General features: G+C 29.4%; 65 protein-coding genes and 1 pseudogene (2 of these 66 cut by a window edge). 55 read left to right on the forward strand and 11 right to left on the reverse strand.

What is annotated here, in order from left to right:
• From rny to H9661_RS03770, 5 genes are all read left to right on the forward strand, one after another.
• Window positions 1-651, forward strand: partial view of a ribonuclease Y gene (gene rny / locus H9661_RS03750; RefSeq protein ID WP_143314922.1) — the 3' end only. The gene continues 894 nt to the left of window position 1, outside the view; only the last 651 of its 1545 coding nucleotides appear in the window; the start codon falls outside the window, past its left edge; it ends in the stop codon at window positions 649-651.
• A 164-nt stretch (window positions 652-815) separates the two neighbouring features.
• Window positions 816-1076, forward strand: coding sequence for a stage V sporulation protein S (locus H9661_RS03755; RefSeq protein WP_143314923.1), 261 nt, complete (start codon window positions 816-818; stop codon window positions 1074-1076).
• A gap of 128 nt (window positions 1077-1204) precedes the next feature.
• On the forward strand, window positions 1205-1465 hold the full coding sequence (locus H9661_RS03760; RefSeq protein WP_143314924.1) for an HPr family phosphocarrier protein: 261 nt from the start codon (window positions 1205-1207) through the stop codon (window positions 1463-1465).
• Window positions 1466-1692: 227 nt separating this feature from the next.
• A complete protein-coding gene (gene purB / locus H9661_RS03765) occupies window positions 1693-3123 on the forward strand; it encodes an adenylosuccinate lyase (protein WP_143314925.1) in 1431 nt (476 codons plus the stop codon).
• Window positions 3124-3362: 239 nt separating this feature from the next.
• Window positions 3363-3506, forward strand: a complete 144-nt coding sequence (locus tag H9661_RS03770; protein ID WP_185966693.1) for a hypothetical protein — start codon at window positions 3363-3365, stop codon at window positions 3504-3506.
• 107 nt (window positions 3507-3613) lie between these two features.
• Here the strand turns inward: H9661_RS03770 and H9661_RS03775 are convergent, their stop codons facing one another.
• On the reverse strand, window positions 3614-3784 hold the full coding sequence (locus H9661_RS03775) for a hypothetical protein (RefSeq protein ID WP_143314926.1): 171 nt from the start codon (window positions 3782-3784) through the stop codon (window positions 3614-3616).
• Window positions 3785-3950: 166 nt separating this feature from the next.
• On the opposite strand from H9661_RS03775, the gene recQ reads away from it, so the two are divergent.
• Entirely contained in the window at window positions 3951-6380 is a 2430-nt protein-coding gene (gene recQ, locus H9661_RS03780; protein ID WP_143314927.1) for a DNA helicase RecQ, read from the forward strand.
• A gap of 34 nt (window positions 6381-6414) precedes the next feature.
• On the opposite strand, the gene H9661_RS03785 is transcribed toward recQ, so the two are convergent.
• Window positions 6415-6570: a hypothetical protein gene (locus tag H9661_RS03785; protein WP_185966694.1), complete on the reverse strand. Its 156-nt coding sequence runs from the start codon at window positions 6568-6570 to the stop codon at window positions 6415-6417.
• Between the two features lie 143 nt (window positions 6571-6713).
• Between H9661_RS03785 and H9661_RS03790 the strand changes: the two genes are divergently transcribed.
• Window positions 6714-7100 (forward strand): hypothetical protein, encoded by a 387-nt coding sequence (locus H9661_RS03790; protein WP_143314928.1) that lies wholly within the window; start codon window positions 6714-6716, stop codon window positions 7098-7100.
• A gap of 49 nt (window positions 7101-7149) precedes the next feature.
• On the opposite strand, the gene H9661_RS03795 is transcribed toward H9661_RS03790, so the two are convergent.
• Entirely contained in the window at window positions 7150-8124 is a 975-nt protein-coding gene (locus H9661_RS03795; RefSeq protein WP_143314929.1) for an amidase domain-containing protein, read from the reverse strand.
• 150 nt (window positions 8125-8274) lie between these two features.
• On the opposite strand from H9661_RS03795, the gene H9661_RS03800 reads away from it, so the two are divergent.
• From H9661_RS03800 to H9661_RS03870, 15 genes and pseudogenes are all read left to right on the forward strand, one after another.
• Window positions 8275-8493 (forward strand): hypothetical protein, encoded by a 219-nt coding sequence (locus H9661_RS03800; protein ID WP_143314930.1) that lies wholly within the window; start codon window positions 8275-8277, stop codon window positions 8491-8493.
• A 125-nt stretch (window positions 8494-8618) separates the two neighbouring features.
• A complete protein-coding gene (locus H9661_RS03805) occupies window positions 8619-9176 on the forward strand; it encodes an NADH peroxidase (protein WP_143314931.1) in 558 nt (185 codons plus the stop codon).
• Complete coding sequence (locus H9661_RS03810) at window positions 9176-9493, forward strand: DUF1540 domain-containing protein (RefSeq protein WP_143314932.1); 318 nt, start codon at window positions 9176-9178, stop codon at window positions 9491-9493. The genes H9661_RS03805 and H9661_RS03810 overlap by 1 nt, the downstream gene beginning before the upstream one ends.
• Window positions 9494-9602: 109 nt before the next feature.
• Window positions 9603-9749: a hypothetical protein gene (locus H9661_RS03815; protein WP_185966710.1), complete on the forward strand. Its 147-nt coding sequence runs from the start codon at window positions 9603-9605 to the stop codon at window positions 9747-9749.
• 236 nt (window positions 9750-9985) lie between these two features.
• Window positions 9986-10831 (forward strand): dimethylarginine dimethylaminohydrolase family protein, encoded by an 846-nt coding sequence (locus H9661_RS03820; RefSeq protein WP_143314933.1) that lies wholly within the window; start codon window positions 9986-9988, stop codon window positions 10829-10831.
• Between the two features lie 27 nt (window positions 10832-10858).
• The gene (locus H9661_RS03825; protein WP_143314934.1) at window positions 10859-11512 is read left to right on the forward strand and encodes a GntR family transcriptional regulator; all 654 of its coding nucleotides are present in this window, start codon (window positions 10859-10861) and stop codon (window positions 11510-11512) included.
• Window positions 11513-11538: 26 nt separating this feature from the next.
• Window positions 11539-13179 carry a M20/M25/M40 family metallo-hydrolase gene (locus tag H9661_RS03830; protein WP_191767747.1) on the forward strand — a complete coding sequence of 547 codons (1641 nt, stop codon included), beginning with the start codon at window positions 11539-11541 and terminating at the stop codon, window positions 13177-13179.
• A gap of 4 nt (window positions 13180-13183) precedes the next feature.
• Window positions 13184-14455, forward strand: a complete 1272-nt coding sequence (locus H9661_RS03835; protein ID WP_191767748.1) for an aspartate aminotransferase family protein — start codon at window positions 13184-13186, stop codon at window positions 14453-14455.
• A gap of 34 nt (window positions 14456-14489) precedes the next feature.
• Entirely contained in the window at window positions 14490-15575 is a 1086-nt protein-coding gene (hisC, locus tag H9661_RS03840) for a histidinol-phosphate transaminase (RefSeq protein WP_191767749.1), read from the forward strand.
• Between the two features lie 19 nt (window positions 15576-15594).
• Entirely contained in the window at window positions 15595-16578 is a 984-nt protein-coding gene (locus tag H9661_RS03845) for a C-terminal binding protein (protein ID WP_143314938.1), read from the forward strand.
• A gap of 35 nt (window positions 16579-16613) precedes the next feature.
• Window positions 16614-17444 carry a transporter substrate-binding domain-containing protein gene (locus H9661_RS03850; RefSeq protein WP_143314939.1) on the forward strand — a complete coding sequence of 277 codons (831 nt, stop codon included), beginning with the start codon at window positions 16614-16616 and terminating at the stop codon, window positions 17442-17444.
• A 24-nt stretch (window positions 17445-17468) separates the two neighbouring features.
• The gene (locus H9661_RS03855) at window positions 17469-18149 is read left to right on the forward strand and encodes an amino acid ABC transporter permease (RefSeq protein WP_143314940.1); all 681 of its coding nucleotides are present in this window, start codon (window positions 17469-17471) and stop codon (window positions 18147-18149) included.
• Window positions 18136-18857: pseudogene (locus tag H9661_RS03860) on the forward strand (amino acid ABC transporter ATP-binding protein). Before H9661_RS03855 ends, H9661_RS03860 begins: the two are co-directional and overlap by 14 nt.
• A gap of 79 nt (window positions 18858-18936) precedes the next feature.
• Complete coding sequence (locus H9661_RS03865) at window positions 18937-20103, forward strand: iron-containing alcohol dehydrogenase (protein WP_191767750.1); 1167 nt, start codon at window positions 18937-18939, stop codon at window positions 20101-20103.
• A 112-nt stretch (window positions 20104-20215) separates the two neighbouring features.
• On the forward strand, window positions 20216-20572 hold the full coding sequence (locus H9661_RS03870) for a hypothetical protein (protein WP_191767751.1): 357 nt from the start codon (window positions 20216-20218) through the stop codon (window positions 20570-20572).
• Window positions 20573-20618: 46 nt separating this feature from the next.
• Here the strand turns inward: H9661_RS03870 and H9661_RS03875 are convergent, their stop codons facing one another.
• A complete protein-coding gene (locus H9661_RS03875) occupies window positions 20619-21941 on the reverse strand; it encodes an esterase/lipase family protein (RefSeq protein WP_191767752.1) in 1323 nt (440 codons plus the stop codon).
• Window positions 21942-22255: 314 nt separating this feature from the next.
• On the opposite strand from H9661_RS03875, the gene H9661_RS03880 reads away from it, so the two are divergent.
• From H9661_RS03880 to H9661_RS03900, 5 genes are all read left to right on the forward strand, one after another.
• Window positions 22256-23179, forward strand: a complete 924-nt coding sequence (locus H9661_RS03880; RefSeq protein WP_191767753.1) for a DUF2935 domain-containing protein — start codon at window positions 22256-22258, stop codon at window positions 23177-23179.
• Between the two features lie 158 nt (window positions 23180-23337).
• The gene (locus tag H9661_RS03885; RefSeq protein ID WP_207729626.1) at window positions 23338-23529 is read left to right on the forward strand and encodes a hypothetical protein; all 192 of its coding nucleotides are present in this window, start codon (window positions 23338-23340) and stop codon (window positions 23527-23529) included.
• A gap of 25 nt (window positions 23530-23554) precedes the next feature.
• Window positions 23555-23824 carry a spore coat protein gene (locus H9661_RS03890; RefSeq protein ID WP_143314946.1) on the forward strand — a complete coding sequence of 90 codons (270 nt, stop codon included), beginning with the start codon at window positions 23555-23557 and terminating at the stop codon, window positions 23822-23824.
• A gap of 41 nt (window positions 23825-23865) precedes the next feature.
• Window positions 23866-24078 carry a hypothetical protein gene (locus H9661_RS03895; RefSeq protein ID WP_191767754.1) on the forward strand — a complete coding sequence of 71 codons (213 nt, stop codon included), beginning with the start codon at window positions 23866-23868 and terminating at the stop codon, window positions 24076-24078.
• A gap of 11 nt (window positions 24079-24089) precedes the next feature.
• Window positions 24090-24377 carry a spore coat protein gene (locus tag H9661_RS03900; RefSeq protein ID WP_143314948.1) on the forward strand — a complete coding sequence of 96 codons (288 nt, stop codon included), beginning with the start codon at window positions 24090-24092 and terminating at the stop codon, window positions 24375-24377.
• Between the two features lie 99 nt (window positions 24378-24476).
• On the opposite strand, the gene H9661_RS03905 is transcribed toward H9661_RS03900, so the two are convergent.
• From H9661_RS03905 to H9661_RS19980, 3 genes are read right to left on the reverse strand one after another with little or no spacing between them, the layout of a single operon-like run.
• A complete protein-coding gene (locus tag H9661_RS03905) occupies window positions 24477-25055 on the reverse strand; it encodes a manganese catalase family protein (RefSeq protein WP_191767755.1) in 579 nt (192 codons plus the stop codon).
• A 2-nt stretch (window positions 25056-25057) separates the two neighbouring features.
• Entirely contained in the window at window positions 25058-25318 is a 261-nt protein-coding gene (locus tag H9661_RS03910) for a spore coat protein CotJB (RefSeq protein WP_143314990.1), read from the reverse strand.
• Window positions 25319-25320: 2 nt separating this feature from the next.
• A complete protein-coding gene (locus H9661_RS19980) occupies window positions 25321-25599 on the reverse strand; it encodes a spore coat associated protein CotJA (RefSeq protein ID WP_341480408.1) in 279 nt (92 codons plus the stop codon).
• 319 nt (window positions 25600-25918) lie between these two features.
• On the opposite strand from H9661_RS19980, the gene H9661_RS03920 reads away from it, so the two are divergent.
• The 15 genes from H9661_RS03920 to H9661_RS03990 all read left to right on the forward strand — a co-directional run bounded on the left by H9661_RS03920 (window position 25919) and on the right by H9661_RS03990 (window position 41242).
• The gene (locus H9661_RS03920; RefSeq protein ID WP_143314992.1) at window positions 25919-26584 is read left to right on the forward strand and encodes a DNA-3-methyladenine glycosylase; all 666 of its coding nucleotides are present in this window, start codon (window positions 25919-25921) and stop codon (window positions 26582-26584) included.
• 174 nt (window positions 26585-26758) lie between these two features.
• Window positions 26759-27700 (forward strand): DUF6414 family protein, encoded by a 942-nt coding sequence (locus H9661_RS03925; RefSeq protein WP_143314993.1) that lies wholly within the window; start codon window positions 26759-26761, stop codon window positions 27698-27700.
• 308 nt (window positions 27701-28008) lie between these two features.
• Window positions 28009-28278, forward strand: coding sequence for an ACT domain-containing protein (locus tag H9661_RS03930; RefSeq protein WP_143314994.1), 270 nt, complete (start codon window positions 28009-28011; stop codon window positions 28276-28278).
• A 19-nt stretch (window positions 28279-28297) separates the two neighbouring features.
• Window positions 28298-29665, forward strand: coding sequence for a PFL family protein (locus H9661_RS03935; protein WP_191767757.1), 1368 nt, complete (start codon window positions 28298-28300; stop codon window positions 29663-29665).
• A gap of 577 nt (window positions 29666-30242) precedes the next feature.
• Complete coding sequence (locus H9661_RS03940; RefSeq protein WP_143314996.1) at window positions 30243-30827, forward strand: hypothetical protein; 585 nt, start codon at window positions 30243-30245, stop codon at window positions 30825-30827.
• A gap of 16 nt (window positions 30828-30843) precedes the next feature.
• Window positions 30844-31041, forward strand: a complete 198-nt coding sequence (locus H9661_RS03945) for a hypothetical protein (protein ID WP_143314997.1) — start codon at window positions 30844-30846, stop codon at window positions 31039-31041.
• A 300-nt stretch (window positions 31042-31341) separates the two neighbouring features.
• Window positions 31342-32097 (forward strand): exodeoxyribonuclease III, encoded by a 756-nt coding sequence (locus tag H9661_RS03950; RefSeq protein WP_143314998.1) that lies wholly within the window; start codon window positions 31342-31344, stop codon window positions 32095-32097.
• Window positions 32098-32170: 73 nt separating this feature from the next.
• Complete coding sequence (locus H9661_RS03955; protein WP_143314999.1) at window positions 32171-32431, forward strand: hypothetical protein; 261 nt, start codon at window positions 32171-32173, stop codon at window positions 32429-32431.
• A gap of 78 nt (window positions 32432-32509) precedes the next feature.
• On the forward strand, window positions 32510-32917 hold the full coding sequence (locus H9661_RS03960; protein ID WP_143315000.1) for a hypothetical protein: 408 nt from the start codon (window positions 32510-32512) through the stop codon (window positions 32915-32917).
• A 37-nt stretch (window positions 32918-32954) separates the two neighbouring features.
• Window positions 32955-33686 (forward strand): tetratricopeptide repeat protein, encoded by a 732-nt coding sequence (locus tag H9661_RS03965; RefSeq protein WP_191767758.1) that lies wholly within the window; start codon window positions 32955-32957, stop codon window positions 33684-33686.
• 50 nt (window positions 33687-33736) lie between these two features.
• Window positions 33737-35650, forward strand: a complete 1914-nt coding sequence (locus H9661_RS03970; protein WP_191767759.1) for an ABC-F family ATP-binding cassette domain-containing protein — start codon at window positions 33737-33739, stop codon at window positions 35648-35650.
• Window positions 35651-35664: 14 nt separating this feature from the next.
• Window positions 35665-35853: a hypothetical protein gene (locus tag H9661_RS03975; RefSeq protein ID WP_143315003.1), complete on the forward strand. Its 189-nt coding sequence runs from the start codon at window positions 35665-35667 to the stop codon at window positions 35851-35853.
• A gap of 161 nt (window positions 35854-36014) precedes the next feature.
• A complete protein-coding gene (locus H9661_RS03980) occupies window positions 36015-37547 on the forward strand; it encodes a DUF2828 family protein (protein ID WP_191767760.1) in 1533 nt (510 codons plus the stop codon).
• Between the two features lie 163 nt (window positions 37548-37710).
• Window positions 37711-38916 carry an iron-containing alcohol dehydrogenase gene (locus H9661_RS03985; protein WP_243129527.1) on the forward strand — a complete coding sequence of 402 codons (1206 nt, stop codon included), beginning with the start codon at window positions 37711-37713 and terminating at the stop codon, window positions 38914-38916.
• A gap of 142 nt (window positions 38917-39058) precedes the next feature.
• Entirely contained in the window at window positions 39059-41242 is a 2184-nt protein-coding gene (locus H9661_RS03990) for a DNA topoisomerase III (protein ID WP_143315005.1), read from the forward strand.
• Between the two features lie 172 nt (window positions 41243-41414).
• Here H9661_RS03990 and H9661_RS03995 read toward each other — a convergent pair whose 3' ends face one another.
• Window positions 41415-41990 carry a TetR/AcrR family transcriptional regulator gene (locus H9661_RS03995; protein ID WP_191767761.1) on the reverse strand — a complete coding sequence of 192 codons (576 nt, stop codon included), beginning with the start codon at window positions 41988-41990 and terminating at the stop codon, window positions 41415-41417.
• Between the two features lie 232 nt (window positions 41991-42222).
• On the opposite strand from H9661_RS03995, the gene H9661_RS04000 reads away from it, so the two are divergent.
• The 3 genes from H9661_RS04000 to H9661_RS04010 all read left to right on the forward strand — a co-directional run bounded on the left by H9661_RS04000 (window position 42223) and on the right by H9661_RS04010 (window position 46274).
• Entirely contained in the window at window positions 42223-43545 is a 1323-nt protein-coding gene (locus H9661_RS04000) for a glycosyltransferase (RefSeq protein ID WP_191767762.1), read from the forward strand.
• Window positions 43546-43588: 43 nt separating this feature from the next.
• Window positions 43589-44449 (forward strand): UTP--glucose-1-phosphate uridylyltransferase GalU, encoded by an 861-nt coding sequence (gene galU, locus H9661_RS04005; RefSeq protein WP_191767763.1) that lies wholly within the window; start codon window positions 43589-43591, stop codon window positions 44447-44449.
• A gap of 433 nt (window positions 44450-44882) precedes the next feature.
• Entirely contained in the window at window positions 44883-46274 is a 1392-nt protein-coding gene (locus tag H9661_RS04010) for an amino acid permease (RefSeq protein WP_143315009.1), read from the forward strand.
• A 123-nt stretch (window positions 46275-46397) separates the two neighbouring features.
• Here the strand turns inward: H9661_RS04010 and H9661_RS04015 are convergent, their stop codons facing one another.
• Entirely contained in the window at window positions 46398-47300 is a 903-nt protein-coding gene (locus tag H9661_RS04015; RefSeq protein WP_191767764.1) for an aldo/keto reductase, read from the reverse strand.
• A gap of 318 nt (window positions 47301-47618) precedes the next feature.
• Here H9661_RS04015 and H9661_RS04020 point away from each other — a divergent pair, with 318 nt between their 5' ends.
• The 10 genes from H9661_RS04020 (at window position 47619) to H9661_RS04065 (ending at window position 56259) form a co-directional block, all read left to right on the forward strand.
• The gene (locus tag H9661_RS04020; protein WP_191767765.1) at window positions 47619-48119 is read left to right on the forward strand and encodes a GNAT family N-acetyltransferase; all 501 of its coding nucleotides are present in this window, start codon (window positions 47619-47621) and stop codon (window positions 48117-48119) included.
• Window positions 48120-48140: 21 nt separating this feature from the next.
• A complete protein-coding gene (locus H9661_RS04025; RefSeq protein WP_143315108.1) occupies window positions 48141-48524 on the forward strand; it encodes a cupin domain-containing protein in 384 nt (127 codons plus the stop codon).
• 59 nt (window positions 48525-48583) lie between these two features.
• Window positions 48584-49735 (forward strand): sensor histidine kinase, encoded by a 1152-nt coding sequence (locus H9661_RS04030; protein WP_191767766.1) that lies wholly within the window; start codon window positions 48584-48586, stop codon window positions 49733-49735.
• A gap of 4 nt (window positions 49736-49739) precedes the next feature.
• Window positions 49740-50381 (forward strand): response regulator transcription factor, encoded by a 642-nt coding sequence (locus tag H9661_RS04035; protein WP_143315013.1) that lies wholly within the window; start codon window positions 49740-49742, stop codon window positions 50379-50381.
• A gap of 83 nt (window positions 50382-50464) precedes the next feature.
• On the forward strand, window positions 50465-51400 hold the full coding sequence (locus H9661_RS04040; RefSeq protein ID WP_143315014.1) for an ABC transporter ATP-binding protein: 936 nt from the start codon (window positions 50465-50467) through the stop codon (window positions 51398-51400).
• An 8-nt stretch (window positions 51401-51408) separates the two neighbouring features.
• Window positions 51409-52497, forward strand: a complete 1089-nt coding sequence (locus tag H9661_RS04045; protein WP_143315015.1) for an ABC transporter permease — start codon at window positions 51409-51411, stop codon at window positions 52495-52497.
• Window positions 52488-53549: an ABC transporter permease gene (locus H9661_RS04050; RefSeq protein ID WP_191767767.1), complete on the forward strand. Its 1062-nt coding sequence runs from the start codon at window positions 52488-52490 to the stop codon at window positions 53547-53549. The genes H9661_RS04045 and H9661_RS04050 overlap by 10 nt, the downstream gene beginning before the upstream one ends.
• Window positions 53550-53655: 106 nt before the next feature.
• The gene (locus H9661_RS04055) at window positions 53656-54258 is read left to right on the forward strand and encodes a zinc dependent phospholipase C family protein (protein ID WP_191767768.1); all 603 of its coding nucleotides are present in this window, start codon (window positions 53656-53658) and stop codon (window positions 54256-54258) included.
• Window positions 54259-54315: 57 nt separating this feature from the next.
• Complete coding sequence (locus H9661_RS04060) at window positions 54316-55755, forward strand: DEAD/DEAH box helicase (RefSeq protein ID WP_191767769.1); 1440 nt, start codon at window positions 54316-54318, stop codon at window positions 55753-55755.
• Between the two features lie 18 nt (window positions 55756-55773).
• Window positions 55774-56259 carry a nucleoside deaminase gene (locus H9661_RS04065; RefSeq protein WP_185966704.1) on the forward strand — a complete coding sequence of 162 codons (486 nt, stop codon included), beginning with the start codon at window positions 55774-55776 and terminating at the stop codon, window positions 56257-56259.
• A gap of 42 nt (window positions 56260-56301) precedes the next feature.
• Here the strand turns inward: H9661_RS04065 and H9661_RS04070 are convergent, their stop codons facing one another.
• Window positions 56302-56919 (reverse strand): hypothetical protein, encoded by a 618-nt coding sequence (locus H9661_RS04070; RefSeq protein ID WP_143315019.1) that lies wholly within the window; start codon window positions 56917-56919, stop codon window positions 56302-56304.
• A 73-nt stretch (window positions 56920-56992) separates the two neighbouring features.
• Window positions 56993-57671, reverse strand: partial view of an alpha/beta hydrolase gene (locus tag H9661_RS04075; protein ID WP_191767770.1) — the 3' portion only. It continues 302 nt past the right edge of the window; 679 of the gene's 981 nt are visible here — the last part of the coding sequence; its start codon lies beyond the right edge, outside the window — the gene reads right to left on this strand; its stop codon occupies window positions 56993-56995.

The raw sequence follows: 57671 nt of genomic DNA on the forward strand, positions 1-57671 counted from the left end.
CAAGCAGCTCTAGAAACTTCAGTGCATGGATTACATCCTGAGATAATAAGACTTCTTGGAAGATTGAAATATAGAACTAGTTATGGTCAAAACGTTTTAAAGCATTCCATAGAAGTTTCGTATTTAGCTGGTTTAATGGCTTCAGAATTAGGTTTAGATGTTACTCTAGCTAGAAGAGCTGGTTTATTACATGACATAGGTAAGGCCGTAGATCAGGAGCAAGAAGGTCCTCACGCCTTAATTGGTGGAGATCTAGCTAAGAGATACCATGAGTCTCCTATTGTAGTAAATGCCATCGCAGCCCATCATGGGGACGTAGAGATGGAATCTTTAGAAGCTATTTTGGTTCAGGCAGCAGATGCTATTTCCGCTGCAAGACCGGGTGCAAGAAGAGAGACCTTAGAAGCATACATCAAACGTTTGGAAAAGTTAGAAGAAATTGCAAATTCTTATGAAGGCGTAGAGAAGTCATATGCAATTCAAGCTGGTAGAGAGATTAGAATTATTGTTAAACCAGATCATGTTGACGATGTCGGAGCAGTAGAACTAGCACGTAATATTGTAAAGAGCGTCGAAGAACAATTAGAGTATCCAGGTCAAATTAAAATCAATGTTATTAGAGAAACTAGAGCAGTTGATTTTGCAAAATAAAGTTGAAAAATACATTTTGTTTATCAAAATGTATTTTTTATTTTTATTTATTAAAAAAAAAGAGGAATTTTACAATACAAGTAGAATATATTAAGTATGCATGATTGGGGGATGTCAACCTATAATGTAAACGATTAGTAAAAATGCTAGGAGGAATAATAAAAATGGAAGTATTAAAAGTGTCAACAAAATCAAATCCGAATTCAGTAGCAGGTGCTTTAGCTGCAATAATTAAAGAAAAGAGTATAGTAGAGATACAAGCAGTTGGAGCTGGAGCTATAAATCAAGCTGTTAAAGCTATTGCAATAGCGCGCGGCTTTGTAGCGCCAAGTGGTAAAGATATTGTTTGTGTACCTGCCTTCACCGATATAGAGATTGATGGAGAAGAAAGAACAGCAATAAAGTTAATTGTTCAACCACGATAATTTACACAATTATGGATAAAATTGAAACTTGGGGGAAAGCTAAATAAAGTATTGAAATTATTTTCAAAGTCATATATAATAATAAAAGTTAAGTGAATACTTATAGTTTATTTAAAGAGGTGAATACGATGGTTTCAAAAGAGGTTTTAGTAAAGAATGGTACTGGTTTACATGCTAGACCAGCTACATTATTAGTAAAAAAGGCTTCATCTTTCAAGTCTGATGTAAGCATTGAGTTCAATGGTAAAAAAGCAAACGTTAAGAGTTTAATTGGTGTTTTATCATTAGCTGTTACTAAAGATTCTTTAATTAAGGTTATAGCTAGCGGTGATGATGAAGCATTAGCTTGTGAGGAAATTGCTAAGTTAGTAGAAAACTTAGAAGATTAATTCATAAAGAAAGGCCCTTTAGGGGGCCTTTTTAATTTGCAATTTTTTTATTATATAATGTTTTATGTATATGGGAATAATTTAATTGAGTGATGTAATTATATTAAAATTGAATTTTTAAAATTAAAATATGAATTTTTTTTAAAAAGGTGAAAGATTTTAGTTTATATGATATAATACGAATGATAATAAAGAAACAGCGAAATATATTCGTGCGGAGGTTGAAGATGAGAGATTTATATAATAATCCTTTAAATTCGAGATATGCATCTAGAGAAATGAGTTATATATTTTCAGATGATATGAAATTTACAACATGGAGAAAGCTCTGGGTTTCCTTAGCTGAATGTGAGAAGGAATTAGGATTAAATATTACTGATGAACAGATAATTGAGTTAAAAGCTCATATAAACGATATTAACTATGAAGATGCAGCTAAAAGAGAAAAGGAAGTAAGACATGATGTAATGAGTCACGTGTACGCCTATGGACTTCAATGTCCAAGTGCAAAAGGAATTATACATCTAGGCGCTACAAGCTGTTACGTTGGAGATAATACGGATATAATAGTGATGAGAGATGCATTACTACTGATAAAGAGAAAGATTGTTACAGTATTACATAGATTAAGCAATTTTGCAATGAAGTATAAAGATATGCCTACATTAGGCTTTACTCATTTTCAGCCAGCTCAATTAACTACAGTAGGTAAAAGAGCAACATTATGGATGCAAGATTTAGTTATGGATATTGAAAATATAGATTATTTGATATCTACGCTTAAATTAAGAGGAGTCAAAGGAACAACAGGAACTCAAGCTAGTTTTATGAATCTTTTTGAAGGTGATGAGGAAAAGGTTAAGCGACTAGATAAAATGGTGGCAGAAAGAATGGGATTTAAGAAAAGCTTCGGGGTTACAGGCCAAACCTATCCTAGAAAATTAGATTCAATTGTATTAAATACACTTTCAGAAGTTGCACAGAGTGCATATAAGTTTTCTAATGATTTGAGATTGTTACAAAATATGAAAGAAGTTGAAGAGCCATTTGAAAAGCACCAAATTGGATCATCGGCTATGGCATATAAGAGAAATCCTATGAGAAGTGAGAGAATGGGAGCTCTAGCAAGATATGTAATAGTTGATTCGTTAAATCCTGCTATTACAGCTTCTACTCAATGGTTTGAAAGAACACTAGATGATTCAGCTAATAAAAGAATAGCAGTAGCAGAGGCGTTCTTGGCTTTAGATGGTGTATTGAATCTTTATATAAATATTGCGGAAAATATGGTTGTCTATGATAAGGTTATAGCTGCGCATGTAAACAATGAACTACCATTTATGGCCACTGAAAATATAATGATGGAATCTGTAAAAAGAGGTGGAGATAGGCAAGAACTTCACGAAAGAATTAGAGAACATTCTATGGCAGCAGCGCAAAGAGTAAAAGGAGAAGGATTAGATAATGACCTTATTAAACGAATAATAGAAGACGATGGATTTAAGTTAACTAAAGATGAAATTATAGAAATAATTGATCCAATGAAGTTTGTTGGTAGAGCACCAAGTCAAGTCGTTGAATTCGTCAATGAGTATGTTAATCCTATTATTCAGGAAAATAGAGAGGCTATAGATGTTAGAAGTGAGATAAATGTTTAATTAGTAGAGAATTAAAAAGTTGTTTTAAAATGTAGATAATATATTTTAAAACAACTTTTATATTTTTAACAAAGAAATAAATATTTTATTAGGATAGTTGAATACGTATTCAATAATTGTTATAATATGTATTAAGAGATAAAAATTTCAAAAGGGTTATAAATAATTCAATAATGCTATGAATATTAATGATTATATATGTAAATAATAATTACTAAATTGGAAAGGGAGGGATTGAAATGGATAATAACAATTGTATACCATCTTTAGATAATTATGTGGCAAAGTTTATGGATGAAACAGGTTGTACGTTTGAAGAAGCGTGTGATGAACTAGGAATAAAGGAAGATGACTTTATCAATAAAAGGACCATAAAAGGTTAGTTTTTTAGGATCAAATTTTCAATTAGAGAAAGCAAAGAGTCTTGCTCTAAATCTCTAATTGAAATTTGGTCGTTAATTATATTAAAGTTAATAAATAGAATTAAATTTTACTTGTTATGTGATAATTTTGACCTTTTAGTATATTTCTTGCCATTTTCGTGAGAACCGATTTTTTTCCCATCTATTATGCCAATATCAGATCCAGCCTCAGAGTACATCTTACGTAATTCAGAATTAGATTTTGGATGATCTTTTAGTCTGTTCTTATTGTTATCCATATAAATGCCTCCTTTAGATATTCTTCTGTTACTAGGTTTCCCTATAAAATTAATATTATTTATCAACTGTAAAAAGCTATTTTTATTTATATTTAGAGTTACTAAGAATTTATGTTCTTTTTAAGTATGTTAATATATATAGAGAGAGTATAGGAGGAGTGATTCTTTGAATGAAAAAACTTTAAAAATTTTAGAAAAATATTATGGATATAAAAACTTTAGAAAAGGGCAAGAAAAAATAATCGAAAGTATTTTAGAGAAAAAAGATTTGCTAGCAATTATGCCAACTGGTGCTGGAAAATCAATTTGTTATCAAATACCTGCATTGATTTTTCACGGGATAACTATAGTTATATCTCCATTAATATCATTAATGAAGGATCAAGTCGATTCTTTGAGGTCAATTGGGATTGAGGCAGCATATATTAATAGTAGTCTTGATAATGATGAACTTAAAGAAATTTTTTATGGTTTGAAAAATAATAAATATAAAATAATATATGTTTCGCCGGAAAGGCTCGATTCAAAAATATTTTTAGAAGTAGTTGATGCAATTGATGTGTCGCAGATTGCTATAGACGAGGCACATTGCGTATCTCAATGGGGACATGATTTTAGAGTAAGTTATAGAAAAATAGGAAGTTTTATAAGTAGAAGAGACAATAAACCAGTCATAACAGCATTTACAGCCACAGCATCCTTGGAAGTTCGAAATGATATAGTTAGAATGTTAAATCTCAATGATCCGGAAATATTTGTGAATGGTTTTGATAGGGAGAATTTGGAAATTAGTATAATTAAAGAAGGAAGAAAAGAGAGATTTTTAAAGGAGTATATCCAAAAACATTCTGATATTTCAGGAATAATATATTGTGCAACTAGGAAAGATGTTGATTCAATTTATGAAGAAATTACGAATTTGGGATATCAGGTGGGAAAGTACCATGCTGGACTTAAAGATATGGAGAGAAAAGAATTTCAAGACATGTTTATCAAAGATAAAATAAATATTATGATTGCAACAAATGCTTTTGGTATGGGAATAGATAAGCCTAATATTAGATTTGTAATACATAACAATATGCCTCAAAGTATAGAAGCATATTATCAGGAAATTGGTAGAGCTGGTAGGGATGGTGAAAAAAGTGAATGTATTTTATTATTTACTCCAGGGGATATTCATTTGCAAAAGTATTTAATAGATACAGGACTTAGAAGTGAGCAGCGGAAGATAATTGCATATAAAAAACTTCAAGATATGGCCTCGTTAGTATATTCAGCAGATTGTTATAGAAAATATATATTAAACTATTTTGGTGAGGAAGCTATAGATAATTGTAATAACTGTAGCAATTGCTTAAGTGAAGGTGAAGTCACTGATAAAACAGTAGAAAGTCAAAAAGTTTTATCATGTATTGGAAGAATGAAAAGTGGATTTGGAATAACTATGGTTGTAGATGTATTAAGAGGATCTAAGAGCCAAAAGATTATTAATTATAATTTTCACACATTGTCAACCTACGGAATTATGAAAGAATATAAAAAAGACGAGTTAATAGCTTTTGTAAATACGCTTATATCACATGGTGTTATAGATCAAGTTGAGGGTACATATCCTATATTAAAATTAAATAACTTATCTGTTAAGGTGCTAAAGGGCGAACATAGAGTGCTATTAAAAGAAGCTAAAGTAAAGGATTATGGATTTAAGGAAAATAATTTGTTTAATATATTAAAAGAAATAAGATTTAGCATAGCCTCTGAGGAAGGTATACCTCCTTATATGGTTTTTGGAGATGTGACATTGAAAGAAATGAGTACTAAATTACCAGAAACTAAAGAAGAATTACTTGAAATTTCAGGAGTAGGAGAAATTAAATGTGATAAGTACGGATTTAAATTTGCTGAAGAGATTAGAAAATATATTATTGAAAATAATACTATAAAGTCAAATAACGATGTGAATAGTATTAATAACAAAAAGTTTTATGTAAATAGTGACGAAAATCTATATCAGAAGCTTAGAAATTTGAGAGAAACTATAGCATTGAAAGAAAACAAAATTCCGTACTCTATAATCCATCAGAATTCATTAAAGGAGATTAGTGGTAGGTATCCTTTAACATTGGAGGAATTGGGTGATATCAGTGGAATTGGACCAAAAAAGATAGAGGCATATGGAAGAGATATAATATGTATAGTAAAAAATTATATTGAAGATAATAATTTAAATAGAAATTGGCAGGTAAAAGGAAGGTTAAAACTAGTTATTGATGGGGAAGAAAGAGAGAATGAAGAAATAGTTATAGATATGCTTAATGAGGGATATGAAATTAGTGAAATTTCAAATAGAACAGAAATCTCATTATCTACTATATTAGGATATGTTACTGAATATATTAAAGAAAATGGTGAGATTTTATTTAAACTGAATATAGATAATCTTTACAAAAAAGAAGAGGAAGAAGAAATTTTAATGGCTTGTAAAAGGTTTGGAGTTGAAAAAATAGGAGAAATTAAGAAAAGTTTAGACCCTAGAATTAAATATGAATCAATAAGAGCTGTAATTTTAAAAAATTATTATAATATAGTATAACAAGATAAGGAGAATAAAACTATTCTCCTAGATTTTAACGTCCCCTACGAGATGTTGTGATTATATATTCATTGTCTGTAAACTCATAGTCAGAAGTAGGGGTGTTAAATGATTTGTTTGGAGTTGGCATCTTTGTATTTGCCGAATGAATTACTCCTGAAGTTCTTTTTTTCTTGTCATTTTTGCTCATAATATCACTCCTTATAAATATATTATTTCTTAGATTCATTATAATAGTCATGAAAATTTGTTTTCTTAAATAGAAAATTAGTTTAATTTATGATAATATAAAGATGTTGGGACTCATATATTTATATTTAGGGGGGAAATATTATGGCTAAAGTAATTGGTTGTAGTTTAATAATTAAGGATGACTTTCACAATATTTTATTGTTAAAGAAGAAAGTCAAAAGAGGAGAAGTCGAAGTTTGGTCTTTGTTAACACAAAAACTTAGGGGAAAGGAAAGCCATGATAAATGTATTGCTAGAGGTGCAAAAGATATATTAAAATCTGTTATATTTGATGTGGAACCAGTTAAAGAATACATAGTAAATTCAGATGAAGATGAATGCGTTATGGTTTATACAGGTAGAATAAAAGAGAAAGCTGTACTCGATAAAGCATATAAAGAATGTAAGTGGATTGGATATAGAAACTTAGAAGACTATAATATTTTGCCATATGAAAAACAAATTTTATTAGATTTTTTTGAAAAGTAGATATAAATTCTTTTAAAGAAGGGAGCTAAATTAATATTAGCTCCCTAAATTATATATTAATTATTCGAATTTTATCATAAATTAAGGGATAAACTTCACTTAAGGGATAATTAAGTTTATTAAAGCTGTGGCAACAATATAAACAATTACCATCAGGAAAAGTTTCAGTTATAATTCCTGAATGAGAAAAAAAACCTTTCTTTATAGAGTGAAATTGAATAATGGCTGCTGGTTGTGTATGGAGTGAAGAACTAGTTTTTCTAAAGCCATTTTCTAAAAGAAAGTAATATAATTCATTTACTCTTATCCAAGTAGTTGTATATGGCTTCCATGTTAATGATAATGGTAGTCCTCCAAAGTGGAGACACTGGGAAATAAAATTGGTACAGTCTCCACCATCGCTATCAAAGTTCTTATATGCCTTGTTGGGAATAAGTGCATATTGTTGTGCATATTCAATCATTTTCTTTTTATCTAAAGAAAAATTTGATTGCACATTATTATCTCTATTAATATCTAAGGTATTATCAAGAAATTTTTCGTAAAATAAATTTATGTCTCTTACATTCTTGTACCAGAGTTGTATTGGTAAGTTATTTTTTAATCTAATTAAGATATCCTTTTCACTAGGGAAGTTTCTGGCTAGGGAATCGTATTCAATTGGGGATTCTTCTTTATTGCACATATATAATATTTTCATATCTTTTATTATAAAGAGATATTCAATTTCTTCTTTACATGTATGTTCCACAGATGAATCTATGAAAGAGAATGAGTGGTGAAATTTACTTAATAGCATAACGTAATTGTCTGTCTTTATAATTTTTAGTTTCTTTAATGTATAGTTATTCTTGTGAACTATTGTGTTTAATTTAGATCTCCATAAAGATTGAAATTTTTTCTTTAACATTATGAAATCAATAAGATCTTTATTAGATATAAATTCATTTAGTTTATTATATCTTCCGTTTTTATAAGGTTCTTTAAAAGTGTTAATAAATCTATATAAAAATAGTCTAAGCATTAAATTCCTCCAATTTATTCAGAGATTTTATAGTTAATATATGTTTCTAGCCATTTAAGAGTTACAGTGGTATAATATTCAAGAGTTCATTAGATTATCATATTATGATGAAATTTGATTATACAAAATGTTAAAAGAGAGGAATTTAATATGAAAACAATTTTTATTGTCGTAATATTTTTTATGGTTTTGTTTAATTTCTTTTGCTTTGTTCAAAGTAGAAAGTACTTAAAAAATGTTACTGGAAATGATGAAGAATCAAATAAGAACTATGAAAAAGCATTAAGGTTTATTAAAATATCTGTAGTTATATCTGTATTTATATGTTTGGTAGGTGCTACTGCAGTAATATTTATACAAATATTATAGTTTTTTATAACTGCTTGAAAGCTAGTATTTATATCCTAGTTTTCAAGCAGTTTTTTTACCTTTTTAGTATTATTATGTGAAATTTAGGAATAATAAATTTAGATTGATTTTTAGGAGGGTATTAAATGAAAAAATATGTTTGTACAATTTGTGGATATATTCATGAAGGAAATGAGCCACCAGAGATTTGTCCTATCTGTAAAGCAGATAAAAATAAGTTTAAAGAAATTAAGGATGAAATGAATTGGGCAGATGAACATGTTATTGGAGTTGGAAGAGATTTAAGTTCAGATATAATTGAAGATTTGAGGGCAAATTTTATGGGTGAATGCACAGAGGTTGGAATGTATTTAGCCATGAGTCGTCAGGCGGATCGAGAAGGTTATCCAGAAGTGGGGGAAGCCTATAAGAGGATAGCTTTTGAAGAGGCAGATCACGCATCAAAGTTTGCTGAAATATTAGGAGAAGTTGTAGTAGCTGATACAAAATCTAATTTAGAAGCTAGAGTTGAGGCTGAGTATGGAGCTTGCGAGGGGAAGAAGAAATTAGCTGATAAAGCTAAGGAACAAAATTTAGATTCTATACATGATACTGTTCATGAAATGTGTAAAGATGAAGCGAGGCATGGGAGAGCTTTTAAAGGCTTATTAGATAGATATTTTAATGATAGGAGAGATAGCTAATGGATAGAATTGAGTGTAGTGTAACAAGTTGTTCGCATAATAAAGGCCATGTTTGCTATTCAAACAGAGTAAATATTGGAGGGAAATCGGCAGAAAAGGAAGGTCAAACTTGCTGTGGATCATTTTTGAATAGAGTTCTGTATAGTGATCTTACAAATAACACAAATAGTCAAGGATCCTGCGATACTCTTGTTTGCTTTGTTAAGTCATGTAGATATAATGAGAATACTTTATGTGATTTGAAGCAAATTCATGTGGGGGGAAATTCAGCAGAAATTTACGATGAGACATTGTGTGAAAGTTTTGATAAAAAATAAATGCTTCTATAGATTATTAATATATGATAATTCCAATTATATCATAGTTTATTCGTTGGTTTTTTGTAAAAACTACATATGACAATGAATATATGGAGGTGATATAAGGATGAAAAACAAAAATATGAGCAATATAAAAGGAAAAATGAGAAGAAGAGAAGCAAAAGAAAACTTGTTAATGGAGTTAGCAGAAGATATGATGGATTTTGTTATGAAAACTAAAACATTTAAAAAAATGAAAAAAAGGCTAAAATAATAAATTGTAATTAATAGAATCGTAATAAAAAAAGGAAAAAAATCACATAACTTTAATATTTTCGTTTGTTGAGTAATTAATTGACAAATAATTGAATTGCATGCTATTCTTTAGTTAATAAGAGAAAAGAAGCGTATGACGAAGATGTCATGAAATACTAAAAGTATTTCTGGCATCTTTTTTTATTAAGTTTTGTATACAGAGTGCAGAATTCTAAATAATTAAGGAGTAGTAATATGAAGAAAGTATTTGTAAAAAATTCAAGTGGTGTGTTAAAGAAAGTGCTAATGTGTAGGCCGACTTTTCTTAAAGCTGTTCCTATAAATGAAATTGCAAGAAAGTGGCAGGATGTAGGTTTAGATGTAGAGATAATGGAAAAAGAGCATAGGGAGCTTGTCAAAGCCTTCGAAGATAATGGAGTAGAGGTTGTAATGGTTGAAGCAGATTCAAGGCGTGGAAATTCAGTTTTTTCTAGAGATTTTGGAGGGTGTATAAGAGAAGGATATATACTAGGAAGATTTAAGGAGCCGGTACGTTTTTTAGAAAGAGATGTATATGAAGAGAAGATGAAAGAGTTAAATATACCAAAGGTTGCAGAATGTAAAAATGGATTATTTGAAGGAGGAGATTTTACATTTTTAGATAATGATACATTAGCAATTGGTATCGTTGAAAGAAGTAATGAAGAAGGAATTGAAGAGATACGAAAATCTTTATCTAAATATGGATATAAGGTAATAGAAGTTCCTTGTGACAAAAAGTATTTACATTTAGATTTATGTTTTAATCTAGTTGATGAAAAACTTGCAGTAGCATACAGAGATGGTTTGCCAGAAACTTTTTTGAAAGTATTAGATGAAAAGGGAATAGCTACAATTAGTATTACAGAGGAATGTGTGTTTAAACATGGGTGCAATTTACAATCAATAGGAGATAAAAGGGTAATATCATTAAAAAGCAATGGTTATGTTAATGAGGAGCTTAGGAAAAGAGGATTTAAGGTGATTGAATTAGATATAACTGAAATACTAAAAGCAGGTGGGGGACCACATTGCATGACTTTTCCATTAAGTAGATTGTAATTAACTTGAAAGAGGAGTGAATAATATATGGGGAGGCTTGAGGTAATAAAGAAGAACCAAACATTATCTGATAAAGCGTATGAAGTTATAAAAGAAGCAATAATATCGAATAAGTTAAAACCTGGGGAAGTACTTGGTGAAGAGAAATTGGCATATCAACTTAAAATAAGTAGAACTCCAATAAAAGCTGCTCTTTTAAGGCTTGTATATGAAGAAATTGCAGAAGTTAATGAAAGTAAAAATGTTGTTGTTTCAGATATAACTAAGCAAGATATCGATAATATAACAATAGTTAGAAAATCGTTAGAACCTTTAGCAGTTTTACTTCTAGCTAATAATCTAAAAAATAGAGAAATTAAAATATTAAGAGAGATTTTAAAAGAACAATCAAAAATGGTGTATGAAAAAAATAATAAGGATTATATTGAATTAGATTATGAGTTTCATATAAAAATAGCTGAATTTAGTAAAAATTCATTTTTGATAGATATGGTGAAAAAAGCAAATTTAATTACTAAAAGATTTTTAATTTTATCTGGAACAGTATCTAACTATAATAGAATAGCAAATGATGAACATTTAAAAATAATAGAGTATTTGGAGAATAAAAAGTATACATTAGCAAGTGAAGCAATGCGAGAACACCTTGATAACGTAAATATGAGAATGTTAAAACATTAATTTAGGAAAGGAATTAAATTCATAATATGTATGAGGAAATATTAGATTTAACTAAAAAATTAGTCAATATACCTAGCGTAAATAATACAGTTGGAGAAAAAAATATAGCCTGTTTTATTGAAAAATATTTAAGAGCAATTCCTTATTTTAAAAAGTATCCTACAAGAGTATTTCTAGGAAAATTAAATGATTCTTTAGACAGAAGAAATGTATTTGCTTTGATTAAAGGAGAAGGAGGAATTAGCAATAACACAATAATTTTACATGGGCATATGGATACTGTTGATGTAGATGATTTTGGAAATATTAGATCTCTAGCTTTTAATTGTGAAAAGTTAGAAGAGAAATTAAAGGAATTGGAATTGCAAGATGAAGTTGAAAGTGATTTAGAATCAGAAAAGTGGCTTTTTGGCAGAGGTGCTTGTGACATGAAAAGCGGTGTTGCAGTTTTCCTGGTGATAATAAAAAAATTAAGTGAGTTAGTTGAAAAAATAGATGGAAATATACTTTTATCGATTAATCCTGTAGAAGAAAATTCGCATACAGGCATTATTAAGGCATTAGATACTTTTAATGAATTAAAAGAAAAGGAAAAATTAAATTATCTTTTTGCAATAAATAATGATTATATATGCCCATTATATCCGGGTGATAAAACAAGGTATATCTACACAGGATCTGTAGGAAAACTATTGCCATGTTTCTATATACAAGGTAAAGAAACACATGTGGGACAATGTTTTGAGGGATTTGATGCTTCTACTATTGCAAGTGAATTAATAAGACAAATTAATTTAAATATAGATTTTTGTGATGTATACGAAGGTGAGTATACTTTGCCACCATCTGTTTTAAAGATAAAAGATTTAAAAAAGCAATATAATGTCCAAACTGCTTTTGAAAGCTTTGTTTATTTTAATTATTTTGTTCACAATGAGTCTATTAGTAATATTATAAGAAAATTAAAAAAGGTTAGCTTGAGAACATTTGAAAATGTACTAGCTTTAATTAATGAAAATTATAAAAAATACTGTAATATTACAGGAATTGGTTATGAAGAGATAAATTACAAAGTACAAGTCATGGAATATGATGAACTTTATGAGTTTGCTAAAGATAAATATTCAGGAAATCTGGAATGTATGATTGATAATCTTACAGATAAGTTTTTAGAAAATGGAGAAGATGTAAGGGAAATATCTCTAAAGATCACCAAAAAATTAATCGAAATATCTGATATTAAAATTCCAACAATAGTAATTTTTTTTGCAGCTCCATATTGTCCACATAACACTCTTAAAAAGGAGATAGAAGAAGAAAGAGAGTTATTTGATGAAATTAGTGAAATAGCAAAAGAGTTTGAAATAATTAGTGGTGAAGAGTATAAAGTTATGAGATTTTTCCCGAGTTTAACAGATAGTAGCTATTTAAAGGTTGATGACGATTATGAATCAATTGAAAGGTTATTTAGAAATTTTCCGGAATATATGAAATTATACAATGTACCAATAGAATTAGCTAAAGAACTTAATATACCAGGAATAAACTATGGATGTTTTGGTAAGGATGCTCACAAGTGGACCGAAAGAGTATATAAGCCCTATTCTTTTGATGTTTTACCAAAGCTCATTATGAAAACATTAGAAAGATATTTAATAAGGGGGTAATAATATGGAGAGCTTATATGAAAGATGTAAAAAAGTCATGCCGCCAGTAAGTGGTAGAGCCACTACTTTAGGGGTTTTAGGTGGTAAAGGAAGCTATTTAATAACAGAAGATGGAAGAAAAATTCTTGATTTTGCTAGTGGGGTCGCTGTTTGTAATTTGGGACACAATAATGAAAAGATAGTTAAGGCAGCTATAGATCAAGTAAATACTTTAATACATGGGGGCCATAATGTAGTTTATTATGAATCCTATGTAGCTTTAGCAGAAAAGTTAGTTGAAATAACAGGTGGAGATACCATGGTGTATTTTAGTAATAGCGGAGCTGAAGCAAATGAAGGAGCTTTAAAGCTTGCTAAGTATATTACTAAAAGACCTGGAATAATAGCATTTAAGGGTTCTTTTCATGGCAGGACTTTAGGGACAACTTCTATAACTACTTCTAATTCTGAGTATAGAAAGAACTATGAGGGACTTTTACCATCAGTTTATTTTGCTGAATATCCATATTTATATAGGACTTCTTATAAATACGATGGTAGAAATTGCCCTAAAGAATATTTTGAACAATTTAATGATATATTCAAAAAAATAATTGAACCATATTCAGTAGCAGCCATAATTATGGAGCCAATTCAAGGAGAAGGTGGTTATATAGTACCTCCAGTGGAATTTTTAAAATATGTAAGAGAAATCTGTGATAGATATGGAATTATGTTAATATTTGATGAAGTGCAAACTGGTTTTGGAAGAACAGGGAAGATGTTTGCATATGAACATTTTGGAGTAAGGCCAGATATTTTTACTACAGCAAAAGGAATTGCATCAGGATTTCCATTAAGTGCAATAGTAGCAAAGAAAAAATATATGGAAAATTGGGTGGCTGGAGCTCATGGAGGCACATTTGGAGGAAATCCAGTTTCTTGTGCAGCTGCATTAAAAACCATTGAGGTATTACAAGAAGAAGCTATAGAAAATTGTAGTAAGATGGGGAGAATTTTAAAATCAAAGCTTGAAAGTTTAATGAAAAAATACAAATGTATTGGAGAAGTTAGAGGCATTGGATTAATGTTAGCTATAGAGATAGTAGATGAAGACGGTAATCCAAACACAGATTTTACAAAGAAGATAATATTATCATCTTTAGAGAAAGGACTATTGTTACTTTCTTGCGGATGTTATAAAAATGTAGTGAGATTTATAGCACCTACTACAGTTAGTGAGGAAGAAATAGATAAGGCAATTACTATTTTAGACAATGTCTTAGAAAAGCTATAGACAGTTATTTTATATAAAATAAATGGAGGTAAAAATGAGTAGATTTTTAAGTAATGAATTAAACAACTTAGAAGCATATGTACCTGGTGAGCAACCAAAAGATGTGAAATATATAAAACTTAATACAAATGAAAGTCCGTACCCACCTTCACCAAAAGTTATAGAAGCAATAAATAAGCTAGCGGTTGAAGGATTAAATTTATATTCTGATCCTGATACTCGTGAATTAACATTATCACTTGCAAAATTTTATTCAGTTAAGCCAGAACAAATTTTTGTAGGTAATGGATCTGACGAGGTATTAGCATTTATATTCAGAGCATTTTTTGATAAGGAGAGAAAAGGGTGTTTTCCGGATATAACATATGGATTTTATAAAGTATATGCAAAATCTTTCGGGATAGATGCAAATCAAATACCTTTGAGGGATGATTTTACTATAGATATAAATAATTATATAAATTGTGGTAGAAATATTATTATTGCTAATCCTAATGCTCCCACAGGATTAGTATTAAGTCATGAGGAGATTATTAAAATTCTAAAAACGAATACAGATAGGGTAGTTGTTATAGATGAAGCTTATGTGGATTTTGGAAGTAAGTCTTGTATAGATTTAATAAATAGTAATCATAATTTAATAGTAGTTCAAACCTTTTCTAAATCACGTTCCCTAGCAGGAGGTCGTATAGGGTATGCTATAGCGTCAGAGGAAATAATAGAAGATTTAAATAAAATTAAGTTTTCTTTTAGCCCATATAATATAAATTCTTTATCATCTATAGCAGGAATAGCGTCTGTAAAGGATGAAGCTTATTTTCACGAATGTAATAAAAAGGTTATCAGAACTAGAGAAAGAGTTAAAGAAGAATTTAGGAAATTAGGATTTAAGGTGTTAGATACGAAAACAAATTTTGTATTTGTATCTCATGAAGATATGGCAGCCAGAGAATATCACAAAAAAATTAGAGAAAATGGAGTGTTAACACGTTATTATGACGAAGCAAGGATAGATAATTATGTGAGAATTACAATTGGTACTGATGAGGAAATGAATGAGGTTATGAAAATAACTGAAAAAATTCTAATTGAGTTTGCTAGTTTAGGAAAAGTTATTTGACTAAAAAGGGGGACTATTTTTGAAAATAGTAATATGTGATTATGAGGATGTACTAATTAGAGATATTGAATATGAAAAAAATCTTATTATGAATGGGTTAGAAGGGGCAGAAGTTATTATATATTCTTATAATAGTGGCAAAAAAGAATTTATTGAGACTATAAAGGATGCAGATGGGATAATTACAGCATTTTTAGAGATTGATGAAGAGGTTTTAAATAGAGTAGAAAAGTTAAAATGCATATCAATAAATGCCGTAGGTTATGATAATGTGGATATAAAAACTGCAAGTGAAAAAGGGATAGCAGTATGTGCGATAAATGAATATTGCACACAAGAAGTTGCAGATCATACATTAGCATTAATTTTATCTCTAACAAGAGGCATTAAGCATTATACAAATGATTTAGATAACAAAAGAATTTGGCAATATCAAACTATAAGTGGACTAAGAAGATTAGAAGGGCAAAAACTTGGTATATTTGGTTATGGGAAAATTGGTAAGGCTGTAGCTAAGAGGGCATTAGCATTTGGTATGGAAGTTATTACATTTGACCCATATGTATCCAAAGAAGATTGTGAAAGTGATGGTGTTCAACTTGTAAGTGCTGAATATATATTGGAAAAATCAGATATCATAAGTAATCACATGAGTCAAAGCAATGAGAATAAAGAATTTTTTAATATAGAAACATTTAAAAAGATGAATAAGTCCCCCTTGTTTATAAATGTAGCTAGAGGATCAAGTGTTAATGAGGATGATTTAGTTAAGGCATTAGATGAAGGATATATAAGTGGTGCTGGATTAGATGTTTTAGGGAATGAAAATCCAGAATTAGGGCAAAATAAACTTCTAAACAGAGAAAATGTCATTATCACTCCTCATGCAGCATTTTATTCAGATACTTCGATGAAAGAACTTCAGAGAATTTCTTGTGAAAATATGATAAATTATTTGAATGGTGAATTAAAAAAAGTTTCTAAGATTATAGCTACTAACTAATTATGTGCTACATTATAAAGAAAAGAGGTTGGAAAATGAAAAAAAATATATTGAAAAAATTTATTGGAATAGCCTTAATTACAGCCATATCAGTATCATTTGTAGGATGTGGAGGAAATAAGAAAGCATCAGAAGAAACCTTAAATAAAATTAAAGATAATGGTAAGGTAATAGTTGGACTAAGTGCTGATTATGCACCATATGAATTTCATGCAGTTATTGATGGTAAAGATGAAGTTGTTGGATTTGATATAGATTTAGCTAGAGAAGTAGCTAAAGACATGGGTGTAGATTTAGAGATTAAAGAGATGGAATTTGATCCTCTAATCGGGGCTCTTAAAGCTGGGCAAATCGATATGATTATTTCAGGTATGAATCCAGATGAAGAAAGAAAGAAACAAATTGATTTTTCAGATATATATTATGAAGCAAAGCACGGAGTATTAATTAAGAGTGAGGATAAAGGAAAATATACAAAGGTTGAAGATTTGAATGGCAAGAAAATTGGTGCTCAATTAGGTTCAACACAAGAAAAAATAGCACAGGAAAAAGTAAAAGATGCAGACTTGCAGTTATTGGCAAATGTTAATAATTTAGTCCTCGAATTAAAAACAGGAAAGGTAAATGCTTTAATTACAGAAGAACCAGTAGCTAATATGGTTATAAAAACTAACCCAGAACTAGTACTTTCAAGTATTAAATTTGAGGATGAGGGTGGAGGAAATGCAATAGGTATAAGAAAAAATTCACCAAAGCTTCTAGAGCAACTTAACAAAACAATAAAAAGATTAAAGGATTCAGGAGAATTAGATAAGTTTATTGTTAATGCAAATGATTTAGCGGCAAAGAATCAAAGTAATTCTTAAGCTAAGCTAAAATAGAGGAGGATAATGATGTTTAAGTTTGACTTTTTAGGTAAGTATTTCGGTAAGTTTTGTGAAGGGGCATCTATAACATTAGGCATATCCGCAATTACAGTATTTTTAGGAATTATCCTAGGATCTATTTTATTCTTTATGAAGAATTCAAATGTAAAAATAGGAAAGTTTAATCCACTAAGAATTATATCATCAGTTTATGTTGAAGTAATTAGAGGGACACCTATGTTGTTACAAATAATGATGGTTTATTCAGGTTCTAAATTAATATTTGGTATAGATATATCAGCATTTACTGCTGCTATAATTGCTATATCTTTAAATTCTGCAGCCTATGTTTCAGAAATAGTTAGAGCAGGAATAGAGGCTGTAGATCCTGGTCAGCTAGAGGCTGCTAGAAGTCTAGGAATGAAAAATTCTATGGCTATGAAATTAATAATTATACCTCAGGCTATTAGAAATATCTTGCCGGCTATTGGAAATGAATTTGTTGCAATAATTAAAGATTCATCTATGGCATCAGTAATAGGTGTTGGTGAATTAATGTTTTCATCAAAAATTGTACAAGGTGCTACTTATTTATCCCTTGAACCACTAATGATTGCAGCTGTATTTTATTTCATGATGACATTCTTATTGGGAAGATTTATGGGATATGTTGAAAGGAGATTAAAGCAAAGTGATATACGTTAAAGATTTACATAAAAATTATGGACCTAATAGTGTGCTAAATGGAATAAACGAGCATATTAAAAAAGGTGAGGTAGTGTTGTAATAGGCCCATCGGGATCAGGAAAATCAACTTTTTTAAGATGTCTTAATCTATTGGAAGTGCCTAGTTCTGGAGAAATAATATTTGAAGGAAAAAATATTATGGAAAAGTCTATGGATATTAATAAACTTAGAGAAAAGGTAGGTATGGTATTTCAACATTTTAATCTTTTTCCTCATAAAACTGTTTTAGAGAATATAACTATTGCACCAATTAAGGTGAAAAATATAGAGCAAGAAGAAGCTAGTGAAAAAGCAATGGAACTTTTAGAAATGGTGGGTTTATTAGAAAAGAAAGATGCATATCCAGCATCCTTATCAGGAGGACAAAAACAGAGGATAGCCATAGCTAGAGCCTTAGCTATGGAACCAGATGTAATATTGTTCGATGAGCCTACTTCAGCTTTAGATCCTGAAACGGTAGGAGAAGTATTAGGTGTCATGAAAAAGTTGGCTAAGGCAGGAATGACTATGATTGTAGTAACACATGAAATGGGGTTTGCAAAAGAAGTTGGTGATAGAATTTTGTTTATTGATGGAGGAAAAGTGTTAGAAGCAAATACACCGGAAGAAATTTTTAATAACCCTAAAAATCCAAGGACTATAGAGTTTTTATCAAAGATTTTATAGAATTATTGGCATAAGATTAATTTTAAGATATAAAATTATATATAAGTGTAACATTTTATATGAAAAGGAGTCTATAAAGATGGAAAACTTTTGTTATTCAATACGAACAAAAATTTATTTTGGTAAAGGGCAAATTCATAACCTTGGTAATGCTATAAAGAATTATGGAGATAAGGTGCTTATTGTTTATGGTGGTGGAAGCATAAAAAAAATAGGTTTATATGATAGAATGATTAATATATTAAATGAAAATAATATTACATATAAGGAACTATCAGGAGTGGATCCAAACCCAAGAATAGAATCTGTTAGAGAAGGAGCTAAGATTTGTAGAGAAAATGATATTCAAGTAGTCTTAGCAGTTGGGGGAGGAAGTACAATAGATTGCGCAAAGGTTATTGCAGCAGCAGTTCACTATGAGAATGACCCATGGGATCTTGTAAAAAATCCAATAAAAATAACTAAGGCTTTACCAATAGTTACTGTATTAACTCTAGCAGCAACTGGTTCAGAGATGAATAAAAATGCAGTTATTAGTAATATGAGTATTAATGAAAAAGTAGGTACAGCAAGTGAACTTATTAAGCCTAAAGTATCAATTATGGATCCTGAGTACACCTATTCAGTATCAAAGTATCAAACAGCAGCAGGTACAGCAGATATTATGAGTCATATTTTCGAAAATTATTTTACCCATACTGAGGCTGTAGATATTCAAGATAGTACAGCAGAAGGTTTATTAAGAACTTGTATAAAGTATGGAAAGATCGCTGTTGAAGATCCAACTAACTATGATGCTAGAGCAAATTTAATGTGGGCATCAAGTTGGGCTATTAATGGGCTTATATCTTATGGAACCAAGAATATAGGATGGACAGTACATCCTATGGAGCATGAGCTTAGTGCGTATTATGATATAACTCATGGTGTTGGACTAGCTATTCTAACACCACACTGGATGAAGTATTCCTTAAATAATAGTACAGTAAATAAACTTGCTCAGTATGGAATTAATGTGTGGGGTATAGACAAAAACTTAGACAAATTTGAAATAGCTAATAAAGCAATTGATAAAACATCACAATTCTTTAAAGAACTAGGCATTCCTATGACATTAAGAGAAGTTGGTATAAATGAAGAGAAGTTTGAGATAATGGCAGAGAAGGTAACAGCAAAAGGAAAACTCGGGACATTATATCCGCTAACTAAAGAAGATGTAATAAATATTTATAAGATGTCTTTATAAGTCTATTGAAAAATATTCCAGAATTATTTACTATTATTGAATGTTACTGTATAATTAGCTAGTGGGATAAGGTAATTAAAATGGGTAAATAAAGAATAATAGGAGAGAATATATGAGGGTAAAAATGGAGAGGCAAAGTGTGTCTATGAGAGATGATAAAAAGGCGCCAAATAGTGAGATTATTGAGGTAATGGGTAATTGTAAATTGAAGAATTTTATACAGATACTTGTTAAAAATTATTGTCCAAAAGTAGATAAGGATAAAGCAATTTGGGTATTATGGGATAGACATAAAGCTGTGGCGGTTTTTGACAGTGTAAATAATTATTATAAATGTTTTTATAATGAAGATTTACAGTTAAATGAAATATCAAAAGATGAAGAGAATGCTAAAATGTATCTATATTATAGAGAAGAAGAAAATATAGATAATGTATATAATGAGATAAGAGAAGAATTAATAGGGTAGTTGAATAAATGGGTCTGTATTAAAATTTATATACAGACCCATTTATTTATTTAGGTAATTGAGATAACATTTTTGCCCATGTTACAAACTTATTTTGAAGATAATAGTGATAAATAGGTTCACGTTGAATCATTATTTCAAAGTGATCAATGTTATCAATCTTTTCAAGGTAATTCCAAACACCAATTTTTGGAGTCACGTCATAATTTTCTATTTTATCAGATGAGCCTTCATGTGGACCAATAGCTGATCTTACACTAACTAGGCCATCATTTTCCCACCAACTGGCATCAACCTTTACTTTATTTGGTTGATTTTGTGTGTATACTCCCATATCTATTGCACTTTTAATAAGTAGAGGATGCATATTTATGTTAGGCAATTGATATTTTGTAGCTGGATCTTTATGTGTGTCGGAACAAGCAATAGAGAAATAATATATATCATTTTCAGCAGATACTAAGTTATTAAATTCTCGAGCACCTTCTAAAGATAAATCCCAAATGCTTAAATCTTTTGTGTTTTTCCAAATATTACTTTGAAAAACTCTTTTTAGATAATTATCAAAAGATTCATTAGGTGTTTTTCTAAGTCCCCATTGATCCATTCTTAAATCAAAGTTTGGACTAGTTGATGGATCTAGACCAGCACTTGCTGCAACTGATGCAAAAAATTGATGTACAAAAGGTTCGAAATTTTCTTGTATCTCAGCTTCCTGACTGCCATCGTGAGGTGTTGCAATTGTTGTTATACTGTCAATCCAATGCTTATTTCCTGTAAATAAAGTACTTGTGTTATTACCTGTTGCATTAATTTCGTCCTTATCTCCATGTTCAAGTAAATGAGCTAGCATTCTACTAGTTTCTCCACCCATACTGTGGCCGATTAGATGAATTTTTTGCAATTCGTTTTTATCTGAATATTCTCCGAATTTAGGGTACACTCCAGGAAAAGTTCTTCCATAACGGGCATGTCCATATTTTTTTGAGTGAGCTTCACCATAATCAACAGTACCACCTTTTAAATAGGCATATAATTCACAAGCTCTATCCCAGTTACTAGATATAGGGCCAATGGTTGGAGTAAATACGGTATAGCCTTTGCTAATTAATAATTCTCTTAAACTTGAACTTCCACCCCAATAGTTTTCATTAAACATTTCTTTATTTCCCCAGCCACAAAGACCATGTACCATTACAATTGGGTAATTATTATTAAAATTGGGTATGTCGTTAGAAGTAGAAACCTTTGCTGTATTTGAAGATTGATTATTAGATCCTGTTGAAGCTAGTACATTATAAGGTATAGCAAAGATAATAAAAATGATAGATAGAAAATAAATAGCAATTTTTTTAATCTTTTTATTCATAAAATCCTCCTAAAAATCATATATTGTACGTACAACCATATAATACCATGGTTTACAGAATGTATCAAAATGCTGTATTTATGACTAAAAGTCATTTGATGCCATAATAGGAGAATAGCTAGATATATGTAAGTTTAAGTTTGTTTTTTGTTTTTTTAATAAATTATAGGTTTTACAGTTTATTAATTATGGAAAATTAAGATGTATGAAAAGGAGATTTTATAAAGCATACTGTTATTATATTTATTGAATATTGAGTACATAAATATAATAGAATCATATACTATTAATAAAGTATTTTTAGGAGAATAATAATGATTAATGAAAGAAAGTACGTAATTTTATCTCTTGAATTGCATTTGTTTTTTTTGAGAATAATGAAAGAGCATGCATTATTTATGGAAGTTACATTTGCACCTAAGAATTCAAAGCTAGTAAAAGAAGCAGCTTATCATAGAGTACAATTTGAAAAAGCTTTAAATGAAGTAGTAAAACTCAGCAATGGGGTGGTTAGAGAGCGTATTTTAGAGTCAGGAGAAATAGTAACAGACTATACTTTAAGTATAGAAGGAAAAACTGAGCACTATACGGGTATTCCAATAAATAGAAGGATTACTAGTGAAGAATTAAGGTTAGAGTGTGGCATGGATTCTAAGATTAAATCAGATCTTGTAAGACGTGTAAAACAATTAAATAGAAGAATTAATAAAATTCTCGATGATTTAATAAATTTTAAGGTTAAAGTATTAGAAGGGGTCTTATCATGCAATTTGTTTACAATGAATTATCCATCACTTATTAAGCATATAATACATGAAGCAAATTACTATAAAGCAAGTTTAATTGAAATTGAAAATAATAATAATATGGATTATAAGAATATTAAAGAAGGGGAAGTGTTTTGGGATGAGATTATGATGGAGCATGCATTAACTGTGCGAGGTTTACTTGATCCATCAGAAAAAGCATTAATTGATACAGCAAATATGTTTTCAGAAAATTATAATTATCTATTAGATAATGCTAAGAATATTACAGAAAGCAACATATTAGGTATAACAAACGAAAATTTAAATGAAACTTTAAAGTTGAGAGATTTTAAAGAAGTTGGACTAAAGGGAACAGAAGAGTGCAAAATACAAGGAATTATTTTACCGCTTCTTCTTGATCATGTACTTAGAGAGGCTAATCATTTTATTAGGTTATTAAAGGATTATAATAAGAAAATTAATAGATAGAAAAACATTTAATATAATTTTAATATTCAAAAAGATATAGTCTGAAATTTTCTCTAACACTTTTTTTAGTTATGAAGGTGTTGGAGATTTTTTCCTCAACTTTCCGCACATAAATTTATTTATTATTATAATACTAATAAAGTCAGGAGGTGATAAATATGAAGTTAGCACCACATGAGGCAATTGAAGCTCGTGAATTTATAAGTCAAGAAATGTTAGGGATAAAAAAAATTAGTGCAAGTATGAATATGGTTACTGATAGTGAGTTGAAAAGTTATATGCAAGATTGTATAGCATCTAAGAAAACTGCTCTTAAAAATATTCAGGCTACACTTCAAAGTCAGCAATAAATAAAAATAAGAGGTGAGAAAAGTAATGAATCAAAGTACTACTTTAACAGAAAAAGATGTTGCAATTGATTTACTTACAAGTTCAAAAGCAACAGTAACAACTTTAGCTAAAGCAATAACAGAAACAACAAATCCACAGTTAAGAGATACTCTTAGAAATCAATTAACCGCATGTGTTAATTCTCATTGTAGATTGTCTGATATAGCAATAAATAAAGGCTGGTACGATGCATATGCAACGCCTGAGCAACAATTGCAAAAAGATTTATCAGAAATCAGCACAGTAACTCAGTAGTTGTACTAAAATAAGAGGCTAACAAAAGTAGGAGAAAGAATATGGAAAATAAGAATATGTTGACACCTCATGAAATGATTGAACTTAGAGAATTGATAGATGTAAATATTATTGGAGCAAAAAAAATACAGGCATCTATGTCAATGGTAGATGACGATGAGTTAGAATCATTTATGGAAAAATGTTTGAAAAATAAAAAAGAAAATATTAGTAGTATGGAAAATTTTATTGAGAATAATTTGAATGTAAAATAGAGGTGGTAATAATGTCATTTCTTAATATGTTACTTGGAGATAATGATAAATTGACAGAAAAAGATATTGCACAAGATATGATTAAAGATTCAAAGTTTGGAGTAACTTCTTTAACAGGAGCAGTAGCAGAAGCTACTAATCCAGAACTAAGAGAAATGCTAAAATCACAGCTAGATAAAGCTGTTAGTGAGCATTTTGAATTATCTGATATACTCATAAATAAAAATTGGTATCCAGCTTATGATGGACCAGCTGAACAACTTAAAAAGGATTATGAAAAAGCTAAAGATTTATTATAAAGTGTTATACATATATTATAGTTATGATTTTTACTATTAAGCTAAAAAGTCCGTCCCAATAAGCATATAGCAATTGGGGACGGACATAATTATAAAATATTACTTGCAATAAAAATCGTTAGGTTTTGCAATGTCTTGAACATGCATTAATGCTTCACCAAATCGTTGATAATGGACAACTTCTCGCTCTCTTAAAAAGCCCAAAATTTCTTTTATTTCAGGGTCATCTGTTAAATTCATAAGCCATTCATAAGTAGTTCTTGCTTTTTGTTCTGCGGCCATGTTTTCGTGTAAATCTGTAATTGGATCTCCTTTAGCTTGAATATAGGTAGCTGTCCAAGGATTACCTGTAGCATCTGTATAAAATAATGCCTTACCATGGTCAGCATAATGTCCAGCTAGACCAGCTTCCTTAATTTCTTTAATAGATGCATTTTCCATTAGTTGATAAACCATAGTTGCTATAATTTCAACATGTGCCATTTCCTCAGTACCAATGTCTGTCAATAATCCTTTTGATCTGTTTGTTGGCATTGTATATCTTTGATTCAAATATCTAAGCGCAGCACTTAATTCACCATCAGGTCCACCATACTGTGTAACTAAAAGTTTAGCCATGTTAAGGTCTGAACTTTTAAGATTTACTGGATGTTGTAGAGTTTTAACGTAATACCACATTATTATTTTCCTCCTTTACGACTTTCCCAAGGCCATGGGGTATTGATCCAAGCTTCGGGATTTTCAATATATGCTGAGCCAAAATTTGATAATGGTCCATATTGTTGCTCATATTCACAAATAAGTTTCTCTAACTTGGAGGAAACAAACTTATAGTCTTCGGTAGCTTTTCTGTTTTCTGGAAAGTTGTCTAGATATAAATTTAAATCTACTGCAAAAAATAGTAATTTTCTAATTTTGCTTAAATATTCGTGAGGATTCATTATTATTTACACCCCCCAATATATTTAACTTCGCAATAAGGGCTGTAAAGGCTCTTAAATATTGTTCCGGCAGCAAACGCATCATTTATATTAAATAAGTCTTCATAAGGCTGGATACAGATGTTTGCTTTAGCATACATTTCAGGTTCAAATACTTTATAAGGTTCGCAACAATTTTTTTTCATGCTAGGGCAAGCTATATTGCAAGAAATGTTGGAAGGATCGTCAATACAATCCTGACAGTTAATAGATTTGTCGTCTCTTTGATAGTACATAATCATATTTCCTTTCGTTTCATTCTTATACCTATAGAATCATATTATGTATAAATAAAAAGAAATGTGAAAAAAATTTGCTAATTATGGGAGAAAAGCAGGATTAATATTATAGAAGGAGGGTTTGTTACATAGATAGAAGGATACTCAGGGTTAACGGATAAGTATGATAAAATATAATATAAGATAATATTAATTAAATATAATATTAAAGATTTCATAATTTATGAGTTTTGAAATTTTTATTTTTTATTAGTAAAAGTAATTGATAATGTTAAAAATAATATTTAAGATGAAGTAACTCTTTTAAAATAAGGAGGATTTTATGAATATACTTACAAAAGAATTTTACGAAAGAGATACACTGACAGTAGCTAAAGAATTATTGGGGAAAATTTTAATCCATGAAGTTGATGGGAAAATAATTGCAGGAAAGATTGTTGAAACAGAAGGATATGTTGGAGCGTTAGATAAAGCAGCACATGTTTATGGAAATAAGCGTACAGCTAGAGTAATGCCGATGTATGGTCCAGGCGGAACTGTATATATATTCAATATTTATGGTATGTATTTATGTCTTAATGCAATTACAAAAGAAGAAGGAGAACCACAGGGAGTTCTTATCCGTGCTCTTGAACCCTTAATAGGGCTTGACTTTATAGCAAATCAAAGATGTAAAAAAAATTATAGTGAATTAACTAAAAAGGAAAAGCTCAATTTAACATCAGGCCCATCTAAGCTGTGTATTGCTTTGGATATTACAAAAGAATTAAATAATACAACTTTCACTTCGGGAGAAATGTATATAGCTGAATTAGATGGGGAAGTTAAGAAGTTACTTGAAGCTCAGGAAGAGGAGTGCAAAGAAATAATAAAGAGCAAACGAATTGGAGTTGATTATGCAGAAGAGGCAAAGGATTTTTTATATAGATATTACTTTAAAGACAATCCATATGTTTCAAAGAAAGACAAAATAGAGATAAAAGTATAAGATGAAAAATTAAGGATTCCTAAGAGGGAATCTTTTTTAATTCTCTTTATGTGATTTTAGATTTATCCTTCCAATGAAATCTTTTTCAACTTTATTTTAATTCTTAGGTAATAGGAATAAAACTTTAAAAATATAGTAGATTATTATGAAACTACAAATTTAGGACGTGGATTTATGGATGAAGATCTTTTAGGCCTTTTTATGTATTTAGATGAAGGTCTGGTTAAAAATTTATCATCTCTATTTTTAAGTGGATATATTGAGGTAAGAACAACAAGGCTAATTCAAGATAAGACTATAACTGGAAGAGCTGGCACAGATAGTCGTGAGCGAATTTTTGGTGAAGATAGATTTACTAAGGATGAGAAAGAGGGATATAAAACTAATAATTGTGTAAATGTTGAACAGACTGATAATGGGAATAGTACTTCGGCTGGAGTAGAGAATAGAAATTTTGTAAGAATGGAGGAAGAACTAAAAAAAATTTACACAACATTCTCATTTCACAGACAAATAATTAGTAGTTTAAATGATTCTAATGCTATAAAAAATTTTGATAATAAAACAATAAATGAAGGAGATTTATCAGAAGGAGATTACGTTCAGATAAGAGGAAAGTTAACTACAGAATCAGTTAACTCTTATTTAGATTCACTTCTTACAGTATTTAATTGCTTTGGTTGCGATTCATTAAATAAAATTATTAGCAATAAAAATAGTCAGATTATGAATTTTACTGCAATCAATTCGATTATTGGACATTTAAATGATATTTTAAATAAAAATTCTACAAAAGATATGATTTTAAATTGTGGAGATACGCCTGTAGTCATTAATGTTAATGAAAATTTTTTTATGAATAATAATGCATATATTTATGACAGAGTGGATTGTCCATGCACTGTATTTGGTAAAGTTATAAGTATAGCACCTAATGGGAAATGTATAAGCCTCCTTAGAAAGACAGCACAACATGAGTATTATGAAAACATTTTGAAGGGGTGTAGTCCATATTGTGACATGCTTGATTCAAATGGAATTATAATGCCTAAAATGCCAAGGCTTAAATGTGAGGGAGTTTCAGTTGTTGTGGTACCAATAAGTATTCGTATGTGAGTTTTAGTGACAGATTTATTTAAGAAACTGTCACTAAAACTAAAAAATTATTTGACAAATCTTAATTATTTATATAAAATTGATTTAAATTAATAAATGTAATGAAGAGGAAGAGTAATAATAGGAACTTTTTAGAGAGACTGCGTGTAGCTGAGAGTAGTTAGGTGATTATTATGAATGGAGCCTTGGAGCATAGTGTGAGTAAAGTAGGGCTAGTGCCAAGAAGGGTGGAACCGCGGAATTTTTTCGTCCCTTTGTTTGGTATGGCTTTTTTATTTTATAAAAATTTATTTATAGGAGTTGTTGTTATGAAATCTATTTTAACAGTAATTGGTAAAGACCAAGTTGGTATTATTGCAGGTATAAGTTGTGAGTTGCAAAAGTTTAATATTAATATATTAAATGTTACACAAACTATAATGGATGAATATTTTACAATGATTATGCTTTTAGATCAAACAAATGCAAATGCTAATATTGATCAAGTGAAAAACGCCTTAATAGAAAAGGGAAAAGAATTAAAAGTTGATGTAAAGATACAAAGAGAAGAAATATTTAATTCAATGCATTCACTATAAGAAGAAAAGGGGGCAAACAATGAATACAAATTTTACACCACAAAATGTATTAGAAACAATAAAGATGATTGAAGAAGAAAATTTAGATATTAGAACCATAACAATGGGAATATCTTTACTAGATTGTATAGATTCAGATGGGGATAAGGCAAGAGAGAAAATATATAATAAGATTATGACTTCAGCCAAAGATTTAGTTAAGGTTGGAAGAGAAATAGAAAATGAATTTGGAATTCCTATAGTAAATAAAAGAGTTTCTGTAACACCGATTTCTATTATTGGTGGAGCAACAAATGAAGAAAGTTATGTAGAGTTTGCTAAAACTTTAGATAAGGCAGCAAATGAACTTGGAATAGATTTTATTGGTGGTTTTTCAGCACTCGTACATAAAGGATGTACAAAGGGAGACAAAATACTTATTAAGTCGATTCCTGAGGCATTAAAGGTTACTGAAAAAGTATGTTCTTCAGTAAATGTTGGATCTTCTAAATGTGGAATTAACATGAATGCTGTAAGAGATATGGGAGAAATAATAAAAGAAACAGCTGAGCTTACTAAAGATAAAAAGGGATTTGGTTGTGCAAAACTAGTGGTATTTGCTAATGCTGTTGAAGATAATCCATTTATGGCGGGCGCTTTTCATGGAGTAGGAGAAGCTGATATAGTAATAAATGTTGGAGTTAGTGGACCTGGAGTAGTTCAAAGAGCACTTGAAAAGGTTAAAGGAGAATCTTTTGATGTAGTTGCAGACACTATAAAAAATACTGCATTTAAGATAACTAGAATGGGTCAACTAGTAGCTAAGGAAGCTTCAAAAAGATTAGGGGTTCCATTTGGAATAGTGGATCTTTCTTTAGCACCAACTCCAGCTGTTGGAGATTCTGTAGCACATATATTGGAAGAAATTGGACTTGAATGTGTAGGAACTCATGGAACAACTGCTGCATTAGCTTTATTAAATGATGCTGTTAAAAAGGGTGGAGTTATGGCATGTAGTCATGTTGGAGGATTAAGTGGTGCTTTTATTCCAGTATCTGAGGATGCAGGAATGATAGACGCTGTTATTAATGGGTCATTAAATTTAGAAAAGCTTGAAGCAATGACTGCAGTTTGTTCTGTTGGACTCGATATGATAGCTATTCCTGGAGATACAAAAGCTTCAACAATCTCAGCTATGATAGCTGATGAAGCAGCAATTGGGGTTATTAATAATAAGACAACAGCTGTTAGAATAATACCAGCACCAGGTTGTAAAGTTGGTGATATGGTGGAATTTGGAGGCCTTCTAGGAAGAGCACCAGTTATGAAAGTTAATGAAAATTCTTCTGAATTGTTTGCAGCAAGAGGTGGAAGGATTCCAGCACCAATACATTCATTTAAAAATTAAAAAAATAGGGAATGAGATTTCATTCCCTTTATTTTTTGAACTAAATGTATTATTTAAACATAAATAGTAAATAATGTTGGTAATGAGGTAGATATGGAGTATAATAATTGTGGGGTTCTAAAATGAGGGGGAGATTACAATTATAAGAAAATATTTAAGGCCATTTATAGAGAAAAATAAAATAAAGTGTGTAACATATTGTTTATCATTAGTAATATCATTCATTTTAGGGTTTTGCGCATCGAAACTTAGTGAGGAAGGCTGGGTTATTAAAGGGGGAGTAAATTTAGTAACATTATTTGCATTACTATCAATTACAGTATCTATATTTTATTCTTTTACTTATGATTATATAGATAATTTAAATGTTAATCTGAAAAAATACAAATATTTATTCATTAACATAGATTTCTTCATATTTATTTATTATTATAGAATAAACTACGAAAATATTATAAATTCTATAGATAATACTCCAAAATGGATTTCTAAAACAGCGTTTGTGTTTTTACTTTATTTTTCCATATACTTAGTTATTAATTTTATAGTTATTGGAACAGTATCAAAAAGTATAAAGATGCTAAAGATAAGTGCAAACTCCTTTGAAGTGGAATTTCAAGATAAGATTAAAATTATAGAAGGACTTAATGATATTTCGTCATTAACAAGTAGCATTACCATTAGTAATGCAAAGTTAATAGATGCTATGGAAAATATCGTAAGAACTAGGTTTTATGATATTGATCTAAGTAAGGAATATGATTTAGATATATTTTTTGACTTCTATTCTGAAATTGTTACAACATTATTTTCAGAAACTATGGAAAATGTTAATGCAAGAGTGGTATCAAAAAGGGATGAAAATGAATTGAAATCTATTGTAGATGAGGTTGATTGTAGTATAATAGTAAAAGCTAATACTTTTGATAAAATTATTTCAGATCATATTGTAAGATTGAGTAATTATTTATTTGTTCCAGTTTCAATTGATTTAATTGAGACGAATGCTATAGTTATTATATCCTTTGATAAGGAGGAAAATTGTATTACTTATTTTGGGAACATAATTTATGCATTAATAAAATATACTGATACAGTAATCACAAATGTGCTAAGTGATAAAGCCTTGCAAGAACTAGATGAATACATGAGCAATTTATAGGAAAGGAGATAGTTAGATGAGTTCTAAAGTTACGTTGGGTAGAAAATATAAGAACATTTCTAAAATTCTTAGAAATGAGAATCAAAAGGAAGTAATTGATGTTCCTCAAATATCTATCACTGAAATTTTAAAGGATACTTCTAGAAAAGAAGCGATTAGCAATAATGATAGATTTGATAGAATAAAAAAAGAAATACTTACAGGTACTAAGTAACTTTTTTAGAGATTTATAATATTATAAATGAGAAATAGTTATTTAGGAGTAGGTCTTGGTTAAAATAAAGATAAAGAATAGATATAATAAAAAATTTGAACCTCTTAAGGTTAAATTGGCAGAACTAAACTTATATAAAGAGGTTTGTAGGCATATACAAATAAAGAATAAAAATAAATAACTACATATATTATAGAACCTCTAAGATTAAATTAATTTATACTTAGAGGTTTAATACTTTTTTTATACTTTTGCATATGTTATACTTTCATTAATCTTAATTAATAGGAGGAAAAGCATATGACAAAGATGATTTCTTGGAATGTAAATGGACTTAGAGCTGCTGTTACAAAGGGTTTTGTAGAGATTTTTAATTCTATAGATGCAGATATATTTTGTTTGCAAGAAACAAAATTACAAGAAGGTCAGATAGAATTGGATTTACCTGGGTATTATAAGTACTGGAACTATGCTGAAAAAAAAGGGTACTCAGGAACAGCTATTTTTACTAAAAATGAACCTATAGGTGTAACTTTAGGCATTGGAATAGAAGAGCATGATAAAGAAGGAAGAGTAATAACATTAGAGTTTAAGGATTACTATGTAGTTACAGTATATACTCCAAATTCGCAAAATGAACTAGCAAGACTTTCTTATAGAATGACTTGGGAAGATGATTTTTGTAATTATCTAAAAAAGCTAGAAAAAAATAAGCCTGTTATAGTATGTGGAGACTTGAATGTTGCACATAAAGAAATAGATTTAAAAAATCCTAAAAATAATAGAAAAAATGCGGGCTTTACTGATGAAGAACGACAGAAGTTTACGGAACTTATTAATAAAGGATTTATTGATACCTTTAGATATTTCTATCCTGATAAAGAGGGCATTTATTCTTGGTGGTCATATAGATTTAATGCTAGAAAGAATAATGCAGGGTGGAGAATTGATTATTTTCTTGCTTCGAGTGCATTAAAAGATAGATTAGTAGATGCAAAAATACATACTGATATTTTAGGTTCTGATCATTGCCCAGTCGAATTAATAATTAAATAGACTTTTAATACTAGATAATGATATAATTTAATGCGTGAATTCATTTAGATAGGAGTGGAGAACAATTAGTATATTGATTTGTTTATTCATATTTGGCTTTTTTATATTTGAAGCATCCTTATTAATTAGAGCGATAAATAAGAAAATTAAGAAGAGAGTACCTCTTCATTTAATAGGAACAATAGCCACATTGTTGTTATTTGTATTTATAATTCAAGTTACTTTGGGAGTTGAATTGAATTCAAATAAATTTATAACATTTACAACAGCAGTTTCGGTAATGTTTTATATTATTTATGGAATTGATTCATTATTTGTAGTAAAAAGTAAATAAGTTTAAATAAAGTGTACTCCTTTTAATAATGTTAAAATGGGTACATTTTATTATTTTACTGAAATTAGAGGTGACGTAATGATTAAGATTAAATTAGAGAAAAACAAAAGAGATGAATTTATAGCAAAATTAAGAGTAGAAAATGAACTTATAGATAAGTATAAAATATTAAAAAGAGTAGTGTTAGAAAGCAGAGAGATATCTGGAAAATATAATTACAAGGTACCAGTTAGGTTCTTGCCAATAATATTAAATAATATTCCAGTTGAAATTATAAATTTAGATTTAGATTCTATATGTAGCTATCTAGAATTTTCTGACGATTATGATGATAAATATTACTATGCTACAGAAGCTAATGCGAAATATATGAGAAAATGGAGAGAAGAAGGATGTCCTACAATATATAAGGTAAATATAGATAAGGATACAGTAAAAATAACAAAAGAGGTTGCTTTTAAGAGGATTACAAAAGTTATTGAATAATAAAATTTTTTGTAAATAAGTGCAATGGGGTGGGATTATGGAGAAAACTACTTACAAAATTGGTTATCAACATATTAAAGGGGGATGGGTAATTTACTTAGGCATAGTTGGAATTATAAGTTTTTTTATAAATAAATATTTTGCTATAATTTTGTTAATGCTCTCCTTACTATTTTTTTTGATTTATAAGAAAAGTTCTTATAATAAATCAGCAATTTGCTTTAATAAGGCAATAAGGCTTGTGAAAAATGGAGATATTAAAAATTCAAAACATCTATTAATTAATGCTATTAAATTTAATAAGTATAATAGAAAGGCATATTTTTTCTTAGGATGTCTATTTTTTGATGAGGAAGATTATACAAATGCTCTAGAGTACCTAAAAAGAGGAGGCGCTGATGAAGTTAATGATTCCAGTCTAGCCTTTGTTCTTGGAAGATGTTATTATCATATAGAAAACTACAATAAGTCAGTAGAGTATTTAGAGAGTGTAACTTATGATACTAATTCTAGACTTGAAAGAGAGAGAATATATACTTTAGGTAAGGCTTACTTAGAGTTAGAGAAATATTATGAAGCATATGAGCTTTTTGAGGGATTAGAAAAACCTAAAGGAGAACTTAGAGGTGAAACATTAGAATATTATTATTTCCTAGGCGTAGCATGTTATCATTTAGATAAAATTGCAGAGGCAAAAAAGTATATACTTATGGTAAGCAAGGTTAACAGAGATTACAAAAATGTTGATCTTTATGCAAAGAACTTGTAGTTTGAAATTAAATAAAAATAGAGGTTTTATATATTAGAAGGAGTATTAATATGAATTTAATTACATTAGAGAATATAAGTAAGAGTTACAGTGAAAAAATATTATTAAAAAATATTTCTCTTGGAATAAATGATGGAGACAAGATTGGAATTATAGGAATAAATGGGGCAGGAAAATCAACTTTATTAAAGATAGTTGCTGGAAAAGATGAATTTTATGAAGGTGATTTAATTAAAAATAAAAATGCTAGAATTGAATATTTATCACAAAATCCAGATTTTAAAGAAGATGCAACGGTAATAGAGCAGATTTTTAGAGGGGATACTAAAGAACTTAAGCTATTAATGGAATATGAAAAAATTATAGAAAAACTCCACAATACTAATTCTGATGCATTAAATGATAGATTGCTAAAACTTCAGGTAGAAATAGATAGTCTTAACCTTTGGGATTTAGAAAGTGAAGCTAAAAGTATATTAAATAAGTTAGGAATTACAAACTATGAGGAAAGGATGAAAAACTTATCTGGTGGACAAAAAAAGAGAGTTGCATTAGCATCGGCACTTATAACTCCATGCGATCTACTTATTTTAGACGAGCCAACTAACCATTTAGATTCAGACTCAATTGAATGGCTTGAAGAATATTTAAATTCAAGAAAAGGTGCTCTTTTAATGATTACTCATGACAGATATTTTTTAGATAGAGTAGCAAATAGAATAATTGAGCTTGATAGAGGAAATTTATATAGTTATGAGGGAAATTATACAAGTTTCTTGGAAAAGAAAATGGAAAGAGTAGAGAGAGAAGAATCAGAAGAACAAAAAAGGCAATCATTAATTAGGAAAGAATTAAAGTGGGTTAAAAGGGGAGCAAAAGCAAGATCCACAAAACAAAGAGCTAGATTGCAGAGGTTTGACGAATTAGTTAGTAGAGAGTATATTAAACAAGCAACTGATGTTGAGATGTCTTTTGTGGGAACAAGATTAGGAAAAAAGATTATTGAGATAAATGGATTAAATAAATCTTTTGACGATAGACTACTAATTAAAGATTTTAATTATATTTTTACAAAAGAAGATAGAATAGGTGTTGTTGGTCCTAATGGTGCAGGAAAATCTACACTTATCAATTTAATAAGAGGTAACATTAAGAGCGATAGCGGTGAAATAGTAATAGGTGAAACAGTAAAGATAGGATGTTTTGCTCAAGATGATAGAGAAATGGATATGAATATGAGAGTCATAGATTATGTCCGAGAAGGTGGAGAGTATATACCTGTTGCTGATGGTAGTAAGATAACAGCCTCTACCATGTGTGAGAGGTTTTTGTTTGATGGTACGATGCAATATACAAAGATAGAAAAATTATCTGGTGGAGAAAGAAGAAGACTTTATTTGCTAAGAGTATTGATGGAAGCACCAAACGTACTATTACTTGATGAACCTACTAACGATTTAGATATAAACACTCTAAATATTTTAGAAGACTTTTTAGATAAATTCATTGGAGTTGTAGTTGTAGTTTCTCATGATAGATACTTTTTAGATAGGGTATGTAATAAGATTTTTGCTTATAGAGACAAAGGAAGTATAAAGGTATATAATGGTAACTATAGTGATTATCAAATTACAATTGAAGTAGAAAAAGGCAGAATTGAACCTGAAGATAAGAAAGATAAAAAAGCAGTAACTAGCAGAACTAAAGAAAGAGATAATAGACCTAAATTTTCATTTAAAGAAACAAAGGAATATGAAGAAATTCCGGAAGTTATTGAAAAACTTGAAAACAGAATTTCTAATATAGAAGAAGAAATGGTTAAAAATTCTTCATCTTATGGAAAGCTACAAGAGCTAATGGAAGAAAAGGAAAAGTTAGAGGAAGAATTAATGGGAAAATATGAGAGATATGATTATTTAGAAGATCTAGCAAAGCAAATAGAAGCTTATAAGAATAACAAGTAGAAAAAGGTGATGAAGTGGAAGTGCATATAACCATAAAAGGGAAAAAGGAACCTTTATTATTTAAAGGAGATAGAATAGACGTATTAGATTTTGAAATGCAAGGCTTAAAATATAAACAAATAAGATTTTTTAGAAAAGGATTTTCAAAATCCGAATATATACAAGAAAACTTAATAACCAAAATAAAAGAGATAAATAAGTAATTAACATAATTTATATGTACTATTACGTATAATTTTACATATACATATAATAAAAAGATACAAACAGCGTATTTATGAAATAAAGTATCTTGAAAAAGACACCTACAGCTTTGCTTATGTAAGGTGTCTTGTTTATTTTCTAGGACAAAGGAGGGAATACCTTGAGTTTTGAATTTTTTAATTCTTTAAAAAAAGATATATTTTATTCAGAAGAAGAGTTGTATGAAGATCTTGAAGAATATTCACTTGTTGAAGATGCCCAAAATGATAGCTTGCTAAATTTTTATGCAAAGGCAGGTTTTCTAAGAGGAGAAAAAGAGGAAAAAATAATTAATTTATTTATGGATGCATATGATGAAGATCCTATATCCTCCATGAAATTACTGTTTTACGTTAGAGATAAAGAGAAAGGTTTGGGAGAAAGAAGAGTCTTTAGAATTATTTTAAACCATCTTGGGAGAATTAATAGTTCATACTTAGCTGCCAATATAAATCTTATTCCGATTTATGGTAGATGGGATGATTTATATAGCTTGTTTGATACCAATCTTCAAGGGAGGGCTATTAGCTTAATCCGTAAACAAATAGGTATTGATTTAAAATCAGAAAATCCATCTACACTGAGTAAATGGTTAAAATCAGAAAATTCTTCATCTGAGGAATCAAAGGAATTAGCGAAGAAAACAAGATTAGCTTTAGATTTGACTTCAAAGGAATATAGAGTATTACTTTCTCATCTTAGAAAAAGAATTAAACCAGTAGAAACTATTATAAGTAGAGGGAACTGGAATAAAGTTAAATATGGCGAATTAAGTTCAGGTGCTATGCATAAGTATAGCAAAGCTTTTTTTAAACACGATAAAGAAAGATATATGGATTATTTAGATATATTAAAAAGTCAAAAGATAAAAAAAGATGAAGTTTTAAGTTTCGGACATATATATCCATATAATATAGTTAAAAGTATAATTGAAGATTCAAGCAATGAGGAAAATTATTATCGGGAGATGTGGGAAAAAGTATTAAGCAACTTTAATTGCAAATACGGAGATACTATAGTATGTTTAGGAATGTCAGAAAAAAGTATTAATAAACTTTACAAGCCATCAATCTTCTATGGGGGGATTGGAACTGCATTATATTTATTAGATAAAAATAGAGGTAAATATAAAGATTACATTATTACTATGAATCCAAAGCCAAATTTGGTGAAAATAAGAACAGAAGTTTTGGGAGAGAGAATTGAAGAAATTACTAAAAAGTCAGTGACTGATGAGGTGAATGTAGAATCAGTTTTAGATATAGTTTTATTTGCGGCTATAAAAAATAGTATTAATCAAAATTCAATACCAAATAGAATTCTATTTATTCTAGAAGATAAGTGCAAAATTTCTTTTAGCGAAGAAAGACATTCTAATCACAAAGATTATTTTTTTGATGATAAAGATTATAATAGAATTAAGGAAAAGTGGGATAAAAGTGGATATCGAATACCAGACCTTTGTTTTTGGAGAATTGATGGTTATAAGGAAAATAGTAAAGTAATAGTTGATAGTAATGGCTTCCAGTATGCATTTGGTTATTCTAATGAGATATTTAAGTTTATTATAAAAGGAGAGAACTTATCTTCTACTAGTCTAGTTGATGAAGTGTTATCAAATATTAGATATAGTAAGATATGTAGTGATATATAAAAAATGCTGAAATAACTTCAGCATTTTTTTATATATTATCTTTAGTTGTGAAAATATTTATCTTGATTTTATGGACATAAATGGTAATAAGATGTATTCTGTTTTAGAGAAATAAATTTTAAATGAACAGATATGATAAATAAATTAGAGAGGAGAATATGGTGTGATTTGGACAATAAAAAAAGGATATTATAGGTTAAATCAAGCTGTTTTTAGAGCTGTTCTAAAAAGAATAAAATATAAGGAACAAAAGATAGTTTCAGGAGAAGGAAGTATTAATAAGCTGCCAGAGTTAATTAAAGAAACTGGAATAAACAATGTTTTAATTGTAACTGGTAAGATAATAATGAGTCTTGGATTAGTAGATGAGTTAATTGAGGGCTTAAAGAAAAATGACATAAAATATACTGTTTTTAATAATGTTCAAGCAAATCCAACTGTAGAAAATATCGAAGAAGGATTAAAATATTATGAAGAAAATAGTTGCCAAGCTATAATTGCCTTTGGAGGAGGGTCTCCAATGGATTGTGCTAAAATTATAGGGGTAAGAGCTACAAATAAGAATTTACAAGTTAAGGAACTTAAAGGACTTTTAAAGATTAAAAATTCTATGCCACCATTTTTTGCAGTACCAACTACAGCAGGAACTGGATCTGAAAGTACAGTTGCAGCAGTAGTTACAGATTCAGTTGATCATGAAAAGTACGCTATAGGAGATCCAAAACTTATGCCAGAATGTGCAGTTCTAGATCCTAAATTAACTATTGCATTGCCAAAGCATGTTACTGCAGCAACAGGGGTAGATGCATTAACCCATGCAATAGAAGCTTTTGTAGGAAATGATGGCACACCATTTACAGATGAACATGCCTTAAAGGCTATTAAAATGATTTTTGAAAATTTAGAACTTGTATATAATGATGGCAGTAACATAGATGGACGTAATAGCATGCTTTTAGCATCAAATTATGCAGGTTTAGCATTTACAAGAGCATATGTAGGTTATGTTCATGCAATAGCACATGCCTTGGGAGGATTATATGGTGTATCTCATGGATTAGCTAATGCAATTGTACTTCCATATGTATTAGAATTTTATGATGAATCAGTTTATAGCAAGTTAGCGAAGATTGCTACATATGTAGGTATAGAAGGAAAATCAGAAAAAGATTTGGCTGTAAAGGTAGTTGAAAGAATTAAGGAAATGAATAGAAATATGGATATACCTACAAAGGTAAAGAAATTACAAAAAAAGGATTTTCATATTATTGCAAAGAGAGTTATGAAGGAAGCTAATCCAGCATATCCTGTCCCTAAAATTATGAATGAAGATGAGTGTAAAGATATATTAAGAAAACTTATGGCTTAGAATAAAAACGCAGGAAAGACTAAAAAACTTTCCTGCGTTTTTTACATTAGACTATTTATAAAATATATATGATTTATTAGGCTTATTTTAAAAGTTAGGTTATAATGATTATTAGAATAAACAGAGAAATAGGAGATAAGAAATGAGTAAAATATTAGTACTAGCTGAAAAACCTTCAGTTGGGAGAGATTTAGCAAAGGTTTTGAAATGTAATAATAATAAAGGAAGTTATATAGAAGGAAGCAAGTATATAGTAACTTGGGCATTAGGGCATTTAGTTGGTCTTATGGATCCAGAAGGTTATGGAGATAAATATAAAACTTGGAGTATTGAGACACTTCCAATGCTACCTAAGTATATGAAGCTTAGCATATTAAAAAAAACAGGAAAGCAGTTTGCTTCAGTTAAAAAACAACTTTTAAGAGATGATGTAAGTGAAATAGTTATAGCTACAGATGCAGGGCGTGAGGGAGAACTTGTAGCAAGATGGATAATTGAAAAGGCAGGAGTTAAAAAGCCCCTTAAAAGACTTTGGATATCATCACAAACAAACAAAGCTATTTTAGATGGATTTAATAATTTAAAAGACGCAAAAGCATATGAAAATCTTTATAGAGCAGCAGTATGTAGAGCAGAAGCTGACTGGCTTGTTGGATTAAATGTAACAAGAGCCTTGACTTGCAAATATAATGCTCAATTATCAGCTGGACGTGTACAGTCACCAACTTTAGCTATGATAGTTAATAGAGAAGAAGAGATTAAAAACTTTAAGCCAGTAGATTATTATACAATTAATGCAAAAGGAAATGGATTTACTTTAAATTGGATAAATGATAAGGGAAATTCATCTATATTTAAAGAAGACTTTGCAAATTCAGTTGTAGCTAAGACAAAAGGAGGAGTAGGAGAAGTAATAGATGTAAATAAAACAACTAAGAAAAAGTATTCTCCAGCTCTTTATGATTTAACAGAACTACAAAGGGATGCTAATAAAATATGGGGATATTCTGCAAAACAAACATTAAACATAATGCAAAGACTATATGAAAATCATAAGGTATTAACTTATCCAAGAACTGATTCAAGATATGTTACTACAGATATAGTAGCTACTATTCCTGATAGATTAAAAGCTGTTGGAACTGGGGAATATAGAGCTATTACAGAAGGCTTATTGAAATCAGGAGTAAAGGCTAATAAGAGTTTTGTTGATAACAGTAAGGTAAGTGATCACCACGCTATTATTCCAACAGAAGAAAAGGGAAGTTTAGCAAATTTAAGTAGCGAAGAAAAACATATTTATAATCTTGTAATTAAGAGATTTTTAAGCGTATTACTACCACCTTATGAATATGAACAAACTACTATAAAGGTATCTATTAATGGAGAAAACTTTATAGCTAAAGGAAACATTACTAAGAGTAAGGGCTGGAAGAAGCTTTATGAAAAAGATTCTTTTGATGAGGAAGAACAAAATCAAGAGCTACCTGAGATTAAAAAGGGAGATAAGATTCAAATAGCTGGAGTAAATCTAGTTAAAAAGCAAACTACACCACCAGCAAGATTTAATGAAGCTACACTTTTATCAGCTATGGAAAATCCTCATAAATATATGCAGGTTGAAAAGGAAGCGGCTAAAACTTTAGGAGAAACAGGGGGCCTTGGAACAGTTGCAACACGTGCCGATATTATAGAAAAACTGTTTAATTCCTTTGTTATAGAGAAGAGAGGTAAGGAAATAGTTCCAACTTCAAAGGGAAAACAACTTATAGATCTTGTACCAACAGATTTAAAATCGCCTCTTTTAACTGCTAAGTGGGAAAAAGAACTTGATGATATAGCTAAGGGAAAAGCAAATTCAAAAGCATTTGTTGATAATATGAAGGGATATGCTACTAAACTTGTTACTGATGTTAAAGGAGGAACTTCTAAGTTCCATCATGACAATCAAACAGGTAGAAAGTGTCCTAACTGTGGTAAGTACTTACTTGAAGTAAAGGGTAAGAATGGAACAATGTATGTATGCCAAGATAGAGAATGTGGATATAGAGAAAATGTTGCAAGACTTACTAACGCTAGATGTCCTGAGTGTAAGAAGAAATTAGAGCTTAGAGGACAAGGGGAAGGTAAAATCTACGTTTGTCCAGGAACTAACTGTAACTTTAGAGAAAAGGCTAGCCAATTCGAAAAGAGATTTGATAAGACTGGTAAGGTAGATAAGAGGCAAGTTAATAATTATATGAAGAAACTTAAGAAGGAAGCAGAACAAGCGGAAGAAAGTCCATTTGCTGCACTTCTTGGTGGATTAAAATTTGATGATAAATAGTAGTAATAAGTAAATTATGATTTAATTAAATTGTTAAACAAAAGAAAGACAAAAATATAACTGGAAATGAAATTTCCAGTTATATTTTTATCTAATATTCAATTTACAATAGTTATTCTATATTCTCAAGAAATATCATAACTGCTGATTGTTGCTGAATTCTAGTAGTAAATTAAAAAAACAAGTTTGAATTATTTGTGATAATTTTACTTAGCTCAATTGAAAGTTCATTAAGTGAACTTTCAATTTCACCACGGCACCATACTTGAAATATATTAATTATACCACCAGTAAAGAAATGCGCTTGTATAAGAAATTCAGGCGTTTTCTTTATGTGCTTTTGGATGTCACTATCATTTTCCATATAATTTACAAATATATTCTTGAGTTTTACAAGGAATTGTTCAGAACCATTTGAATTGATCAGAATTTTATAGAAATTTAAATCATCTTCTAGCCACTTTGAAATCTTTAAAAGAAGTGGCAGAGGATTTTGAAAAAAATTCTTATAGTGTGATTCGCCCAAGAATTCCAACAATTTTTCTATAATATCATTTTCAATTTGCTCAATAACTGCTCGTGTATCTTGATAGTGGGCATAAAAAGTTCCACGATTAATATCAGCACGGGTAACAATATCTGTAACTGTAATCTTTTCTAAATTTTTTTCTTGCATCAAATCAACAAATGCTTGACGAATTAATCGCCGTGATCTTATGGCACTTTTATATTCTGCTTTTCCACCCATATGTATGCTCCTCAAAAAAAAGTTTCTAAAATCCAACAGATTAAATCAGATATGTCCAATTTTGAATATATCTGATTTAATCTGTTGGTTGTTTCATATATTTAAGCCCATTATAATATAATTACAAACAAAGTTCAACATGTGTTTTATTTTGATAAAGTATATAATATTAAAAGAATGTTAAAATAGGAAATTATAAATATTTAAAATATGTTAAGAAAGGAAGGATACAATGTCTAAAATCATATTTTTTGCTCAACCAACTATGGGACATACAAATGCAATGTTAAGTATTGCGGTAAGATTAAAAGAACTTGGACATGATGTTTCGTTTGTGGTTCCTACTGTAGAGAGAGTTCCTAAAAAAGTAATTGATAGGTTCCCAGAGTTTGTTAAAACTGCCTTGTCAGTACCTGAAAAGGTGAAAGTAAACGAAATTAACTACATTAGTATAGATATGCCTAATAAATTATGTTTTAAATATATGCTATTGCCTTTGGCTAAAGGCTTTACAGAAACTCAATATGCTATGAATGTATTTTCAGATTGTTTATATAAATATTCTAAACTAATTGAAGATATTGTCTTAAAGGAAAAACCGGATGTGATAGTGAATGATTTTTTCTTTTTGCCTCCATATATTGTTGCAGAAAAATACACTATTCCCTGTATAACTATATATCATAGTGGATTACCCTTTAGCGGAGATGGCATACCACCATTTGGAAGTGGATTAGATATAAATGGACAATGGGGATGGAAAGGAAAACTATATCATAATCTTTCAAGAAATACTAATAAATTAGTAACAAAAAGATATGTCAAAGCTTGTAAAAGAATGGGCATTTCAGATATTAGAGAAGTTGATTGGAGTAAACCATATTCAAAATGGCTAAATTTATTACTTACAGTAAAAGAAGTTGAAGCACCAAGAGAATTAAATAATAGTACAATTTTTGTAGGGCCATGCGTTTCGTGTAAACGAGTAGATCTAATAGAAAAATTTCCTTTTGAAGTTTTGAGAGATGATGTTTCAAAAATATATGTATCTCTGGGAACGGTATTTAATAATAAACCTGAAGTTTTCAAAAAAATCTTGAATGGAATTGAAAAAGAGAATTTTCAAGTTATAGTTAGTGCTGGAGGATCTTATGACAAACTAATGAAATGTGGATTTGGTGATAATATATTGATATTTAAAAGAGTGCCTCAACTTGAAATTTTAAAAAAGGTTGATCTTGTTATTAGTCATGGTGGAAATAATACAATAAATGAAACTTTGGCAGCTGGAAAACCAATTGTTGTGATACCTATAGGTGGTGAACAGGGAGACAATGCTAGTAAAATTGAGTATTTAAAGGTTGCTAAGAAAATAAATATTTCAAATTTTAGTAGTAATGAAGTATTAGAAAAAGTGAAAAGTATCCTTGATAATCCTATATATAAGGAAAATGCTGATAGGATTAGAGAAATCATAAGTAAAACGGATGGAGTTAATACTTCTGTTGAATTAATAAATTGGGTAGCTGAAAACGGAAAGACTATACTTATTTAAAAGGTTACTTAATTAATTAATATAAGAAAGGGTTGAAATAAATATGAAAGTGAAAAAAGCAGTAATTCCTGCAGCTGGACTAGGTACAAGATTTTTACCAGCTACAAAAGCACAGCCAAAGGAAATGTTACCTATAGTAGATAAACCAACAATTCAATATATAGTAGAGGAAGCTGTTGCTTCTGGTATAGAAGAAATATTGATAATTACAGGAAGGAATAAAAGAGCCATAGAAGATCATTTTGATAAATCAGTAGAATTGGAAGATGAACTTGAAAGTAAGGATAAAGAAGAATTACTTGAATTAGTACAAAATATAAGTAATTTAGTTAACATATATTATATACGCCAAAAAGAACCTAAGGGATTAGGTCATGCAGTAAGCCTTGCAAAAACCTTTGTTGGTGATGAAACTTTTGCAGTAATGCTTGGTGATGATATAGTGGATAGTGAGGTTCCTTGTCTTAAGCAGCTAATAAATTGTTATGATGAATATAAAACTACAATATTAGGAGTACAATCAGTTTTTGAATCCGAGGTGGAAAAGTACGGTATAATAGACGGTGTTGAAGTTGAAAAGGATGTTTATAAGGTTAAAGATATGATAGAAAAGCCTAGGATTGAAGAAGCACCAACTAATATAGCTGTTTTAGGAAGATATATAATAACACCTAATATATTTGATGTACTTGAAAAAGTTGAGCCTGGAAGGGGTGGGGAAATACAATTAACTGACGCAGTAAAAGAAATTGCAAGAAAAGAAGCTGTATATGCCCACTCTTTTGAGGGGATAAGATATGATGTTGGAGACAAGTTTGGATTTTTACAAGCTAATATAGATTATGCATTAAAGAGAGCAGATTTAAGAGAAAAACTTATACCATACATTTCAAGTATTCAATAAATTGCAAGGCATTCCTAGAGCGTAATCATTAATTGAGTACGCTCTTTTAAATTGTATATCAGTATGGTACTTGCTTTTACATAGGGAAATCTAAAGGATATGTACCTAAAGATGCTATAACAAAGTCAAAAAGAAATATAAACTAAAAACGCAGATAATCTAGTACATAATACAATAAATACATATATTTGATTTTATTTTTTAATATAAAAATTTAAACAGAAAACTATTTGTTAATTTTTTGGGGAGAAAATGAGTGAAAATTATCAAAATATTAATTACTAACCTTAAATAATCTGAAAATGAAAAAAAATATGTCATTTTGTTGTATTTTTATAATTTTTAGTGCAATATATAATATGTTGTTAATTATAATAGTGTATAAAGAAATTTTCTTGGGGTATGGAAGTTATAACGTTTTTAGGAGGGCATTATGAATATTTTTAAGAAAAAATCCGTAGATCAAGTTTTGAAAGATGCCAATAAGACAGCTTTAAAGAAAAATCTTAAAGCTAAAGATATAGCTGCTTTTGGTATAGGTGCAGTGGTAGGAGTGGGAATTTTTGTTGCAACGGGAGAAGGTGCACACTTAGCAGGGCCTGCAGTAATTATTTCATTTATCATAGCTGGTATAGTTGCTTGCCTTTGTGCATTAAATTATTGTGAACTTTCAACTATGTTTCCAGTAGCAGGAAGTACATATTCTTATTCCTATATTGTGTTTGGAGAAATAATTGCAATGATAATTGGATGGTGTCTCACTGCAGAATATTTAGTTGCTTGTAGTGCTGTAGCATCTGGATGGTCAGGGACATTTGTTGGTATATTAAAATCAATGGGAATAACATTACCTGCAACTTTTATTGCATCACCAAGTAAAGGTGGAATAGTTGATTTGCCTGCTGTTTTAATTATTGCAGTAATAACTTATATTTTATTTTATGGCATGAAGGAAAGTGCAAGGGTAAATAACCTAATAGTAGGTATAAAAATAGCTATTATTATTATATTTGTAGCCCTTGGGGTAGGACATATAGATACAGCTAATTATCAACCTTTTGCTCCATTTGGATTTGGTGGAATCTTTGCAGCAACAGCTACTATTTTCTTTTCTTTTATAGGTTTTGATGCGATATCAACAGCAGCAGAAGAAGCTGAAAATCCTAAAAGAGATATTCCTTTAGGGCTTATTATTTGTCTAATAGCTGTTACGATACTTTATGTTGCTGTTGCTTTTGTACTTACAGGAATGGTACCATTCAAAGAAATAATTTCTGAAAATGCTGTACCAGGGGCTTTAGCAAGTGTAGGTATTAATTGGGGTGCAGCATTAGTTGGAACAGGAGCTATACTTGGAATGATCTCTACTATGATGGTAGTACTTTATGGTCAAGTTAGAGTGTTTATGGTTATGTCAAGAGATGGACTTTTGCCAAAAATATTTTCAAAGGTACATCCTACACATAAAACGCCATATGTTTCAACAATTATAACTGGTAGTATAGCAGCAGTAATAGCTGGATTTTTGCCATTAGATTTCATTGTGCAATTTTTAAGCATAGGAACATTAATAAGCTTTATAGTTGTATCATTAGCTGTTATAGTACTTAGAATTACTATGCCAAATTTCAAAAGAATGTTTAAAGCTCCTGGAGTTCCATTTACTCCAGCAATAGCAATAATATGTTGTTTAGTATTATTGAGTAGATTACATATAAAAACTTGGATAGGATTTCTAGTTTGGCTTTTCATAGGACTTTTAATGTATTATTTTTATGGAAGAAAGCATAGCTTGCTACAACATGAAGAAAACAGAGAAGAGTAATGGAAATTTTAGTAATAAGTAAAAGCAAATCTTAAAATGAAAAGTATATCTTGTTATGATGAGTAACAAAATATACTTTTTTATTATATAAATGGTCTTTTATATAGATTAAATTATTTAGGTCTATGGAATATCATGACCTAATGAAGCAACATAAATTTCAAACCATTGTTCTTTTGTTAATTTGATTTTTGTAGCATTAACGGCAGAATGTATACGATTTAAATTGCTGGAGCCAACAATTGGAATCATCTTGGCAGGATGATTTAGAAGCCAGGCATATGCAATTTCATCAATTGAACTCGCAGAAGTCTCCCATTTTACCTTTTCTAATACTTTTCTAATATTTAATGTTTTAGTATCTTCATTAGTAAATAATGTGCCGCCAGCAAGTGGAGACCATATCATTGGAGAAATTCTTTTTTCTAGCATTAAGTCAATAGTGCCGTTTTTAAATTGTTCTAAGTTTAAGACTGAAGCTTCAATTTGGTTGGTGACCAAAGGAAAATCTAAATAGGAACTTAGTAAGTTGAATTGTGATGGGAGAAAGTTAGAAACACCAAAATTTAAGACTTTCCCATCTTTTTTTAACTTGGTAAATGCCTCAGAAACTTCTGAAGGATCCATTAACGGATCAGGCCTATGTATTAATAATAAATCAATATAGTCTGTATTAAAGTTTTTAAGAGAATTGTTAACAGAATTAATTATATGACTGCTGCTAGTGTTATAAATATGTGCCTTGTAATTTGGTCTTTTTTCACATGGAAAGACTATGCCACATTTGGTTACTAATTGAATTTCTTTTCTAAGTGATGGTTTTAGTGAAAGGGCTTCTCCAAACTTTTCTTCACAGGTAAAAGCGCCATATATATCAGCATGATCCATAGTAGTAATACCTAGAGAAACTACCTCTTCTATTAATTTTAAAAGTTCTTCTTTTGATAAATTCCATTGATCCAATCTCCAGTATCCATGTACGATTTTGGACATAGATAGAGATTCGTTTAATTTAACGTTCATCATAAACAATCATCTCCTACTAAAAGTCATAAATATAATTATAGTTTAAGCTATTATATCATTTACAAAACTTATTTGTAATGATTTATCTACTTGGTATTGAAATTATTTTGGTAATATTTTAAATAGCAAAGTTAAGTATATTCTTGTATGGTAGTATTCTTAAGAATATGCTGATTTAATGCTGGTTTGCATAGAATTTATTTAAAAATGGTTGTAAATTAAAACCTATTATTATATGCTAAAAAGTAGGGAAGTTTTTGATAAATTATAGAATATTGGCAGAAGTAATTATATTTACAAATGATTGGGGGAGTTAATATGAAGATTGAGATAATTAAAATGGAAAAATATCATTGGGAAAATGTAAAAGATATATATTTTCAAGGGATTAGCACTAATATAGCCACTTTTCAAAGAAGCGTTCCAACATTTCAGGAATGGGATAGTAGTCATATAAAGGAATGTAGGTTAGTTGCTAGCTTTGGAGAAAAAGTTTTAGGATGGACTGCTTTAAGTAAAGTTTCTAGCAGATGTGTTTATAATGGTGTGGCAGAAGTAAGTATTTATATAGGAGAAGAGTTCAGAGGAAAAGGGGTTGGGAAGGCTTTATTGAATGCTCTTATAAAAGAATCAGAAGAAAATGGATTTTGGACACTGCAATCAGGAATAATTAGAGAAAATGTAAATAGTATAGAATTACATAAAATGTGTGGGTTTAGAGAACTAGGAATAAGGGAAAAGGTTGCAAGAATGAGTAACGGTGTATGGCATGATGTAGTTTTAATGGAGCGTAGAAGTGCTGTTACAGGAATAAATTAGATTTTGAGAGGAATGATTAAAATGGACCAGTTAAATATATATAATAAAATGGATTCAATTTTTGCTAAGAAAGCTAATGGTACAGAAGTAAATTATTTTATATTTGATGAATATGAAATTCATTTAAATAACATGCCTCCAAATTCAATACAAGAATGGCATAAACATTTAACAATTGAAGAATCACTTTTAGTTACAAAAGGTGAAGTAAGTGTTAAATGGAGAGATGATAAGAGGGAGTATAGTAAAAAGGTAACTAAAGATATGATAGTTAGAGTGAAAGATTCTATTCATACTATTGAAAATATAACAAATGAATGGGCGAAATTTGTTGTTTTTAGAATGGTTCCATCTGGTGAGAGTAAACGAGATATTATTAAAAATGATAAAATAAATATTTTATAGTCAATATGCTTTTAAGGAACATAGTTATAAAAATATAATGCTAGACAGGATTGTTGCTAATGTATAAAAGTAAGGAATTATTAGCTGTAAGATATATAAGTTTTTTTATATTGTTTGTACAGATATTTATAGAAAATAATAATGATAAATTTTTAAGTACCATTTTTATATTGAGTATTATAATAAATAATCAATTAAGGATTAATTTTATTGAAGATAGTAAAAAGTTATGTTTATCCGTTTTTATTGAAGTGATTATAGTATCATTTAGTGAGTGTTATTTTGGAGGATGTATTGTATTTTACCTGCTTGGAGCATTAATAGATGTATTTGTAATTAAAAATAAAGCTAGTAAGAATTTGTTGATAATTATGATTAATTTAATTTCAGTAATAATATCTATAACAAATTGGAGTGAGGAATGGTTTGTTACAATGTTTTTATTACCGATAATTACATTTTTGTTAGCTTATGTTGAAAAACTTTATAATAGTAAACTAGATGCTCAAAGTCTTTATGATAAATTAAGAATATCTGAAATAAAGCTTAAAGAAGTAAATAAAAATCTTGAAAACTATGCTGATTCTATTGAAGAATTAACAAGATTAAAAGAACGGAATAGAATCTCAAGGGAAATTCATGACAGTGTTGGACATGCATTATCTACATCAATGATTCAACTAGCTGCTATGGAAAGTATTTCACAAAAAGAAAATCCAAAGATTGGAGAAATGGCAAGAGAATTAAGGAAGTTTATAAATGATAGCCTAATAGATGTAAGAAGTGCTGTTAGGGAATTAAAGTCTGATGAATACGATAGTTATCAAGGGGTTTTTAGACTGGAGGAGATTTGCAAAAATTTCGAAAAACTTTCGGGAGTGAAGATTAAAACACAAATAGCAAAAAGTAATTGGCGTTTGACGCAAAAACAATTTCATCATTTAGAAAAGATAACAAAAGAATCTTTATCTAATTCATTAAAGCATGGTAAAGCTACTTTAATAAATGTAGTAATAAATTTTACTCTAGATGAGTTTGTAATTTCATTCAAGGACAATGGAGTAGGAACTAAAAAAATACTAGAAAGTGGAATTGGCTTAACGGGAATAAGGGAAAGAGTTCAGGAGATGGATGGGATATTGGAAATGAAGTCACAGGAAGGTAAAGGGTTTTTTATTAAAATAATAATACCAAAAGAGATGGAGGGTTAAGACATTGGACAGAATAAAACTTTTAATAGTAGATGATGAAAAACTCATAAGAGAAGGCATAAAAATAATGATGTCAACCTTTGAAGATATTGAAGTTATAGGTACAGCTGAGAATGGATATGAAGCTTTAGAAGTGTGCAAGAGAGAAAATGTGGATATAGTGTTAATGGATATTAGAATGAAAACTTGTGATGGTGTTATGGGAACAAGACTTATTAAAGAACAATTTGAAAAGATTAAAGTTTTAATACTTACTACCTTTAAGGATAAGATGTATATTGAGGAAGCCTTGAATTATGGTGCTTTTGGGTATCTTTTAAAAGACAGTTCTTATGAGGTGATTTATGAAGGAGTCAAAAGTGCACATAAAGGTAATATGGCATTAAATCCACAGGTTGCTAAGGAAATATTCAATTTAAGCAATGGAACGAAAAAGATTAATATAGAAAAGCTTAATCTTTCTGAAAAAGAGGTTAAAATAATTGAAGGAATAGCAAGTGGACTTACCAATAAAGAAATATCAGATAAATTATTTTTATCTGAAGGTACAATAAAAAATAATATAACAAATATACTAGCTAAACTTAAGCTAAGGGATAGAACACAAATTGCAATTTTTGCTTTTAAAAATAGAATAGTGACTTAAGTCATTTAAGTAGTGACTATAAGGTATGGTTAACACTCCTAGGTTATCGTATTATAAATTTAAGATAATCTAGGAGGTTTTTTATGAAGGTTATAGAGATAAATAATATATCTAAACGATTTAGTGATAAGCTTGTTCTTGATAATATAAGCTTTCAGGTAGATAAGGGAGAAATATTTGGGCTACTTGGACCAAACGGTGCTGGAAAGTCTACATTAATAAATATAATTGTTAATATATTGATACCTGATAGTGGGAAAATAGTTATATGTGGCAATGATGTTGTAAAAGACTCAATAGAATCAAAGAAGCACATAGGTTATGTTCCACAAGATATAGCTTTAATGGAGAACTTAAATGCTTATGATAATTTGGAGTTTTTTGGAGTATTATATGGATTAAAAGGAACATTGCTTAAGCATAGAATAAATGAAGTGTTAGATATTGTAGGATTAAGGGATAAGAAAAAGGAAAAGGTTAAAAAATTTTCAGGTGGGATGAAGAGAAGATTAAACATAGCAGCTGCAATTATGCATCATCCGGAGGTTCTAATTTTAGATGAACCAACAGTAGGGGTAGATCCACAATCAAGACAGCATATATTTAATTTTATTAAGAAGATAGGAAAGGAATGGGGGACAACAGTTCTTTATACATCACATTATATGGAAGAGGTTGAAGAGTTATGTGAGAGAGTTATGATTATGGATCTAGGTGTAGAAATTGCTTATGGTAATAAGGAAGATATTAAATATTCAGTATTTCCCAATAATAAAGTAGTTATTGATACAAATGGGATAAAAGGGCAAACTATTTTAAGTATTAGAGAAATTAATGGAGTAATAAAGGTTACAGAGAATGAAAAATCTATAAGCTTAACTGTAAATGATAAGTTTAAGCTTGGGGAGTGTTTGAGAATATTTGAAGAAGAAGATATAAGTGTAAATAAGATCAGCTATGAAGAAGCAAAACTTGAAGATGTTTTCTTAACTCTTACAGGGAAAAATCTTAGGGATTAGGAGAGAAAATGAAACTTTTAGTTTACTTGAAAACAACATTTAAAGGGGTAATTGCAACTTTGGTACCGACTTTAGCTATGTTTATACTATTACCTGTTGTTATAGCAGGAGTCATGGGCTTTGTAAAGAGTGATGAAGGTGAAAATTCATTAAAGTTGAAACAGCTTAAGGTTAGCATTATAGATGAGGATAACTCTAAAGCATCTAATTCATTAATAGAATTTTTAAAAACCGATGATATAAATAAGCTTATAGAAGTAACTAATTATGGTGATGCTTATATTAAGATTCCCAAAGGGTATGAAGAAAGTTTATTATTACAAAAAGATAGCAATATTATATTAGAGGAAAGTGGTAAAGGACATTCTGTATTGAGTACATTAAAGGTTGTAATTGATAAATATCATGAAAATTTAAATTTAGTTCGGCATGGAGAAAATGCTCGGGAATTATCTAAAATATTAAATGAAAGCTTTATAGAGAATGAGATAATTGATTATAAAAAAGATTTGACTTCTTATGAGTTAATGGCATCTACTTTAAGTGAATTTGTAATTAGTATGATGATTCTTAATTTGATTAGAGCTAGTTATGTTGAGGTTTCAAGAAATATAAATATGAGAATTTTAGTCACACCGATAACTAGACAAAGAGTACTAGTATATGAGTCCATTGGAATCTTTTTTTATTCATTCATAATTTTACTTTGCTACACATTATTCTTTAAAGCATTTGGGATAGCCTTTAAGGGAAGTTTATTAGTAATTTTAGAAATAATAATTCCAGCAGCATTATTGATAACAACTATGAGTAAATTTATAACTTGTTGTATTGGTAAAAAATATGGGCAAGTTGTTGGAATTATGATATTTGCTTTGCCAATTTTAGGAATGGAGATGTTTACTGGAAAAGGAAACTTATTAGCTAAATTTGCACCAACACATTATATTACAAAGGCATTTGAGTCGTTCAGTTTAAATGGAAGTATAACAGGGAGTGAGAAAGAATTATTATGGATAATTGGAATTTCAATATTGCTATTTATAATAGTTTTTATAAAAGAAGGGATAAGTAAGGGGGGAAGAAGGTGCGCTTAATAAGGATAACTCTAATCAATATGAAAAGATATTTAAAAAATCCTCTAATTATTATTATGTCATTTGTTTTCCCAGTTGCTATGGCTATTGGAATAATGGGAGATAGTAACGATAATAGTAAAGTTATTGGCATAATTGATAGTGATAAATCTGAGTATTCAGAGAACCTTATCGGTAATCTTTCAGATAATTATAAAGTTATAACATATACTGGTATAGCAGAAGAAAATTTTGATGCATTGAGAAATAACCAGGTTGGAGCTTTATATGTAATAGATAATGGCTTTCAGAAAAATATTCAAAACAAAGTAGCACCTCAAATTAAAGCATACAAAAAACAAGATGAAAGTGGTGCTATTATAGCTGAGAATACAATTGATAAGTATATAAAAGAAAAATTACAGGATAATTTCAATGTAAGTAAAAATTTAATATCAACTAGCATTGAAAAAGATGAAAGTAAAGATAATACCGATTTTATCATTGCAACTTTGATGATTTGTTATTTTATGATGATAGGATCATCAATAATTACTGAAGATATTATAAAGTTAAAGGCCTGCAAAGTTTTAAAAAGAACCATAGTTACACCTAATTCTGATAGACAAATATTAGGTGGAATGTTTCTCGGAACTTTTATAATACAGGCAATATTAAGCTCAGTAGCATTTATAGTAGTTAGTGAGGTAATAACCTTAAGTAATATGAACATTTTATTAGGAATACTAGTGATAACTTTATGTAGCTTGGTTTCAACATCAATAATTGTAGCTACAAATAGGTGGATAAAGATACCATCAATGGCGAATTTAACTGTTGTCATGGTTTCTTTAATTAGTTTTATTTTAGGTATTATGAATATGAGTTTACTTGAATTTTCTAATGTGCCAAATATATTTATTAGATTATCATTAATTTCTCCGTTTTATTGGTTTATAGAAATATTAAATAATGTATCTTTAATTAAGGCAATATTCGTTTTGATACTGACTTCTCTAGTATTTTTCACATGTGGTAGCTTTAAACTTAGAGGGTTTATTGAAGAAGACTAAAACATATAAGGTAGGTTAATAAATATTTATTTTATATTAACTTACCTATAATTTGCTCTTAACTTTTTTAAGGTAGAATAAAGAAAAATGTTAGGAGTGATTATATATGGATACATTACTTCATGGAAAACTTGGAAAGATTTTAGGAGAAGATCTAAATAGAAGAGGATACAATATTAATGTAGGTTATTTTATTTATGGGAGTATGTTGCCAGATATAAGTCCATTTTATAGATTTTCAATGCATACTAAAGAAACTAATTATACTGATGTAATTAAACTTATGAAGGATTTAGTGATTGGAAATGACAAGTTAACAGTAAGAAGCATATCTATTAAGTTAGGAATGTTAAATCACTATTTATGTGACTTCTTTACTTTTCCTCATAATAGAGGATTTAAGGAGTCAATAATTCAACATGAGCTTTATGAACAGGTACAAAGAATAGTTCTATGGAGCAAACTTCAGAAAATATGGAATAAGTATTCTGAAGAGGCAAAAATTAAACTAAGAACTTTTGAAGAAATAATAATGTATATTGAAGATATGCATTTGATTTATAATAATAACTTAAGTAATAGAGAAAGAGACATATATTTCATGAGCATATTATCTAGAGTTGTATCTTCTTCGTTATTAGATTTAAGAAGAAAATGTTCTTCTGATATTGAAACAAAAGTTGAGAATATTAAAGTAAGTTGTTTATAAGAATATATGATGTATAATAATAGTTATACATTATATATTTTACATGAGGAGAAAAATATGAATAACGAATTTAATAGATTTAAATTGAGCGAGGATATCTTAAAATCCTTAAAAGCTTTAGATTATAAAAAACCAACAGAGGTTCAAGAAAGTGTTATAAATGAAGCGCTATATAATAAGGACTTAATAGTAAAAGCACAAACAGGAACGGGAAAAACAGCATCTTTTGTTATTCCACTTTGTGAAAAAGTGATATGGGAAGAAAATTTGCCACAGGTTTTAATTCTTAGTCCTACAAGGGAACTTGCACTTCAAATAGCTGAAGATGTAAGAAATATTGGAAGATTTAAAAGGATTAAGGGAATAGCAGTTTATGGAAAGTCGCCTTTTAAGGATCAAGCAAGAGAATTAAAGGGAAAAACTCATATGGTTATTGGGACTCCAGGAAGAGTTTTAGATCATATAGACAGAGGTAGTTTTAATACTAAAGGTATAAGGTATTTAGTTATTGATGAAGCAGATGAAATGCTCAACATGGGCTTTATAAAGCAAGTTGAAGGAATTCTTCGAAGGATACCAAAAAAAAGAGTAACTATGCTTTTTTCAGCTACTTTACCAGAGGAAATAAAAATTCTATGCGAAAAGTATATGAATAAGCCTAAAGATATAGAGGTTAAGAGTGAGGGGGTAATTACGGATAAAATAGATCACTATATTTATAGGGCTCTAGAAGAAGAAAAGTTAGATAATTTAATTAGGCTTTTAATTAAAGAGAGACCTGAAACAGCAGTGATTTTTTGCAAGACAAAAGAGAGAGTTGATTTAGTTTATGAAAAGTTAAGAAAAAAAAGATTTTCTATAGATAAAATTCACGGTGGAATGCTTCAAAAAGAAAGAATAGAAGCAATGGAAAGATATAAGAAAGGTGCTTTTAGAATATTAGTAGCTACAGATGTTGCTTCAAGAGGAATTGATGTGGAAGGAATAACTCATGTAGTTAATTTTGATGTGCCAGTTGAAAAGGAAGCCTATGTCCATAGAATAGGAAGGACAGGGAGAGCTGGGAGGAAAGGGAAGGCAATAACTTTTGTTACTTCATATGAAGAGAAACTTTTTGAAGAAATTCAACAATACATAGATTTTAAAGTGCCAGAAAGAAACTTGAAGGAATTAGAATTAAGTAAGGATGAAGAAATAATAGGAAATGAATTTCTTAGGAAGACTGGTACCCAAAAAGCATTAAAAGCAAAAGAGGTTAATAAAGGGATAACAAAGTTATATTTAAACGGAGGAAAAAAGAAAAAGATTAGAGCATTAGATTTAGTCGGAACTATTTCAAACATTAATGGTATTACATCAGAAGATATTGGTATAATTGATATACAAGATATGGGATCTTATGTGGAAATATTAAATGGTAAAGGGAAAATAGTACTTGAAGCTTTACAAAATATGACTGTAAAAGGCAAAAAATTAAGAGTTGAAAAGGCAAGATAAAGTTTGGGGGAGTTTTTGGTGAATGATGAAGAGATAATGAGAAAATGTATAGAGGAAGCTATTAAAGGAGTAAAGAATGGTGAAGGTGGTCCATTTGGAGCGGCTATTGTTAAAGATCATGAAATAATAGCTTTAGGGCATAATACTGTGATTAAGGACAATGATCCAACAGCTCATGGCGAAGTTAATGTAATAAGAGCAGCTTGTGAAAAACTTGGAACATTCCAATTAGATGATTGTATTATTTATACTTCAGCAGAACCATGTCCAATGTGTTTATCAGCTATAATGTGGGCTGGAATAAAAAAAGTATATTTTGGGTGCAGCGCTGAAGACACTGAAAAAATAGGGTTTGCAGATAAATTTATATATGATTTTCTTAGAAATGAAAAACCTATAAATGGATTGGAAGTTATACCTCTATTAAGAGAGGAATCTTTAAAAGCCTTCAATGTTTGGTCAGGAAAAACTGATAAAATTGATTATGATCCAAGAGGAATATAAAAAATAATGGCAGTTGATTGCAATCAGCTGCCATTATTTTTATTACCTAAGTTTTATAGTATTTTCTAAAGTAGGAACATGTTGAAATTGAATTTTTTTGTTATTGTATAAGAAGTCAACTGAATTAATCCATTCACCAGCATATGATGATTGTTTAAAAGTTTCAGTTAATATCTTAGTAGTCACTGCTCCTCCTGTAGTACCTTCAAAATAAGTATTGCCCCATTTTATAGATGTATTATTAGCTAAATCTTTTAAATTTATGGTAGCTTTGTTTATTCCATTTATATTTTCTACCTTAAGAACTTCAATAGGTAGTCCTTTAAATTCTTTTATTGAAAGCTCTTTAGCAAGTTTAGAGAGTTTTTCCTTAAGTGATAAACTATCATCAATTTGAATTGTGCTATCAATTTGTGCTTTCAAGTTATTAATATCAACAGTATAAATTGATAAAGTAACTAATTTAGGAGTAGAAGTATTGGAATTTTTAGTGTCCTTTGATGTTGTATCTGTACTATTTTGTGAATCTTGTTCTTTTTTTTGATTATTAGAATTTTCAGTTAAAGTCTTTGTGTCATTGTCAGGCTTTTCGTTTGAAGAGCAAGATATAAGAGTTAGACCCAAAGTTAGACATAATATAAAGGAAAATAACTTTTTCATAATATACACCTCCTACTATTATTTAATATAATTATATAATAAATAGATAAATATAACAATATCTTATATTATTCTACAAAGGAGAGTTATTAATCATGAAGGTTAAAACTTTGAAAATTAAATTTTTCAAATCTTCATCTCCCAAGTTTGATAAATCATGGTCAGTATTATTAAGTGTAACAAGACTGACTTTATTACCAAAAGCTTTACTAGAATCATACAAATTAGAAGAATTAGTATATGGAACCATAGTGTCAGCCTTGCTATGAACAATAAGGGTCTTAGGAAGCCCTTCTTTTACATAGTTAATGGGGCTAAATTTTTTTATATATTCATCTTTATTTTTTATTGATGAAATGAACGGAATTGATTCTTTAATTGCAAGATTTTCATCTAAACTTGATAGATCAGTAGGACCAAAAAAGTCTATAAGATACTTTATTTTGTAAGGATATTCTTTAAGAGAACCATCATCTACAAATTCTTCATTATCAGAGTAAGTAGCTAAAAGAGAAAGATGTGCTCCGGCAGAGATGCCAATAACACCAATTTCATTTACATTAAAATTATAAGTGGTTTTATTTTTATATATCCATCTTATAGAATCTTTTACATCTGAAACTTGCTTAGAAAAATTCACATTCTTATTTAATAGTTCATAGGAAACGCTTATGATTGTATATCCCTGGTTAAGGAAAGATTTTAAAATTGGTGATAATACCTTGGGGAATTCGCTGTTTCCATAAGCCCAA

The organism is Clostridium cibarium, from assembly GCF_014836335.1.
GTDB classification, from domain to species: domain Bacteria; phylum Bacillota; class Clostridia; order Clostridiales; family Clostridiaceae; genus Clostridium; species Clostridium cibarium.

Coding starts and splice junctions, on each gene's coding strand:
- H9661_RS03815 (WP_185966710.1), top strand. CDS start 9,603: ATGAAAAACAAAAATATGAGCAATATAAAAGGAAAAATGAGAAGAAGA.
- H9661_RS03855 (WP_143314940.1), top strand. CDS start 17,469: ATGATGTTTAAGTTTGACTTTTTAGGTAAGTATTTCGGTAAGTTTTGT.
- H9661_RS03920 (WP_143314992.1), top strand. CDS start 25,919: ATGAATATACTTACAAAAGAATTTTACGAAAGAGATACACTGACAGTA.
- H9661_RS03865 (WP_191767750.1), top strand. CDS start 18,937: ATGGAAAACTTTTGTTATTCAATACGAACAAAAATTTATTTTGGTAAA.
- H9661_RS04040 (WP_143315014.1), top strand. CDS start 50,465: ATGAAGGTTATAGAGATAAATAATATATCTAAACGATTTAGTGATAAG.
- H9661_RS03800 (WP_143314930.1), top strand. CDS start 8,275: ATGAAAACAATTTTTATTGTCGTAATATTTTTTATGGTTTTGTTTAAT.
- H9661_RS03880 (WP_191767753.1), top strand. CDS start 22,256: ATGATTAATGAAAGAAAGTACGTAATTTTATCTCTTGAATTGCATTTG.
- H9661_RS03805 (WP_143314931.1), top strand. CDS start 8,619: ATGAAAAAATATGTTTGTACAATTTGTGGATATATTCATGAAGGAAAT.
- H9661_RS04015 (WP_191767764.1), bottom strand. CDS start 47,300: ATGATGAACGTTAAATTAAACGAATCTCTATCTATGTCCAAAATCGTA.
- H9661_RS03935 (WP_191767757.1), top strand. CDS start 28,298: ATGAATACAAATTTTACACCACAAAATGTATTAGAAACAATAAAGATG.
- H9661_RS03830 (WP_191767747.1), top strand. CDS start 11,539: ATGTATGAGGAAATATTAGATTTAACTAAAAAATTAGTCAATATACCT.
- H9661_RS04070 (WP_143315019.1), bottom strand. CDS start 56,919: ATGAAAAAGTTATTTTCCTTTATATTATGTCTAACTTTGGGTCTAACT.
- H9661_RS03995 (WP_191767761.1), bottom strand. CDS start 41,990: ATGGGTGGAAAAGCAGAATATAAAAGTGCCATAAGATCACGGCGATTA.
- H9661_RS03835 (WP_191767748.1), top strand. CDS start 13,184: ATGGAGAGCTTATATGAAAGATGTAAAAAAGTCATGCCGCCAGTAAGT.
- H9661_RS03970 (WP_191767759.1), top strand. CDS start 33,737: ATGAATTTAATTACATTAGAGAATATAAGTAAGAGTTACAGTGAAAAA.
- H9661_RS04000 (WP_191767762.1), top strand. CDS start 42,223: ATGTCTAAAATCATATTTTTTGCTCAACCAACTATGGGACATACAAAT.
- H9661_RS19980 (WP_341480408.1), bottom strand. CDS start 25,599: ATGATTATGTACTATCAAAGAGACGACAAATCTATTAACTGTCAGGAT.
- H9661_RS03900 (WP_143314948.1), top strand. CDS start 24,090: ATGTCATTTCTTAATATGTTACTTGGAGATAATGATAAATTGACAGAA.
- H9661_RS03795 (WP_143314929.1), bottom strand. CDS start 8,124: ATGCTTAGACTATTTTTATATAGATTTATTAACACTTTTAAAGAACCT.
- H9661_RS03885 (WP_207729626.1), top strand. CDS start 23,338: ATGAAGTTAGCACCACATGAGGCAATTGAAGCTCGTGAATTTATAAGT.
- H9661_RS03850 (WP_143314939.1), top strand. CDS start 16,614: ATGAAAAAAAATATATTGAAAAAATTTATTGGAATAGCCTTAATTACA.
- H9661_RS03925 (WP_143314993.1), top strand. CDS start 26,759: ATGGATGAAGATCTTTTAGGCCTTTTTATGTATTTAGATGAAGGTCTG.
- H9661_RS03810 (WP_143314932.1), top strand. CDS start 9,176: ATGGATAGAATTGAGTGTAGTGTAACAAGTTGTTCGCATAATAAAGGC.
- hisC (WP_191767749.1), top strand. CDS start 14,490: ATGAGTAGATTTTTAAGTAATGAATTAAACAACTTAGAAGCATATGTA.
- H9661_RS03990 (WP_143315005.1), top strand. CDS start 39,059: ATGAGTAAAATATTAGTACTAGCTGAAAAACCTTCAGTTGGGAGAGAT.
- H9661_RS03945 (WP_143314997.1), top strand. CDS start 30,844: ATGAGTTCTAAAGTTACGTTGGGTAGAAAATATAAGAACATTTCTAAA.
- H9661_RS03895 (WP_191767754.1), top strand. CDS start 23,866: ATGGAAAATAAGAATATGTTGACACCTCATGAAATGATTGAACTTAGA.
- H9661_RS03960 (WP_143315000.1), top strand. CDS start 32,510: ATGATTAAGATTAAATTAGAGAAAAACAAAAGAGATGAATTTATAGCA.
- H9661_RS04025 (WP_143315108.1), top strand. CDS start 48,141: ATGGACCAGTTAAATATATATAATAAAATGGATTCAATTTTTGCTAAG.
- H9661_RS03930 (WP_143314994.1), top strand. CDS start 28,009: ATGAAATCTATTTTAACAGTAATTGGTAAAGACCAAGTTGGTATTATT.
- H9661_RS04030 (WP_191767766.1), top strand. CDS start 48,584: ATGTATAAAAGTAAGGAATTATTAGCTGTAAGATATATAAGTTTTTTT.
- H9661_RS03775 (WP_143314926.1), bottom strand. CDS start 3,784: ATGGATAACAATAAGAACAGACTAAAAGATCATCCAAAATCTAATTCT.
- H9661_RS03770 (WP_185966693.1), top strand. CDS start 3,363: ATGGATAATAACAATTGTATACCATCTTTAGATAATTATGTGGCAAAG.
- H9661_RS03825 (WP_143314934.1), top strand. CDS start 10,859: ATGGGGAGGCTTGAGGTAATAAAGAAGAACCAAACATTATCTGATAAA.
- galU (WP_191767763.1), top strand. CDS start 43,589: ATGAAAGTGAAAAAAGCAGTAATTCCTGCAGCTGGACTAGGTACAAGA.
- H9661_RS04060 (WP_191767769.1), top strand. CDS start 54,316: ATGAATAACGAATTTAATAGATTTAAATTGAGCGAGGATATCTTAAAA.
- H9661_RS03790 (WP_143314928.1), top strand. CDS start 6,714: ATGGCTAAAGTAATTGGTTGTAGTTTAATAATTAAGGATGACTTTCAC.
- H9661_RS03870 (WP_191767751.1), top strand. CDS start 20,216: ATGAGGGTAAAAATGGAGAGGCAAAGTGTGTCTATGAGAGATGATAAA.
- H9661_RS04010 (WP_143315009.1), top strand. CDS start 44,883: ATGAATATTTTTAAGAAAAAATCCGTAGATCAAGTTTTGAAAGATGCC.
- H9661_RS04045 (WP_143315015.1), top strand. CDS start 51,409: ATGAAACTTTTAGTTTACTTGAAAACAACATTTAAAGGGGTAATTGCA.
- H9661_RS03785 (WP_185966694.1), bottom strand. CDS start 6,570: ATGAGCAAAAATGACAAGAAAAAAAGAACTTCAGGAGTAATTCATTCG.
- H9661_RS04020 (WP_191767765.1), top strand. CDS start 47,619: ATGAAGATTGAGATAATTAAAATGGAAAAATATCATTGGGAAAATGTA.
- H9661_RS03965 (WP_191767758.1), top strand. CDS start 32,955: ATGGAGAAAACTACTTACAAAATTGGTTATCAACATATTAAAGGGGGA.
- H9661_RS03905 (WP_191767755.1), bottom strand. CDS start 25,055: ATGTGGTATTACGTTAAAACTCTACAACATCCAGTAAATCTTAAAAGT.
- H9661_RS04055 (WP_191767768.1), top strand. CDS start 53,656: ATGGATACATTACTTCATGGAAAACTTGGAAAGATTTTAGGAGAAGAT.
- H9661_RS03755 (WP_143314923.1), top strand. CDS start 816: ATGGAAGTATTAAAAGTGTCAACAAAATCAAATCCGAATTCAGTAGCA.
- purB (WP_143314925.1), top strand. CDS start 1,693: ATGAGAGATTTATATAATAATCCTTTAAATTCGAGATATGCATCTAGA.
- H9661_RS03875 (WP_191767752.1), bottom strand. CDS start 21,941: ATGAATAAAAAGATTAAAAAAATTGCTATTTATTTTCTATCTATCATT.
- H9661_RS03950 (WP_143314998.1), top strand. CDS start 31,342: ATGACAAAGATGATTTCTTGGAATGTAAATGGACTTAGAGCTGCTGTT.
- H9661_RS03940 (WP_143314996.1), top strand. CDS start 30,243: ATGCTAAAGATAAGTGCAAACTCCTTTGAAGTGGAATTTCAAGATAAG.
- H9661_RS03910 (WP_143314990.1), bottom strand. CDS start 25,318: ATGAATCCTCACGAATATTTAAGCAAAATTAGAAAATTACTATTTTTT.
- H9661_RS03890 (WP_143314946.1), top strand. CDS start 23,555: ATGAATCAAAGTACTACTTTAACAGAAAAAGATGTTGCAATTGATTTA.
- H9661_RS03820 (WP_143314933.1), top strand. CDS start 9,986: ATGAAGAAAGTATTTGTAAAAAATTCAAGTGGTGTGTTAAAGAAAGTG.
- H9661_RS03760 (WP_143314924.1), top strand. CDS start 1,205: ATGGTTTCAAAAGAGGTTTTAGTAAAGAATGGTACTGGTTTACATGCT.